The organism is Hydrogenophaga soli (assembly GCF_054777695.1).
In genome coordinates this window covers 227416-284148 of the sequence record NZ_BAAHAK010000006.1, presented here as the reverse complement: position 1 = coordinate 284148, position 56733 = coordinate 227416, and the positions used below count along the sequence as shown (strand labels likewise).

General features: G+C 63.4%; 50 protein-coding genes (2 of these 50 cut by a window edge). 14 read left to right on the top strand and 36 right to left on the bottom strand.

Translation table 11 applies throughout. The features are described 5' to 3' along the window. The 4 genes from ACYVB7_RS13135 to ACYVB7_RS13120 all read right to left on the bottom strand — a co-directional run. Window positions 1-354, bottom strand: the 5' portion of a protein-coding gene (locus ACYVB7_RS13135) for a response regulator (protein ID WP_460508335.1). It extends 18 nt beyond the left edge of the window; only the first 354 of its 372 coding nucleotides appear in the window; it begins with the start codon at window positions 352-354; the stop codon falls past the left edge of the window. Between the two features lie 18 nt (window positions 355-372). Further along, window positions 373-1605: a methyl-accepting chemotaxis protein gene (locus tag ACYVB7_RS13130; protein WP_460508333.1), complete on the bottom strand. Its 1233-nt coding sequence runs from the start codon at window positions 1603-1605 to the stop codon at window positions 373-375. Window positions 1606-1734: 129 nt separating this feature from the next. Then, on the bottom strand, window positions 1735-2367 hold the full coding sequence (locus tag ACYVB7_RS13125; RefSeq protein ID WP_460508331.1) for a response regulator: 633 nt from the start codon (window positions 2365-2367) through the stop codon (window positions 1735-1737). Continuing rightward, window positions 2364-5993, bottom strand: coding sequence for a PAS domain-containing protein (locus ACYVB7_RS13120; protein WP_460508328.1), 3630 nt, complete (start codon window positions 5991-5993; stop codon window positions 2364-2366). The genes ACYVB7_RS13125 and ACYVB7_RS13120 overlap by 4 nt, the downstream gene beginning before the upstream one ends. A 252-nt stretch (window positions 5994-6245) precedes the next feature. Here ACYVB7_RS13120 and tadA point away from each other — a divergent pair, with 252 nt between their 5' ends. The 7 genes from tadA (at window position 6246) to ACYVB7_RS13085 (ending at window position 14498) form a co-directional block, all read left to right on the top strand. Then, window positions 6246-7349 carry a tRNA-specific adenosine deaminase gene (gene tadA, locus ACYVB7_RS13115; protein ID WP_460508326.1) on the top strand — a complete coding sequence of 368 codons (1104 nt, stop codon included), beginning with the start codon at window positions 6246-6248 and terminating at the stop codon, window positions 7347-7349. 63 nt (window positions 7350-7412) lie between these two features. Further along, window positions 7413-8387 carry an LD-carboxypeptidase gene (locus tag ACYVB7_RS13110; protein WP_460508324.1) on the top strand — a complete coding sequence of 325 codons (975 nt, stop codon included), beginning with the start codon at window positions 7413-7415 and terminating at the stop codon, window positions 8385-8387. Between the two features lie 21 nt (window positions 8388-8408). Next, on the top strand, window positions 8409-11081 hold the full coding sequence (locus ACYVB7_RS13105) for a penicillin acylase family protein (protein WP_460508322.1): 2673 nt from the start codon (window positions 8409-8411) through the stop codon (window positions 11079-11081). A 281-nt stretch (window positions 11082-11362) separates the two neighbouring features. After that, window positions 11363-12511: an RtcB family protein gene (locus ACYVB7_RS13100; protein ID WP_460508320.1), complete on the top strand. Its 1149-nt coding sequence runs from the start codon at window positions 11363-11365 to the stop codon at window positions 12509-12511. Then, entirely contained in the window at window positions 12508-13158 is a 651-nt protein-coding gene (gene prfH, locus ACYVB7_RS13095; protein WP_460508318.1) for a peptide chain release factor H, read from the top strand. Before ACYVB7_RS13100 ends, prfH begins: the two co-directional genes overlap by 4 nt. Window positions 13159-13311: 153 nt before the next feature. Further along, window positions 13312-13905, top strand: a complete 594-nt coding sequence (locus ACYVB7_RS13090; protein WP_460508315.1) for a chromate transporter — start codon at window positions 13312-13314, stop codon at window positions 13903-13905. Next, the gene (locus tag ACYVB7_RS13085) at window positions 13902-14498 is read left to right on the top strand and encodes a chromate transporter (RefSeq protein WP_460508313.1); all 597 of its coding nucleotides are present in this window, start codon (window positions 13902-13904) and stop codon (window positions 14496-14498) included. Before ACYVB7_RS13090 ends, ACYVB7_RS13085 begins: the two co-directional genes overlap by 4 nt. A gap of 21 nt (window positions 14499-14519) precedes the next feature. On the opposite strand, the gene rlmB is transcribed toward ACYVB7_RS13085, so the two are convergent. Together rlmB and ACYVB7_RS13075 are read right to left on the bottom strand one after the other, a co-directional pair. Next, on the bottom strand, window positions 14520-15263 hold the full coding sequence (gene rlmB / locus ACYVB7_RS13080; RefSeq protein ID WP_460508310.1) for a 23S rRNA (guanosine(2251)-2'-O)-methyltransferase RlmB: 744 nt from the start codon (window positions 15261-15263) through the stop codon (window positions 14520-14522). Window positions 15264-15270: 7 nt separating this feature from the next. Next, window positions 15271-15927, bottom strand: coding sequence for an ABC transporter ATP-binding protein (locus ACYVB7_RS13075; RefSeq protein ID WP_460508368.1), 657 nt, complete (start codon window positions 15925-15927; stop codon window positions 15271-15273). Between the two features lie 175 nt (window positions 15928-16102). Between ACYVB7_RS13075 and ACYVB7_RS13070 the strand changes: the two genes are divergently transcribed. The 3 genes from ACYVB7_RS13070 (at window position 16103) to ACYVB7_RS13060 (ending at window position 19173) form a co-directional block, all read left to right on the top strand. Next, complete coding sequence (locus tag ACYVB7_RS13070; RefSeq protein ID WP_460508308.1) at window positions 16103-16675, top strand: arylesterase; 573 nt, start codon at window positions 16103-16105, stop codon at window positions 16673-16675. A 13-nt stretch (window positions 16676-16688) separates the two neighbouring features. Continuing rightward, window positions 16689-17777 (top strand): tRNA 2-selenouridine(34) synthase MnmH, encoded by a 1089-nt coding sequence (gene mnmH, locus ACYVB7_RS13065; RefSeq protein WP_460508306.1) that lies wholly within the window; start codon window positions 16689-16691, stop codon window positions 17775-17777. 238 nt (window positions 17778-18015) lie between these two features. Beyond that, window positions 18016-19173: a right-handed parallel beta-helix repeat-containing protein gene (locus tag ACYVB7_RS13060; protein WP_460508304.1), complete on the top strand. Its 1158-nt coding sequence runs from the start codon at window positions 18016-18018 to the stop codon at window positions 19171-19173. A gap of 3 nt (window positions 19174-19176) precedes the next feature. On the opposite strand, the gene ACYVB7_RS13055 is transcribed toward ACYVB7_RS13060, so the two are convergent. From ACYVB7_RS13055 to ACYVB7_RS12955, 21 genes are all read right to left on the bottom strand, one after another. Further along, window positions 19177-20439 (bottom strand): PLP-dependent aminotransferase family protein, encoded by a 1263-nt coding sequence (locus ACYVB7_RS13055; protein WP_460508302.1) that lies wholly within the window; start codon window positions 20437-20439, stop codon window positions 19177-19179. After that, window positions 20439-20963 carry a phosphoribosyltransferase gene (locus tag ACYVB7_RS13050; protein WP_460508300.1) on the bottom strand — a complete coding sequence of 175 codons (525 nt, stop codon included), beginning with the start codon at window positions 20961-20963 and terminating at the stop codon, window positions 20439-20441. Before ACYVB7_RS13050 ends, ACYVB7_RS13055 begins: the two co-directional genes overlap by 1 nt. 90 nt (window positions 20964-21053) lie before the next feature. Continuing rightward, window positions 21054-22460 carry an adenylosuccinate synthetase gene (locus ACYVB7_RS13045; protein ID WP_460508297.1) on the bottom strand — a complete coding sequence of 469 codons (1407 nt, stop codon included), beginning with the start codon at window positions 22458-22460 and terminating at the stop codon, window positions 21054-21056. Between the two features lie 19 nt (window positions 22461-22479). Next, the gene (locus ACYVB7_RS13040) at window positions 22480-23649 is read right to left on the bottom strand and encodes an ATP phosphoribosyltransferase regulatory subunit (protein ID WP_460508295.1); all 1170 of its coding nucleotides are present in this window, start codon (window positions 23647-23649) and stop codon (window positions 22480-22482) included. Between the two features lie 71 nt (window positions 23650-23720). Continuing rightward, window positions 23721-23903 carry a DUF2065 domain-containing protein gene (locus ACYVB7_RS13035; RefSeq protein WP_460508292.1) on the bottom strand — a complete coding sequence of 61 codons (183 nt, stop codon included), beginning with the start codon at window positions 23901-23903 and terminating at the stop codon, window positions 23721-23723. 19 nt (window positions 23904-23922) lie between these two features. Beyond that, a complete protein-coding gene (hflC, locus tag ACYVB7_RS13030; protein WP_460508290.1) occupies window positions 23923-24837 on the bottom strand; it encodes a protease modulator HflC in 915 nt (304 codons plus the stop codon). Between the two features lie 36 nt (window positions 24838-24873). After that, on the bottom strand, window positions 24874-26190 hold the full coding sequence (hflK, locus tag ACYVB7_RS13025; protein ID WP_460508288.1) for a protease modulator HflK: 1317 nt from the start codon (window positions 26188-26190) through the stop codon (window positions 24874-24876). Window positions 26191-26298: 108 nt separating this feature from the next. Next, entirely contained in the window at window positions 26299-27438 is a 1140-nt protein-coding gene (gene hflX, locus ACYVB7_RS13020; RefSeq protein WP_460508286.1) for an HflX GTPase family protein, read from the bottom strand. 87 nt (window positions 27439-27525) lie between these two features. Then, window positions 27526-27792 carry an RNA chaperone Hfq gene (hfq, locus tag ACYVB7_RS13015; protein ID WP_460508366.1) on the bottom strand — a complete coding sequence of 89 codons (267 nt, stop codon included), beginning with the start codon at window positions 27790-27792 and terminating at the stop codon, window positions 27526-27528. 56 nt (window positions 27793-27848) lie between these two features. Beyond that, complete coding sequence (der, locus tag ACYVB7_RS13010) at window positions 27849-29186, bottom strand: ribosome biogenesis GTPase Der (RefSeq protein ID WP_460508284.1); 1338 nt, start codon at window positions 29184-29186, stop codon at window positions 27849-27851. A gap of 31 nt (window positions 29187-29217) precedes the next feature. Continuing rightward, the gene (gene bamB / locus ACYVB7_RS13005; RefSeq protein ID WP_460508282.1) at window positions 29218-30345 is read right to left on the bottom strand and encodes an outer membrane protein assembly factor BamB; all 1128 of its coding nucleotides are present in this window, start codon (window positions 30343-30345) and stop codon (window positions 29218-29220) included. 19 nt (window positions 30346-30364) lie between these two features. Next, the gene (locus ACYVB7_RS13000; protein ID WP_460508280.1) at window positions 30365-31024 is read right to left on the bottom strand and encodes a YfgM family protein; all 660 of its coding nucleotides are present in this window, start codon (window positions 31022-31024) and stop codon (window positions 30365-30367) included. A 79-nt stretch (window positions 31025-31103) separates the two neighbouring features. After that, on the bottom strand, window positions 31104-32390 hold the full coding sequence (gene hisS / locus ACYVB7_RS12995) for a histidine--tRNA ligase (protein WP_460508278.1): 1287 nt from the start codon (window positions 32388-32390) through the stop codon (window positions 31104-31106). A gap of 27 nt (window positions 32391-32417) precedes the next feature. After that, window positions 32418-33650, bottom strand: a complete 1233-nt coding sequence (ispG, locus tag ACYVB7_RS12990; protein WP_460508364.1) for a flavodoxin-dependent (E)-4-hydroxy-3-methylbut-2-enyl-diphosphate synthase — start codon at window positions 33648-33650, stop codon at window positions 32418-32420. A gap of 61 nt (window positions 33651-33711) precedes the next feature. Next, a complete protein-coding gene (locus ACYVB7_RS12985; RefSeq protein WP_460508276.1) occupies window positions 33712-34623 on the bottom strand; it encodes a helix-turn-helix domain-containing protein in 912 nt (303 codons plus the stop codon). Beyond that, a complete protein-coding gene (pilW, locus tag ACYVB7_RS12980) occupies window positions 34616-35425 on the bottom strand; it encodes a type IV pilus biogenesis/stability protein PilW (protein ID WP_460508273.1) in 810 nt (269 codons plus the stop codon). The genes ACYVB7_RS12985 and pilW overlap by 8 nt, the downstream gene beginning before the upstream one ends. Continuing rightward, complete coding sequence (rlmN, locus tag ACYVB7_RS12975) at window positions 35422-36570, bottom strand: 23S rRNA (adenine(2503)-C(2))-methyltransferase RlmN (RefSeq protein WP_460508270.1); 1149 nt, start codon at window positions 36568-36570, stop codon at window positions 35422-35424. Before rlmN ends, pilW begins: the two co-directional genes overlap by 4 nt. 1 nt (window position 36571) lies before the next feature. Next, a complete protein-coding gene (ndk, locus tag ACYVB7_RS12970) occupies window positions 36572-36997 on the bottom strand; it encodes a nucleoside-diphosphate kinase (RefSeq protein ID WP_460508267.1) in 426 nt (141 codons plus the stop codon). A 78-nt stretch (window positions 36998-37075) separates the two neighbouring features. Beyond that, the gene (locus ACYVB7_RS12965) at window positions 37076-38311 is read right to left on the bottom strand and encodes a pseudouridine synthase (RefSeq protein ID WP_460508265.1); all 1236 of its coding nucleotides are present in this window, start codon (window positions 38309-38311) and stop codon (window positions 37076-37078) included. Further along, the gene (gene scpB, locus ACYVB7_RS12960) at window positions 38199-38837 is read right to left on the bottom strand and encodes an SMC-Scp complex subunit ScpB (protein WP_460508263.1); all 639 of its coding nucleotides are present in this window, start codon (window positions 38835-38837) and stop codon (window positions 38199-38201) included. The genes ACYVB7_RS12965 and scpB overlap by 113 nt, the downstream gene beginning before the upstream one ends. Before the next feature lie 51 nt (window positions 38838-38888). Then, window positions 38889-39851, bottom strand: coding sequence for an RluA family pseudouridine synthase (locus ACYVB7_RS12955; protein ID WP_460508261.1), 963 nt, complete (start codon window positions 39849-39851; stop codon window positions 38889-38891). A 111-nt stretch (window positions 39852-39962) separates the two neighbouring features. On the opposite strand from ACYVB7_RS12955, the gene ACYVB7_RS12950 reads away from it, so the two are divergent. Then, a complete protein-coding gene (locus tag ACYVB7_RS12950) occupies window positions 39963-40781 on the top strand; it encodes an outer membrane protein assembly factor BamD (protein ID WP_460508259.1) in 819 nt (272 codons plus the stop codon). Between the two features lie 33 nt (window positions 40782-40814). After that, window positions 40815-41573 (top strand): PP2C family protein-serine/threonine phosphatase, encoded by a 759-nt coding sequence (locus ACYVB7_RS12945; RefSeq protein ID WP_460508257.1) that lies wholly within the window; start codon window positions 40815-40817, stop codon window positions 41571-41573. Window positions 41574-41606: 33 nt separating this feature from the next. Here ACYVB7_RS12945 and zapE read toward each other — a convergent pair whose 3' ends face one another. From zapE to ACYVB7_RS12910, 7 genes are all read right to left on the bottom strand, one after another. Continuing rightward, window positions 41607-42716, bottom strand: a complete 1110-nt coding sequence (gene zapE / locus ACYVB7_RS12940; RefSeq protein WP_460508255.1) for an AFG1/ZapE family ATPase — start codon at window positions 42714-42716, stop codon at window positions 41607-41609. A 13-nt stretch (window positions 42717-42729) separates the two neighbouring features. Further along, entirely contained in the window at window positions 42730-44157 is a 1428-nt protein-coding gene (gene lpdA, locus ACYVB7_RS12935) for a dihydrolipoyl dehydrogenase (protein ID WP_460508252.1), read from the bottom strand. A gap of 121 nt (window positions 44158-44278) precedes the next feature. After that, window positions 44279-45553 (bottom strand): 2-oxoglutarate dehydrogenase complex dihydrolipoyllysine-residue succinyltransferase, encoded by a 1275-nt coding sequence (odhB, locus tag ACYVB7_RS12930; protein WP_460508250.1) that lies wholly within the window; start codon window positions 45551-45553, stop codon window positions 44279-44281. An 85-nt stretch (window positions 45554-45638) separates the two neighbouring features. Beyond that, on the bottom strand, window positions 45639-48515 hold the full coding sequence (locus ACYVB7_RS12925; RefSeq protein WP_460508248.1) for a 2-oxoglutarate dehydrogenase family protein: 2877 nt from the start codon (window positions 48513-48515) through the stop codon (window positions 45639-45641). A gap of 187 nt (window positions 48516-48702) precedes the next feature. Next, window positions 48703-49077: an ArsR/SmtB family transcription factor gene (locus ACYVB7_RS12920; RefSeq protein WP_460508246.1), complete on the bottom strand. Its 375-nt coding sequence runs from the start codon at window positions 49075-49077 to the stop codon at window positions 48703-48705. A 124-nt stretch (window positions 49078-49201) separates the two neighbouring features. Then, on the bottom strand, window positions 49202-51097 hold the full coding sequence (locus tag ACYVB7_RS12915; RefSeq protein ID WP_460508244.1) for a propionate--CoA ligase: 1896 nt from the start codon (window positions 51095-51097) through the stop codon (window positions 49202-49204). A 99-nt stretch (window positions 51098-51196) separates the two neighbouring features. Continuing rightward, the gene (locus ACYVB7_RS12910; RefSeq protein WP_460508362.1) at window positions 51197-51799 is read right to left on the bottom strand and encodes a cysteine hydrolase family protein; all 603 of its coding nucleotides are present in this window, start codon (window positions 51797-51799) and stop codon (window positions 51197-51199) included. A 169-nt stretch (window positions 51800-51968) separates the two neighbouring features. Between ACYVB7_RS12910 and ACYVB7_RS12905 the strand changes: the two genes are divergently transcribed. Beyond that, window positions 51969-52607: a C40 family peptidase gene (locus tag ACYVB7_RS12905; RefSeq protein WP_460508242.1), complete on the top strand. Its 639-nt coding sequence runs from the start codon at window positions 51969-51971 to the stop codon at window positions 52605-52607. Window positions 52608-52614: 7 nt separating this feature from the next. Here the strand turns inward: ACYVB7_RS12905 and ACYVB7_RS12900 are convergent, their stop codons facing one another. Further along, a complete protein-coding gene (locus tag ACYVB7_RS12900) occupies window positions 52615-53667 on the bottom strand; it encodes a GGDEF domain-containing protein (protein WP_460508239.1) in 1053 nt (350 codons plus the stop codon). A gap of 177 nt (window positions 53668-53844) precedes the next feature. Continuing rightward, a complete protein-coding gene (locus ACYVB7_RS12895) occupies window positions 53845-55194 on the bottom strand; it encodes an ATP-binding protein (RefSeq protein WP_460508237.1) in 1350 nt (449 codons plus the stop codon). 257 nt (window positions 55195-55451) lie between these two features. Here ACYVB7_RS12895 and ACYVB7_RS12890 point away from each other — a divergent pair, with 257 nt between their 5' ends. Next, window positions 55452-56733 carry the 5' portion of a bifunctional diguanylate cyclase/phosphodiesterase gene (locus ACYVB7_RS12890; RefSeq protein ID WP_460508235.1) on the top strand. Its footprint extends 1370 nt past the window's final position, so only the first 1282 of its 2652 coding nucleotides appear in the window; the start codon lies at window positions 55452-55454; its stop codon lies beyond the right edge, outside the window.

The window sequence follows — 56733 nt, the reverse complement described above, 5'->3', positions numbered from 1 at the left end:
GGACACCGCGGCCAGCATTTGCGCCGGCTGGAAGGGTTTGACCACCCAGGCTTTGGCGCCGGCGGCCTGACCGGCGGCCTTCTTGTCGGCCCCGGCTTCGGTGGTGAGCATGATGACCGGCGTGAACTTGTAGGCGGGCAACTGTTTGGCCGCTTTCACGAATGAAATGCCGTCCATGTTGGGCATGTTCACGTCGCTGATGATGAGGTGCACCTTCTGGCCGGTGAGCTTGCGCAGGGCATCCTGTCCGTCACAGGCTTCAATGACGTCGTACCCAGCGCCCTTGAGGGCAATGCCCACCACTTGGCGCAGCGAGGCAGAGTCATCCACGATGAGGATGGTTTTGTTGGACATGCAAACTTCCTTTCCAGATCAGAAAAACGTGATGTCATCAGACGCCGCGGGGGCGGCAGACGACGGCTGGCCCGTGTGCAGCGCGTGCTGCTCGGGCATGGTGTAGGTTTGGGCCAGGGCGCTCAGCCACGCATCCACGTCGATGGGCGTGGGGGCCAGGCCTTGTTGCAGCTGCTGCGCATGTGTATCGACATGCTGTTTGAGTTTGGACAAGTCCTGGTTCACCAGGTTGAGCAGCTGACTCACCCGGTCTTGGAACTGCAAGGCCACCAGCACGTCGTCCACCTCGGTACCGATGGCGCGGCTTTCGTTGCGAAGCGCCTCGTTGGCCTGGGCCATGTCATCTGCGGTCTGCCGCAAGCGCTGCACGATGCCGCCGATGCGGGTCTCGGCGTCTTTCAGCAGGGCCTCGTCCTCCACCACGTACTGCTGTGAGGTTTCCAGTGTGGCCGCAATGGCCTGGTTGACGGCGTCGATGGTCTCGGTGATCTTGCGTCCCGTGGCTCCTGAGTTGGCCGACAGCTTTCGCACTTCGCCTGCCACCACCGCAAAGCCCCGGCCCGCTTCGCCCGCGTGGGCGGCTTCAATGGCCGCGTTGATGGCCACCAGGTTGGTGTGGCGGGCAATGTCGGCCACCTCTTTGGCCATGCGCTTGAGGTCGCCCGTGTGGTGGGACATCTGGATCACGCGGTCCAGCAGGGAGTTGCGGTGTGCCAGCGCTTCCCGGAGAGAAGCCAGGATGTCATGCAGCTCTTGCTGGCTGGCACTCAGCATGTCTGGCAGCCCCTGGGTCCCGGCGCGCCCCTGGGACACCGACACCGTGGTGTCGATGCGCTGGGAAATGGCGGCAAAACGACCGACCAGCGCGTTGACCGACGACTCGGTGTGTGCTCGGGCCAGTTCAATTTGACCTGCCCACAGGGGCAGAACACCTGCACACAGGCGGTTCAGACCGGAGGACTCCGTGTCGTCATCAGCTTCGTCGGACGGGGTGACTGTCGACGCATGGTGGCTGAGCTTTCGGCGCAACAGGCGTTTGCCCCGCCCCCCCCACCAGTTGCCCACCAGCAGGCAAGCCAGCGCTTCGCCAAAGAGGAGCCACCAACCTCCACCGCCGGGCTGAACCCAGCCGTGAAACAGCCCCACCAGCGACGCCAGTCCCACCATCCCCAGCGAACCCACGGTCCAGCCGAAGAAGGAAGATCCCGTAGCGCGACCTGCCGTGGACGACGCCACACCAGCTTCCGACATCAGAAATGACTCCAAAAAATACCTTTGCAGGCCTGGAGTCAGGATCTCAAGTAAAGACCCTTTGGTAAATCAGTCAAGACTGATTTATCGATCGGAAAGGACTGAGGGCTGTCAGTCAATCCCTACAAGTCAGGCAACCAAATTCTTGTCCATGGCGTAACGGACAATTTCGGCGTTGTTGGTGAAGTTCATTTTTTCCATCAACCGTGCCTTGTGGGTGGATACGGTTTTATTGCTGATGGAGAGTTCCTGGGCAATTTCATTGACGCTTTTACCCCGTGCCAACAGACACAGCACCTGGAACTCACGGTCTGACAGGTGGTGGTGGCCTTCCGTGGCCTGTTTGCCCTGCAGCTCAAAGGCCATGAACTCGGCCATGACCGGGTCGATGAAGCGTCCGCCATTGGCGACCCGGCGCACCGCCGCCAGCAGCACCGAGGGGTCGCAGTCCTTGGTGAGGTAGCCCACCGCGCCGGCGGCCAGGGCGCGTCGGGCAATTTGGGGTTCGTTGTGCATGGACAGCACCAGCACGGGTGGGTGCGGCTCCTGAGCCACCACCCGCGTGATGAGGTCGGTGCCCGAGATGCCGGGCATGGTCATGTCCAGCAGCAGGACGTCGAACGCCTCCGAGCGCAACGCGTCCAGCACCAGTGCCCCATTGGTGGCCTCGGCCGCGATCACGATGTCTGCGGTGAGACCGAAGAGCTGCTTGAGCCCTTCTCGGACCAGCGCGTGGTCGTCTGCCAACAGGATTCGGATCATGAGAATTGTCTTTCGTTCAAGTGACGCGGAATGCTGACTTCCACCGAAGTCCCGGTCCCAGGTCTGCTGCTGATTTTCGCAGAGCCGCCCAGGATCAAAGCCCTTTCGTGGATGCCCACGAGGCCAAAAGAGTGTGTTTTTCGACCATCGGGATCGAAGCCGACACCGTCATCGGTCACGCGCAACAGCAAATGATCTTCGTCACTGTCCAAAACGATGTCCACGCGGTGGGCTTGGGCGTGGCGGGTGACGTTGGTGAGGGCTTCCTGCAGCATGCGGAACAAGGCGGTGGACTGCTCATCTTCCAGTGGCGTTGCCATGTTCTGAATGTGCAGCACGCACTCGACATCGGACCGCTTGCGAAATTCTGCCACCAGCCATTCCACAGCAGGGACCAAACCCATGTCCAAGGACGAGGGCCGCAATGCCGTGGCGATGGAGCGCACCACCTGAATGGTGTCCTCCACCACCGTCACCAGGCGTTGGCTGCGTTGATCCAGCACGGGGTTGATGGCCCCAAACTGCAAACGCAAGGTGCCCAGGTCCAGCTTCAATGCGGTCAGCATCTGCCCCAGTTCGTCGTGGATTTCCCGGGCGATGCGCTTTCGTTCCTCCTCTCGCACGTGGTTCAAGTGAGCGGAAAGGCGGCGCAACTCGTCGCGAGATTGCTTGAGTTCTTGCTCGGCCTGTTTTTGCCGCGTGATGTTGCGCCCCACACTCATGACCGATACCAGTTGCCCTGCACTGTCTTTTTCGGGAATGTGGCGAATTTCAAAAATGCGCAAGCCAAAGGGCGTGAGCCATTGCGCCAGGTGTTCCACCGGCTCACCGGACTCGATGACCTTGCGGGCATTGGCCTCCACCAAGGACGTGGGGGCCGCGTCACACAGCATGGCCAACTCGGAGGGGCGCTTGAGCCGCACTTCCACCCCGGATTGCGCCATCAGCTTCAGGATCTTGGGGTTGGTGTAGATCAGGCGTCCGTGCAGATCAACGCGGGCAATCGGGTCGGGGAAGTTCTCGGCCAGCGTGCGGAAGGCTTGCTCGCTGGCATGCAGGCGGCTTTCCACCAGCTTGCGGGCGGTGATGTCCATCACGTGTCCATGCCAAAGGACCACTCCCGCATCGCTGGTTTCGGGGGTGGCCCGCAGCTCCAGCCAACGCTCTCCCTGGGTGGGGTGTTGGATTTGGTATTCGATGTGGCAGGTTTCCCGCGCCTGAGCGGCTTGGAAGAAGGAGTTCCAAAGGCTGTCAAGGACCTCCGGGGCAATGTGCTTCAGGAACGCATGGGGGTCTGCCAGGAGCTGCGCGGATGTGACGCCGCACACGTCTTCCATGCCTTGGCTGGCGTAATGGAAGAAGCCTTGGGCCTGTTCGCTGCTTTGCTGATAAGAGAACATGGCACCGGGAGCCAGTTCAGCAAAATGTGCCAGTCGCCGGTCCAGTTCCAACTGGCTCAGCATCAGCTGCTTGGCGCGTTCCTGGTCGGTGATGTCGCGTCCGATGCCCACCACCCGGTGGATGCGGCCCGTGGCGTCTCGCACGGGAATGACGGTGGCGTGCAGGTGCCGCGTCACTCCCGCCAATTCCAGTGTGATGTTTTCGTCGTGGCGTTGCCCCGTTTCCAGGCAGCGCCGGATCTTGGCTTCGGTGACACGGGCACCTTCGGGAGAGAAGGTGTCTTTCATGCTGCGCCCAACCATGTCATGCCTTGATTTGCCCGTGAGGGCTTCGAAGGCCGGGTTGAACTCCAGGTTCTTGATGTCCCCGTCAGGGGTGATTTCCATCAGGTACAGCGTGTCAGAGACCGACTCAAACACCTGTCGGTAGCGGTGTTCGCTCTCTTTCAGGTCGATTTCTGCCTGTTTGCCCACGGAGATGTCGCGCACCATGACCATGAAACGTTCTTCGTCAGAGCCCTCCAGCGGGTCCATCTTGGCAATGAACAAATCGAACCAGCACAGGCCTTTGGGCAGGTGCAACGGGTACTGCCAGCCGGACGAGGTGCCTTCTTTCTGCGCCTGATGGAGCGCTTTCATCACCACCTCGCACACGTGGGGTGGAAGTATTTCAACCACGGTTCGCCCCAGCAGTTCCGCCGCAGGGGTGATCAGCAGCGCATGTTCGCGGGTGTGACAACTGAGGTAGCGTCCCTCCATGTTCACTTCAAACACGAGGTCGGGCAGGGCATCCAGCATGGCCTGCATGCGGTTGCGGGACTGCTGAAGCTCGTGGTTCAAGGTCTTGGTCTGCCGGTTGATGCGCTGCACCTTGATCAGGTGATACCCCGTGAGTGCCAGCAGCAGGGTGGCCGCTCCCAGCAACGTCACCAACCATCGGTGTCCGATGGATTGAACCTCGGATTCTTGGGCGAGACGCTCGATTTCGCGTTGCCTGCTGTCTTGTTGGAACCGTTTGGACAGCTCGCCCAGGCGGTTGCTGATGCGTTCTTTTTCAAGGTGCTGTGCATGGCTTTGGGCCTGAACCATCAGGTCGTATGCCGCCTGATGGTGCCCCAACGCCGCTTCCACCTCGGACAAGCGTCGAGCACTTTGGGTGAAGTACAGCGGCAGGCTCAGTTCATCTGCAATGGCCATGGCATGTTGGGCATTGGCCTGAGCCTGGGCCAATTGGCCCAGCGCCTGGTGATCCTGGCTGAACGCCAGCAGCAGCCGCCACTGGCCCAGCCGGTTGGGGTGGCGCTGGTAAATGGCGGCGACCTCGTTCAGGGTTTCCAACGAACGAGCATGCTCCTTTTGCGCCCGAAGGATGTCTGCCAAACCGTACAGGCTGTGGGCGAGGTAGAGCGGCATGCCGATGGTGCGAAACCGGGCCACGGCGGCCCGGGTCAATTGCTCGGCAGTGGCCATGTCGCGATGCTTGAGCAAGCTGGCCTGTGCCGACATGCCATGGGCTTCCAGCATGCCGGAGCCGGCCAGCTTGGCCAGCTCGGTCATGCGGGCATAGTGTTCGATGGCCTCGGCTTCCCGATTGCTCTGGCTGTACACGGCAGCCACTGCTTGGTAGGCGTGGGTCAGGGCCAGCGGTTGCTGGTTGTGCTGCGCCAGCTCCAGCAGTTGCAGGGACAGGGCAATGGCCTCATCCATCTGCTCCTTGCGCAAGGACGAGGCGACCGCTCGCAGCATGGCTTCGCTGAGCAAACCCACATTGTTGGAGCCTTGCAGCAAGGCCAGGGCCTTTTCGGTGGCTTCGACCGAACGGGACATCTCGGCCGTGTTGATGAAGTTCAGGACGTTGGTCAACCACGCTTCTGCCTCGGCTTCCTTCAGCGCGTGGGAGCGGGCCAGGGCAATGGCCTGGTCCGCATGCCGAATGGAGGATGCGGTGTCCCCCATGTAGCTTTCCACCCGGGCCTGGAGGTTGAGGTTTCGCGCTCGGTCCTCCGGGGTGGCCGTGGTGGGCAGGCGCTTGTGCAAGCGTTGTGCCTCGGCCAACGCCTCGGGTGCATTGTTGTCGGCCAGTCTGCGCACCACGGCAGCATCTGACCGCCAGCGGATCAAGGCGTCGTCGGCGTGCGCGAGGGGCCACAGCCCGATGGCCAGCACCGAGCCGATCCCCCAGCAGACCACCAGCCGGAACAGTCGAAGCACATCACCAGGCAGCATCGATCAGAGGCCGGACAGGCGGCAGGTTGACCTTGGGTGGGCGCGACATGGCATCAGCCACACTGGGGAAGCACAGTCTCCGAAACTCGGCTGAGGTCACGAGACTGAGGGTGAGGGCGCCGTCGGGCAAAAACGGCACATCACTGGCCGCATGAGAAAGTCCAGCGGCCAGCACACCCGCACAACCCAAGCAGCTAAGTGGTTTTGTCATGGTTGGCCCCACGCAAGGCCCTGTTCCAGGATGAAAGAAAGATGACCGGATTATCAGCCCAGGGGTACATTGCCGACATGAATCTGTGCAACTCTACGCCCATGGACGAACATTGGATGTCCCTGGCTTTGGCTCAGGCGCAAAAAGCGGCCCAAAAAGGCGAAGTGCCGGTGGGGGCGGTGGTGGTGAAAGACGGGGTTTTGCTGGCCACGGGCCACAACCAGCCGGTGGGCAGCCACGACCCCACCGCCCATGCCGAAATGGTGGCCCTGCGTGCCGCGGCGCAGGCGCTGGGCAACTACCGGTTGGAGGGCTGCACGCTGTACGTGACGCTGGAGCCTTGTGTGATGTGCAGCGGCGCCTTGCTGCATGCCCGCTTGTCCCGCGTGGTGTATGGGGCCCGCGAGCCCAAGACCGGTGGTGCTGGCTCGGTGCTGGACGTGTTTGCCCAGCCCCAGCTCAACCACCACACGCAGGTGCAGGGCGGTGTGCTGGCCCCAGCGTGCGCGGCTGAACTGCAAGCCTTCTTCAAGCCCCGGCGCATCAACCCCGAGCCCTTGCGCGACGATGCCTTGCGCACCCCGCTGTCCCGGCTGGCGGGGGGGGCCGAACTGCCGTGCGCCTCACACCACGTCAGCGACCTGCCCAGCCTGCAAGGGCTGCGCCTGCATTACCTGGACGAACGGCCTGTGGTCCCGGCGGCCACCCCTTCTGCCCCCCCTTCGGACACCCCCGCCGTCACTTGGCTGGCCTTGCACCCCCCCCAGGACTGGTGCCACCGTTTCGCCCCCTTGATCGCGCCGCTGGTGGCCCAGGGCCACAGGGTGCTGGCCCCGGACCTGATCGGCTTTGGCCTGAGCGACAAACCCAAGAAAAGCCACATCCACCAACGCGATTGGCACCTGCAGGTGCTGACGGAATGGTTGGAGCGGGTGGAGGCCCACCACCTGGCCCTGCTGCTGGACGACGACGGCCACGGCCTGGGGGCGGCGCTGCACAGGCTGGTACCCGAGCGCTTTGCCCCGGCCCACCAAGTGCCCGAACGCCCCCTCGTGCCGCCCGACACCCCAACCGCCCAAGCCGCCCCGTACCCCGACAACGGCCACCGCGTTGGCCCGCTGGCACTGCTTCGTTGGCCGCGGTGAGTCCCTCGGGGCGGGACATTGCGCCAGACGGTCCCACCCGCGGGTGAATGGGATACTTGCGCCGTGAGCAAACACATCTACATCTATTCCCCGGCCTCCGCCGTGCGCGATCGGGCCGCGTTTCGCCGAGGCCTTCGCCGCCTCAAAGCCCTGGGCCACCAGGTGGAGCTGGACTCCGGCGCCCTCAACCACCACATGCGGTTTGCCGGAACCGACGAGGATCGACTGGCCGCCATTGAACGTGCTGCAGCCAGTGGTGCCGACGTGGCCATGATCACCCGTGGGGGTTATGGCCTGACCCGCATCCTGCCCCGCCTGCCCTACGACGCCATTGCGCAATCGGTCGAGCGCGGCATGCACTGGGTGGGCCTGAGCGACTTCACCGCGCTGCAGTTGGCGGTGATGGCGCAGCGCCCCGGCACCCACACCTGGGCAGGTCCTGCCTTGGGGGAAGACTTTGGTGCCGACCCTGCCCAGTCCACCGACGAGCAGCCGCTGCCCGACGACATCATGGAAGCCTGTTTCGACGACCTGCTGTCGGGTGTGGGCGAGGGCGCAGGCTGGCGGCTTGCTGCAGAAAGCATAGCTGCTTGCGCTTTATATGAAAGCGCCAGAGGCATTTTTGATATAGAAAATGCCATGCTGTGGGGGGGCAACCTCACGGTGTTGACCTCGTTGCTGGGCACGCCCTACCTGCCCGCGGTGGACGGGGGGGTGTTGTTCCTGGAGGACGTGGGGGAACATCCCTACCGCATCGAACGCATGCTGACCCAGCTGCTGCACGCCGGTGTGCTGGGCCGCCAGAAGGCCGTGCTGCTGGGCCAGTTCAGCCACTACAAGCTGGTGCCGGGCTACGACCGGGGTTTCGGCATCCCCGCCGTGGTGCGGTGGCTGCGGGAGCAGTTGCCCCAGGTGCCGGTGCTGACCGGGCTGCCGTTTGGCCACGTGCCCACCAAGGTGCTGTTGCCCGTGGGCCTGCCAGTGGACTTCGCCGTGGAGGGGCGCGACGCGCTCATCCGCTGGGACCACCACGACTGATTGCTGACCTTTTCTCGCGCCATGACGCACTCCGCTTCCCCCTTGCCCCCTCGTCGCGCCTCGCGCCTGAAACGCACGGCCCTGGCCGTGTTGGCGGCCCTGACCACTGCCACCTTCACGGGCGGGGGCGTGCTGTCGGTGTATGCCCTTCGCAGCCTGCCGCAGCTCGACGGCCAACAGGTGTTGCCCGGATTGCAGGGCACCGTCACCGTGCAGCGCGACGCCGCCGACGTCACCCACATTCGCGCCCAGACCCGCCTGGATGCCTACCGTGCGCTGGGCATGGTGCATGCCCAGGAACGCGCCTGGCAGCTGGAGCTGAACCGCCGCGTCATGCACGGGCGCTTGTCCGAGGTGTTCGGCCCCGCCGCCTTGGCCACCGACCGGTTGTTGCTGACGCTGGGCATCCGCCAAGCCGCGAAGGCGCAGTTCGACGCCTTGCCGTCCGACGCCAAGCAGGCTTTGCAAACCTACGCCGAAGGCATCAACAGCTTCCTGGCCCACACAGCGCAACCGGCGGCACCGGAGTTCAAGCTGCTGGGCATTGACCCCAAGGCCACCGCCCAGCAAGGCCAGTTCTGGACCGCTGAAGACTGCGTGGGCTGGGCCTTGATGATGGCCCTGGACCTGGGCGGCAACTGGGGCAACGAATGGGCCCGCCTGTCAGCCTTGCAAGTGCTGGACACACCGCAGCTGTGGGCGTTGATGCCTGCCTACCCCGGCGAGGCCCCGGCCACCGCCATCGACCTGGCCGCGCTGTACCGGTCTTTGGGCGTGTTCGCGCCCCCCGGCGAGGCGGATGCCCCGGCCAAGGTGGCCACGGCGTCCGCGCCATCGGCCACGACCGGATTGGCCGCTGACCTGGTGGCCTGGACCGACCGGCTGGGCAACGTGGAAGGCAAGGGCTCCAACAACTGGGTGGTGTCCGGGCGGCGCACCGAATCGGGCTTGCCCTTGCTGGCCAACGACCCGCACCTGGGCCTGAGCGCACCCGCCATCTGGTACTTTGCGCGTTTGCAGGCCCCGGGCCGCAGCGACAGCGAGGCGTCCGAACACGAACGCCGTCCCCTCGATGTGATGGGCGCCACCTTGCCCGGCCTGCCCATGGTGATCCTGGGGCGCACCCGCCAGGTGGCCTGGGGGTTCACCAACACCGGTCCCGACGTTCAGGACCTGTACCTGGAACAGATCAACCCCGACAACCCCCACCAATACCGTGTGCCCGGCACCACCGATCAACCCGTGTGGGCCGACTTCGAGGTGCGCGAGGAGCGCATTCCCGTCAAAGGGCAGGGCGAGGTCATTCAACGCGTGCGCAGCACCCGCCACGGTCCGGTGCTGACCGACGCCCAGGCGTCCCACGCCAAGGTGATCGACACCCGCCGTTACGTGCTGTCCCTGCGCTGGAGTGCGTTGGACGCCGACAACCACACCGTGCTCGCCGGCCTGGAAGGGGCCACGGCCCAGTCGGTGGACGAGCTGTTGCACGCCTATCGGCATTACCACTCTCCCATGCAGAACGTGGTGGTGGCCGACGTGCAAGGCCGGGTGGCCTACAAGGCCGCAGGCAAAGTGCCCGTCCGCGCCCCGAACAACGACCTGAAAGGCATGGCCCCGGCACCCGGTTGGGAACCTCGCTACGACTGGGCGGGTTGGCTGCCCTATGCGCAAACCCCTGAGGCTCACCTGGCACCTCCCTCGGCCCCATCCCATGACGCCGCCCACAGCGCGCCCAACGAGGCCCCAGCCGCCGTGGTGTCGGGGCAACCCGGCACCGGTCAGGCCCTGGGCGCTGACCAAGGCTGGCTGGCCACCGCCAACCAGCGCATCCACGGAGCGGATTTCCCGGCCTTCCTCACGCAGGACTGGGCCTCACCCGACCGGGAAGACCGCATCCAGCAGCTGCTGCGCAGCCGCGAACGCCACAACCTGGACAGCCTGGGCCGCATCCAGGGGGATGTGAAGTCTCTGGCCACCGTGCGCCTGTTGCCCGCCTTGCGTTCGGCCCAACCGCAACACCCCTTGGGTGCACGGGCCCTGGCGCTGCTGAAGGACTTTGACGGCACCATGGCCGCCAACCAGGCGGCCCCGCTGATATTTGCCGCCTGGGTGGACGCGCTCACCCGCCTGACCATCGGGCAAAAGCTGGGCGAGGCCAAGTTCAACAGCCTGTACGGCAAGCGGCAGTTCCGCGACGCGGTGGAAGGCCTTCTGGCCCGAAACGACCGCTTCTGGTGTGGAGAAGCCGGTTGCCCGGCCCAGGTGAGCCGTGCGCTGGACCAGGCATTGGCCGATTTGCAAACCCGCTACGGTGCCAACCTGGAACGTTGGCAATGGGGCAGGGCGCATCCCGCCGTGTCCAAACACCAACCCTTCAGCAACGTGGCCCCCTTGGCGTCGCTGTTTGAGGTGCGGGTGCCCACGGGGGGTGACACGTTCACCGTGAACGTGGGGCGCTACAACCTGGATCAGCCGTCCCTGCCGTTCGCCAATCGGCATGCGGCGTCATTGCGGGCCCTGTACGACCTGTCCAACCTGGACAACAGCCGCTTCATCTACCAAACCGGGCAGTCGGGCAACCCCTTCGATCCACGCTACCGCGACATGGCCGCCACGTGGGCTCAGGGGGGTTACCGGCCGTTGAAGATGGATGGGCAGACCTTCGTTCACACCATGACGTTGTCCGCCCACTGAGCGCCGCCCGCAGGCCGCTGTTGCGCCCATGCGTCACGCGGTGCCGACGGCGTTGCCTTGTGTGGGGCCTGCGGCTAGAGTCGCGGCCTGCGTTTTTTGCGCACCCCACCGATTCACCCACCAGGAGAACAACATGCAAAAGAACACGACCTCCCTGTGGGCTGGGTCAGCCGTGGTGGGGGCTTGCGCCATGACGCGTTAAGCCCTTCCCCTGTTTTGGCGCGCCAGTGGCGCGCATCTGTCCCAGTCCGGTTTCAAACATTTTTGAATCTGGATTTTTCATGGGCAATTTTGTCAAGAACGTGTCGGATCGCGCCTGTGTGGTCGCCTCCGACAACACGTGGATGGAAGACGCTGCCATTGCGCAGCTCATCGCCACCTCTCAACTGCCGGGCATGCAACGTGTGGCGGGCATGCCGGATTTGCACCCCGGGCGCGGCTTCCCTGTGGGCGCGGCTTTCTTCTCCACCCACACCCTTCACCCCACCTTGGTGGGTAATGACATTGGGTGTGGCATGGCGCTGTGGCAGACCGACTTGCGGGCCAGTGCCATCAAACTGGACAAGCTGGAAAAGCGCGTGGGCAACATCGACAGTCCGATGGACGACACCGCGGCGTTGGCGCAAGCCATGGCGCAGTGTGGCGTACCGCAAAGCGACCATGCCCTGGCGCTGGGCACCGTGGGTGGCGGCAACCACTTTGCCGAATTCCAGCAGGTGGACACGGTCCATGTGCCGGGTGCACTGGAAGCCCTGGGCATCGACCCGCAGCGCCTGCTGCTGTTGGTGCACAGCGGCTCGCGGGGCCTGGGGGAGCGGGTGTTGCGCCAACACGTGGACACCTTCGGTCACCATGGTTTGCCTGCGGACAGTGCGGATGCAGCGGCGTACATGGACCAACACGACGCGGCCTTGCGCTTTGCGCGTTGCAACCGCCTGTGCGTGGCGCAACGCCTGCTGGCCAACGTGCGCACGGAAGGGCAATGCTTGCTGGACGTGAACCACAACTTTGTCGTTCCGGCCACGCTGGGTGGTCAGGCGGGGTGGCTGCACCGCAAAGGAGCCACACCGTCCGACCAGGGTGTGGTGCTGATCCCTGGATCGCGTGGGGACCACAGCCATCTGGTTCGGCCCACCCGCCTGTGCGACGACACCTTGTGGTCCTTGGCGCATGGGGCAGGGCGCAAATGGGGGCGGTCGGCATGCAAAGAGCGTCTGTTCAAGCTGCTGACGCCCACCCAACTCGGTCGAACGGCCCTGGGCAGCCGGGTCATTTGCAACGACAAGCAACTCATTTACGAAGAGGCACCGCAAGCCTACAAACCCATCGACAGCGTGGTCCAAGCCCTGGTGGGGGCCGGACTCGTGGAGGTGCTGGCCCGAACCAGCCCGGTGTTGACCTACAAAACCCGTGGGGAGTGCTGCGCATGATCTTGCTGCAACTGTCCGCGAACACCGGCCCCGAAGAATGCTGCCTGGCCGTGCGTTTGGCCCTGCGTGTGGTGCTGAGTGAGTGTGCAGAGGCCGGTGTGACGGTGGAGCTGCTGGAAGACGTGCCTGCCCAGGTGGCGGGCAACCTGCGCTCCGTCCTGTTGGCGCTGGAAGGGCCCGCAGCCCAAACCGTGGCACAACGCTGGGAAGGCAGCATGTTGTGGACGTGCCCCAGTCCATACCGTCCGGGCCACGCCCGAAAGAACTGGTTCATCGGTGGTGCGGTGTTTGAACCCGGTGCCCAAGAAGACCCCGTTCAGGACAAAGACCTCCGGTTTGAAACCTTGCGCGCCAGCGGTCCAGGGGGGCAACACGTCAACAAGACCGATTCGGCCGTGCGCCTCACACACCTGCCCACAGGGGTGAGTGTGAAAGTGCAAACCGAGCGCAGCCAGCACGCCAACAAGCGCCTGGCCCGGGCGCTGCTCGTGCACAAGCTGTCGCAGAACGCGGACCAGCACGCTCAGGTGGCGCGGGCCGCCCGGCGGGTGGCCCACCGTGAAGTGGAACGTGGCAACCCCGTGCGTGTGTTCAAAGGGGTTTTGTTTGAGGAGCTTGGCCCGCAGGCGGTGATGGCCGGAGGGTGAGCCCGAGTGGGCTGCGGTCTGGAAACCTTGTGTGTTTCAACCGCAGCCTTTTTTCTTGTTCAGCTTCTTTGTATGAAACTTAACATAATATACATCGTGGAATATTTTAAGCCACAGGGTTTTGCCGCTCAAGAGACAATCCACGCCATGCACATGGATGAACCTGTTTCCACCCACCGCCCGCGGTCGCGCAGCGACTTGTTCTGGTCGTTCACCTGGCTGGCCTTGCAGGGCTTTGGCGGCGTGTTGGCCGTGGTCCAGCGCGAGTTGGTAGAACGCAAGCGATGGTTGACGCGTGAGCAGTTTGTGGAAGATTGGGCCGTGGCCCAAATCATGCCCGGGCCCAACGTGGTCAACCTCTCGTTGATGATCGGTGGACGTTACTTTGGCTGGAGCGGCGCACTGGCGGCCTTGGGGGGCATGTTGCTGTTTCCCCTGGTTGTGGTGCTGTTGCTGGCGGTGGCCTTTGGCGGCGTGGCCGATACCCCGGTGGCTCAGGGGGCGTTGCGGGGCATGGGTGCCGTGGCCGCGGGTTTGATCGTGGCCACCGGCATCAAATTGATGTCGGCGCTCAGGACCAACCCCATGGGCATGGGGGCGTGTGTCGGCTTGGCGGGCATCACGTTTGTGGCGGTGGCCGTTTTGCACTGGCCCCTGGCGTGGGTGCTGCTGGGCTTGGGCAGCGCGGCCTGCGTGTGGGCGTGGGTGTGTCTGGGCCGGTTGGAACGGATGGGGGAACGCCCATGAGCCTGTCCTTCACGCTGGCCGACTGGTGGGCCTTGTTTGTGCACTTTGGCATGTTGTCGCTGCTGGCCGTGGGCGGCGCCATCACCACCGCGCCCGACATGCACCGCTACTTGGTGAACGAGCACCAGTGGCTGACCGACGCACAGTTCACCTCCAGCATTGCCCTGGCCCAGGCCGCGCCCGGGCCCAACGTGCTGTTTGTGGCGCTGATGGGCTGGAACGTGGGGTTGAACGCAGGCGGCGGCCTGCAAGTCGGCGGGTGGGCCGCACTTTCGGGCTTGGCGGGTGTGTCGGTGGCCATGATGGGCATCATGCTGCCGTCCTCGGTGCTGACCTACACCGCCACGCGTTGGGCCCACCGCAACCGGGAGCTGCGGGCGGTGCGGGCATTCAAGGCCGGCATGGCCCCCATCGTCATCGCGCTGCTGATCGCCACCGGTTGGCTGTTGGCGGCCGCCCACCCTCAGCCGGGTCGGGACTGGCCCTTGTGGCTGCTGACCGCGGTGACGGCGTTGGTGGTCTGGCGCACCAAGGTCCACATGCTGTGGCTGATTGGTGCCGGGGCTGTGCTGGGGGCGGCGGGCTGGGTTTGAGCCGCGGGCGGTGAGTCGCTCTCAGCCCCGCTGGCGCAGTGCCTCGTACAGGCACACGCCACTGGCCACCGACACGTTCAGGCTTTCCACCGCGCCCTTCATGGGGATGCTGACCAGTTCGTCGCAGGTCTTGCGGGTCAGCTGCCGCATGCCCGCCCCTTCAGCCCCCAACACCAGGGCCACGGGCGCTTTCAGGTCCACCTGGTACAGGGTCTTGGGCGCGTCGTCGCTGGTGCCAATGATCCAGATGTTGCGCTCTTTCAGCTCACCCAGCGTGCGGGCCAGGTTGGTCACCATGAAGTAGGGCATGGTTTCGGCCGCGCCACTGGCCACCTTGGCCACCGTGGCGTTGATGCCCGCCGCATGGTCCTTGGGCGCGATGACGGCGTGGGCCCCTGCCCCATCGGCCACCCGCAGGCAGGCCCCCAGGTTGTGGGGATCGGTGATGCCGTCCAGCACCAGCAGCAACGGGGGCTGACCGGCGGCTTCCAGGCCTTCCAGCACCTCGTCCAGCGAATGGGCCTGGGCCACCGGCTCCACCCTTGCGGCCACGCCCTGGTGGCCATGGCTGCCCGCCAGCTTGGCCAGGCGCAGGCCGTCGGCCTCGATCAGGCGCACCCCGGCTTCGCGGGCACGGTCCAGGAACTGGCGCATGCGGGCGTCGCGCCGCGTGGGTTCGAAGTAAACCTCGATGATGGATTGCGGCGCGGTTTTCAGGCGCACGCCCACGGCGTGAAAGCCGAACAGAACTTTGGGTGAAGACATGGGGGGATTATCCCGCCACCTGCCCCGCATCGATGGTGATGCGCCGCTCGCACTGCGCGGCCAGCCCCCGGTCGTGGGTGACCAACACCAGGGTGGTGCCCTGCTCCCGGTTGAGGTCGAACATCAGCCGCATGATGGTTTCGCCGGTGGCGAAGTCCAGGCTGCCGGTGGGTTCGTCGGCCAGCAGCACCGCGGGCTGCAGCACGAAGGCGCGGGCCAGTGCCACGCGCTGCTGCTCGCCGCCGGACAGCACGCGGGGGTAATGCCCCAGGCGGCTGCCCAGGCCCACGCGCTGCAGCATGTCGGTGGCTGCGGCCCGGGCGTCGCGGCGGTTGGCCAGTTCCAGCGGCAGCATCACGTTTTCCAGTGCCGTGAGCCCCCCCATGAGCTGGAAGCTCTGGAACACAAACCCCACCTTTTGCGCCCGCAGCGCGGCGCGTTGGTCTTCGTCCAGGGCGAACAAATCCTGGCCATCCAGCCGCACCGTGCCCTGGGTGGGGGTGTCCAGCCCCGCCATGATGGACAGCAGCGTGCTTTTGCCCGAGCCCGAGGCCCCCACAATGGCCACCGTCTGCCCCTGGTTCAGGGTGAAACTCACATCGCGCAAAATAGCCAGCGTGCCGGTGGAGTCCTCCACCCGCTTGCTCACCCCTTCCACGGCCATCACCACCGCAGAAGTGCCAGCCCCTGCGGGTGCGCTTGCGCGGTTTGCCGATTCTTTCGCCACTTGGTTCATGCACCACCATCCGTTGTTCAAACCCAGCACACGCAGGCACTGGCTGCGGCACTGTAACGTTGTTGTGTGGTCTGTGCTGGCCTTGGGGGCGGCCCACGCGGCCATGCCCCCCTTGTCACCCAAGGTGTTGGTGGTGGGCGACTCCCTCAGCGCCGAGTACGGCCTGCCCCGCGGCAGCGGCTGGGTGGCCTTGCTGGAGCAGAAGCTGGCGGCTGAGAAGCTGCCGCACCAGGTGGTCAATGCCAGCGTCAGCGGCGACACCACAGCGGGCGGGCGCACTCGCCTGCCTGCCCTGCTGGCCAAACACCAGCCCAGCCATGTGGTGATTGAGCTGGGCGGCAACGACGCGCTGCGGGGCCTGCCCCTGTCCATGACCGAAGCCAACCTGACCGCCATGGTGAAGGCGTCGCAGGCGGCAGGGGCCCGGGTCACGTTGGTGGGCATGCAAGTGCCCCCCAACTACGGCCCCGCCTACACCCGCGACTTTGCCGACCTGTTCGTCAAAGTCTCCAAGGCCCAGCGCACGGCGCTGGTGCCCTTTTTGCTGAAAAATGTGGCCGACGCCCCCGATGCCGCCAGCCTCTTCCAGGCCGACCGCATCCACCCCAGCGCCGCGGCCCACCCGCGGCTGCTGGCCAACGTGTGGCCCGTGCTTCAACCGCAGCTCAAGCCCTGACGCCCTCCCCTCCATGAGTTTCCACACCCTGCCCGCTTCCGAGGCCTTGACGCGGCTGGCCGATTTCGACCACGTCATTGACGCCCGCACCGAAGACGAACACGCGCTGGACCACCTGCCCGGGGCCCTCAACTGGCCCACGCTGAACAACGAGGAGCGCGTGACCATCGGCACGATGTACAAGCAGGTCAACGCCTTCGAAGCCAAGAAGCGCGGTGCCGCCCTGGCCGCCCGCAACATCGCAGCCCACATCGAGCGCGAGGTGCTGGACAAACCCAAGGGCTGGAAACCGTTGGTGTACTGCTGGCGCGGCGGCAACCGCAGCGGGGCGCTGGCCACCATCCTCAGCGCCATCGGGTTTCAAGTCACCCTGATCGAAGGCGGCTACAAGGCGTGGCGCGCCGCGCTGGTGGCCGACCTGCCGCGGGTGGTGGACCGGCTGAGCTTTCGCGTGGTCTGTGGCCCCACCGGCAGCGGCAAGACCCGGCTGCTGCAAGCCCTGCAACAGGCGGGTGCCCAGGTGTTGGACTTGGAGGCCCTGGCCAGCCACCGCAGTTCGGTGCTGGGGCACATTCCCGGTCAGCCCCAGCCCAGCCAGAAGCGTTTTGAATCGCTGATCTGGGAAACCTTGTCACCCCTCAAGCCCGATCAGCCGGTGTTTGTGGAATGCGAAAGCAAGAAGGTGGGCAACCTGCGGGTGCCCGACGCGCTGATCGACCGCATGCGCGCCAGCCCCTGCATGGACCTGCAGTTGCCCGACCCCGAGCGCGTGGCCCTGCTGCTGGAAGACTACGCCCACTTTGTGGCCGACCCCGAGTTGTTTTGCGAACGCTTGGCGGTGCTGACCGAACACCGGGGCCGTGCCACCGTGGCCGAATGGCAGGCCCTGGTGCGCCAGGGCCGTTCGGCCGACGTGGTACAAAAGTTGCTTGAGCTGCATTACGATCCGGCCTACCACCAGTCCATGCTGCGCAACTTCAGCCAGTTCGAGCAGGCACAGGTGTGTGTGTTGACGGATCGGTCGGTCGCCACATTGGAAGCAGCCGTGGCCGCGCTCAGGGATCGTGAGCAGCGCTTTCCACCTGCTCCGATGACGTCGTGATGAAGCTGTCATGTTGAGCCTGCGTCTTGTTTCCACTTGTTTGATGGCGTGTGTCGCTGCGCTGTGGAGCGCAGTGCCCGTGGTGGCGCAAACCCCTTGCCCGGGTGTTTGTGTCAGTTTCTCGACGGCCAGCAGTGTGCCCCTGTCCCCTGCGGCCATGGGGGCATTGGCACTCTTGGTTGCTGCGCTGGGTTACGTGACCCAGCGCCGACGCGACGGAGCCACCGCAGCTTTGTGGATGTTCGCCCTGATGGGGTGGGCGCTGACCACCGACATTCGCCAGGCTGTGGCCACACAGACGTACACCGTCACGCTGGCATCGGGGGGCTACGCCACGGTGGCCCTGCCAGCAGGTTATGTCGGGCCGGTCGATGTACAGAACAACACCGGCGCGCCCGCGACAGTGACGGCTGTTGTTGTTGCATCCGGTTTCTCGGTGGCCTCTGGCACCACCCTCCAGGTGGGGAGCGTGGTTCCCGCTGGCGGCCTGATCAGCGGCGGCGTTGTGGTGACCGATGCCGCGCCCCCCTTGCCTGCCGGCAACGGGGGTGGTGGCGCAGCCTTGCTGATTGATGTTACCAAGTCAGGCCAGACCGTGGGGCCCTGGACCATCGATGCCACTGGGCAACCTTATGGCGTCAAGATCGAGGGGGCTCACGATGTTGTTCTTGATGGGGTGACCGTTCGCAACGCCCAGACTGCGGGCATTCAGGTGCGAGGTTCCGCACGGGTGACGATCCGCAATTGCATCATCGAAACGATGGACACCTCTGGCATCCAGATCAGCAACGCAGCTTCATCCACCGACATCACCATTGAGGGGTGCACCATTCGCTCGGTGAAACGCGATGGCATTCTGGTCGCGGTCAATGACCTCGGCGGCGTTCACCACCAGAATGTGGTGATCCGGCGCAATCGAATCAGTGACGCGGGACAGGACTTGTCTTGGCCCGGTCACTACCACGGCATCTACATGCAAAGCACGGGCTACACCATTGAGTCCAATTTGATTTATGACGTTCACGACGGCAGTGGCATTTCCACACGGGCGGGCGGAATGGTGCGCAACAACACCGTTTTGCGCACCGGCAAGCATGGTATTTCCTACTATGCCGATCACGACAGCACCGGTGCGCTGGAATGGACCGTTCAAGACAACCGCGTCTGGGCCAGCGGCCTCAACACGTTGACGAGCAGCAACCATGGCATTCTTGTGATCGACTTTCCGGTCAACAGCCTCACGTGGATCACCCACGCCACCATCACCGGCAACCTAGTCCACGCCCCGGCCGCCGGAAGCGCTCCTGACATCTGGTTGCCCGCTGGTTTTGCCGCTGACGTGAGTGGCAACACCCTGCTCACCAGCTCCCCGCCAGAAACCATGCCAACGCCCTGATCTTCAACGATCAGGACGCGGGGTTGACGGCTGCATTCCATTCAGGCTGTGGCACAGGTCGTTTTGAAGGTCTTGCACGTTTTCCAAACCCACTGCAAACCGCACCAGACCACCGACATGGGGCCAGGGCTGTTGGCGCATGCTGGGCACGTCGTAGGGCGCGCACAGGCTGATGGGGCCTGCCCAGCTCCAGCCCAGCTTGAACAGGCGCAGGCGGTCGCAGAAGGCGTCGATCTGGGCCTGGGTGTACTGCGGCTGGAACACCACGCTGAACAGGCAGCCTGCCGCGGTGGCGTCACGCGCCCAGGTGGCGTGGCCGGGGGAACCGGGCAGCGCCGGGTGCAGCACGGCGGCCACCTCGGGGCGGGTTTGCATCCATTGCGCCAGCTGGCGGGTGGCCGTGTCTTGCGCTTGGTAGCGCAAGGCGATGGTTTGCAAGCCTCGCAGCACCAGTTCTGCGTCGTTGCCCGCCACGCCGTGGCCCATGCGCATGTGGGTCAACAGCAGGGCCCTGTGCAAGGCCGGGTGGCGGGTGACCACCGAACCCATGAGCACATCTGCACCGCCACTGGGGTATTTGGTGAGGGCCTGCATCACGATGTCGACGCCCTGCCCTTGTCCAGGTGCTCCGCCCACGTCAAAACCGCAGAAGGCAATGCCCGCACCCCAGGTGTTGTCCAGCGCGGTGAGGATGGGCCGGTCGCCACGGCCCTGCGCCGCATTGGCCTGACGCACCACCTGCACCAGGGCGGGCAGGTCGGGGAATTCAAGCGTGATGGAGCCCGGCGCTTCCAACCACACCAACCGGGTGGCGGGTGTGAGGCGGCGGGCCAAGTCCGCCGGGTCCATGGCGTTGTAGTAGCGGGGGGTGATGCCCCACCCTTTCAGTTCCCCCTCGGCCAGGGCCTTGTTGGGGCCGTAGGCGTTGTCGGGGATGAGCAACTCGTCGCCCTGGCGCAAAAAGGCCATGTCCACCAGGCCCACGGCGGCCAGGCCGCTGGGCACCAGCAGGCAGTGGTGGCCGCCCTCCAGGGTGGCAATGCGTTCTTCCAGCGTGTAGGTGGTGGGCGTGCCGTGCAGCCCGTAGGTGTAGCCGGACTTGTCCATCCACTGCCGGTGGCGCAGTTCGGCCACATTGCCGAAAAACACCGTGGACGCCTTGTGCACCCCAGGGGCCACCGCCTCGAAGCCCGCTGGGGGCTGGTAGGGGTGGTGGATGAGCTGGGTGGACAGGCTGGCCGGGGCAGCGGGATGGCGGTCCGGCATCAGAGCTTCCACTTCTCCAGCAGCGCGGCCGGACGCATGGCGTCGTAGCCTTCGAACGGCTGATGGATCCAGGGGTTGGAGGGCAGGAATTCCACCGAGTAGTCGGGCTCGAAGGTGGACACGCCCTTGGTCCAGATCACGGCAGAGCGCAGCTCGGTGATGGGGGCGTAGCGGTTTTTCAGGGTGTCCACCACCGCGCGCAGGGTGTGGCCGGTGTCGGCCAGGTCGTCGACCAGCAGCACACGGCCCGCAATTTCGCCCTTGGGAGTGGTGATGTAGCGGGCAATGTCCAGGTGGCCTTGCACGGTGCCGGCATCGGCACGGTACGAGCTGGTGGACATGATGGCCAGGGGCTTGTCGAAAATGCGCGACAGGATGTCGCCCGGGCGCAAGCCGCCACGGGCCAGGCACAGGATGGTGTCGAACTCCCACCCCGACTGGTACACCTTGAGCGCCAGTTTTTCGATGAGGTTGTGGTACTCGCCGTAGGACACGTAGAGGTGCTTGCCGTCTTCAGTCAACATGCGGATTACTCCTGAAAATGTAGCTGCCTACGCTTGTATATAAAGCGCTAGATGCCAATTTGATGGATGAATTTACTGCCCAGACGGCATTCACGCTTCGTAGGGGTGCTGGATCAGGATGGTGTGGTCCCGGTCCGGGCTGGTGGACACCATGTGGATGGGCACGCCCGTGGTCTCTTCAATGCGCTTGAGGTAGTGCTGTGCAGCGGCAGGCAGCTTGGCAAACTCGGTCACCCCCACGGTGCTGTCGGTCCAGCCGGGAATGGTTTCGTAGATGGGCTGGCAGCGGGCGATCTCGTCGGCCCCCATGGGCAGGATGTCGATGGCTTCGCCATCCAGCATGTAGCCGGTGCACAGCATCAGTTCGGGCAGGCCATCCAACACGTCCAGCTTGGTGATGCACAGACCCGACAGGCCGTTGACCTGCGCGCTGCGCTTGAGCAGCGCAGCGTCGAACCAGCCACAACGGCGCGAACGCCCGGTGGTCACCCCCTTCTCGGCGCCCACCGTGCTCATGTGGTAGCCGGGGGTGCCTTCCTTTTCCCAGTCCAGCTCGGTGGGGAACGGGCCGCCGCCCACGCGGGTGCAGTAGGCCTTGGTGATGCCCAGCACATAGTGCAGCAGGCCTGGGCCCACACCGGCACCGGCGGCGGCGTTGCCGGCCACGCAGTTGCTGGAGGTCACAAACGGATAGGTGCCATGGTCCACGTCCAGCAGCGTGCCCTGGGCACCTTCGAACAGCAGGTTGCCACCGCGCACATGCTCGGCGTTGAGTTCGCGGGACACGTCGGCAATCATGGGCTTGAGCAGCTCGGCCTGGGCCATGGCCTGGGACAGCACGGCAGCCTCTTGCACCTGACCGTTGACCACAAAGGTGGACAGGGGTTGGTCCTTGAGCCAGGGCATGGCGCTCCAGTCCACCTGATCGGCCCCCAACGCGGCCAATTGGGCGTTGTAGTAGGCCAGCAGTTCGCGCAGCTTGGTGGTGAAACGCTCGGGGTACTTCAGGTCTTGCACGCGCAGGGCACGGCGGGCCACCTTGTCTTCGTAGGCGGGGCCGATGCCACGGCCGGTGGTGCCGATCTTGGCGGTGCCGGCCTTTTCCTTGGCAGCCTCGCGGGCCACGTCCAGTGCGGCGTGGAAGGGCAGGATCAAGGGGCAGCCTTCGCTCACGCGCAGGCGCGAGCGAAGCTCCACCCCGGCCGATTCCAGCCCGGCAATTTCTTCGAACAACTTGCCCACCGCCAGCACCACGCCGTTGCCGATGTAGCACTTGACCCCGGGCCGCATGATGCCGCTGGGGATGAGGTGCAGCGCGGTTTTCTTGCCGTTGATGACCAGCGTGTGCCCGGCGTTGTGCCCGCCTTGGAAACGCACCACCCCGGTGGCGGTTTCGGTGAGCCAGTCCACCAGCTTGCCCTTGCCTTCGTCACCCCACTGGGTGCCGACCACGACCACGTTGCGGCCGGGCACCGGCGCAAAAGTTTTGTTCATCATTTGGATTGAGAGCGTAGGTTCAGGGGTTGGGGATGGCTTCGACCACCCATTGGCCGTCTTGCAAGGACAGGCGGCGATCGCATTGGAACTCGTTGACTTCGTGCTCGTGCCCGGGCAGCACGCACACCACGGTTTCGCCCCGCGCACGCAGGTAAGCGATGGCATGGCGCAGGCCGGGTTCTTCGCCCCAGGGGGCCAGCACGGCGGGGCGCAGCGGCTGGGGTTGCACCGCCTGCACCAGTTCTTTGACGTCGAGGCTGAAGCCCACCGCCGGGCGTTCGCGCCCGAACACGGCACCGACGGCGTCGTAGCGCCCGCCGCGAACCAGCTCGCGCACGGGTTCACCATCGGTGCCGCCTGCAAACATGGCAAAACGCACGCCGGTGTAGTAGGCATAACCACGCAGGTCAGCCAGGTCAAATGTGAGGTTGACGCCGTCCATGCGCTGGGCAAGCCAACGCAAATTTTGCAGCGATGAAGCAATGACTGGCGTGTGTGGAAGGCATTTTTCTGCCTCATCCAACACGGCCACATCACCAAACAGCTCGGGCAGGCGGCTCAAGCCCCCGGCCACATCGGCGGGCAGGCCTTTGAGCAGTCCACGCAGCGCAGACTGGTCTTTGACCGCCAGTGCAGCATGGATGTCGGCCAACTGGGTGGGCAGCAGTGCATGACCGGCCAGCAAGCCGTCGATCAGGCGCACGTCCGACAGGTCCAGCGTGGGTTGAACCACCCCCGCGGCCTGCAGGCTGGTGCGGGCCAACTCCAAAATTTCCAGGTCGGCTTCCAGACCGGCGTGGCCGTACAGCTCGGCCCCGAATTGCAGGGGTTCCCGCGTGGCCTGGGGCCGGGCAGAACGGGTGTGCACCACCGGGCCGCAGTAACACAGGCGGGCAATGCCTTGGCGGTTGAGCAGGTGGGCGTCGATGCGGGCCACCTGCGGCGTGCTGTCGGCCCGCAAGCCCAGGGTGCGCCCTGAGAACTGGTCCACCAGCTTGAAGGTTTGCAGGTCCAAGGCTTCACCGGTGCCGGTGAGCAGGGACTCCAGGTGCTCCAGCAGGGGTGGCATCACCAACTCGTAGCCATAGCGACGGGCGGTGTCCAGCAGGTCCCTGCGGAGTTCTTCGATGTGCCGGGCCTCGGAAGGCAAGGCGTCGGCAATGTGATCCGGGAGAACCCAGGCAGACATGTGAAATGACGAGCGCTGTTAAAACGCAGATTTTACCGGGCTGTGTCACCCGTTCGGCTGACAGCCGGTTTTCAGTCGAGCCACCACAAGGCGGCCAGCCCAAAAAGCACGCAGCACAACCCCATGAACCGAAGCTGACCGTCGGTCAACGACAACACCGACTGGATGGTGCGCCGCCAGCCACCCGGCGAGATGAAGGGCCCCAGGCCTTCAAACACCAGCAGCAGCGCGAGCGCAGACCAAAAAACGTCCATGCGACGCTCCCGTCCGAACTCAGTGCCCGCGCTTGGCAGGTTCTGAGCTGCCTCCCAGTGCGCTGCTTCGCATGGCTTTGAAGAATTCGGAGGACGGGTCCAGCACCATGACGTCGGACTTGCTGGCGAAGGTGGCCTTGTAGGCGTCCAGGCTGCGGTAGAACTGGGCAAACGCGGGGTCGCGCCCAAAGGCCTCGGCGTACACCCGAGAGGCTTCGGCATCGCCCTCGCCCTTCACTTTCTGGGCCTCGCGGTAGGCGTTGGCCAGGGTCACCTCACGCTGGCGGTCGGCCGAGGCGCGGATTTGTTCGCCATCGGCAGCCCCGCTGGAGCGGAGCTGGTTGGCCACCTGGGCACGCTCAGCTTCCATGCGGCGGTACACCGATTCGGTGATGGTCTCGGCGTAGTCGATGCGGTTGATGCGCACATCCACCACGTCCATGCCCCAAGGCTTTTCGGCGCCTTTGACGGCCAGCAGCACCTGCTCCTTGACGGAGGTCATCAGTTCGTCGCGCTTGACCGACAGCAGCTCTTTCACTGTGAGCTTGTTGACCTCTTGTTGGAAGGCGTTGCGAACCACACGCGTCAGTTGCAAGGCTCCGGCGCGCTCGTCCAGCCCCACGTTGCGGATGTAGGCCGAAGGCTCTGACACACGCCAGCGCACATACCAGTCAATGACCACGCGCTGCTTTTCGGCCGTCAGCATGGGCTCGGTGTCCGAACTGTCCAGCGTGAGCAGACGCTTGTCGATGTAGCTGACGTTCTGGAAAGGCGGCGGGAGTTTCCAGTTCAAGCCCGGCTCCACCACCACCTTGTTGATCTGACCCAGCTGATAGACGATGCCGTATTGGCGCTGGTCCACCACAAACAGGGAAGACCCCAGCACACCCAACGCCACGATCACGACGGCACCAATGAAACCCAGTCTGTTCATGAAAGTTTGTCCTCTGCGGTTGATTCGGGGGTGGGTTCAGCGGGTGTCGCGGTCACGCGAACGGTCGGCAGCGCGGCTGCGGCTGTTGGCGGGGACTGCCGTCGACGGGCTGGAGGATGACGCCCCGGACGGCGACGAGGCAGCAGCCGAGGGCGGCACATCACTGCCTGCGGCGGCGGAGGCGGCCGACATCTGCATGATTTTGTCCAGCGGCAAATGCAGCAGGTTGCTGCCCGAGCGGGAGTCCACCAGCACCTTGGTCACGTTGCTGTAGATCTGCTGCATGGTCTCGGCGTACATGCGTTCGCGGGTGACCTGAGGGGCCTTCTGGTACTCGGCCAGCACGGCCTTGAAGCGTTCAGCATCACCGCGCGCCTGGGCCACGATGCGGGAGCGGTAACCCTCCGCTTCCTCACGCAGCCGTGACGCGGCCCCCTCGGCGCGGGGGACCACGTCGTTGGAGTAGGCCTGAGCTTCGTTCTTGATGCGCTCGCGCTCCTGTCCGGCCTTGAGCACATCGTCAAACGCAGCCTGCACCTGCTCGGGCGGGCGCACCCCACCCTGCTGCATGTTGACCGCCACCACTTCAATGCCCACGTTGTAGCGGTCCAGGATGGTCTGCATCAGCGTGCGAACGCGTGGCGCAATCTGGTCACGGTCTTCCGCCAACGCGGCATCCATCTTCATCTTGCCCACCACTTCACGCACGGCGGTTTCGGCGGCTTTGATGACGGCGGCGTCGGGGTCACGGCTTTCGAACAGGTACGCCCGGGCATCGCTCAGCCGGTACTGAACCGCGAACTTGATTTCGACGATGTTTTCGTCTTCGGTCAGCATGGCCGATTCGCGCAGGCCCGTCGCCCGAACGATGCTGTCACGCCCCACGTCCACCGAGCGGATCTGGGTGGCAAACACCAGTTCATGTCGTTGAATGGGATAAGGCAAACGCCAGTTGAAACCAGCGCCCACGGTGGAGTGGTAGCGACCAAACTGCGTGATGACGCCCTGCTGGCCTTCCTGCACGATGAAAAACCCTGTGCTGGCCCAGAACAGAAGGGCCACACCGGCCACCAGTCCTGCGCCAATGCCCGCGCTTTTGGGGTTGGGGTTGAAACCACCGTTGCCGTTGCCCCCTCCCTTTCCCCGTCCACCGCGGCCGAACATGCCGCCCAGCTTCTGGTTGAAGTCACGCCACAGTTCGTCCAGGTCGGGGGGGCCTGGGTTGCCGGTGGGCCGCTGAGGACGTTGACCCTCCTGGCCTCGGGTGTCGTCTGGACGCGATTCAGGGCGGGGCGTGCCACCTTCCCCCTCGGATTCACCACGACCCCAGCGAGGGTCATTGAGGTTGAACATCCGGGAACCGGCCGTGCGCCATTTCGCAAAGGTTCGCATAGCGTTGAATGTCATCGTCGATGGGCTGATGTGGGGGTGGAAGATGGGCTCGGGGCCCACGAGATTCGTTCAATTATCGGTGTCAGAAGCTGCAAACCTGGGGTCAACCGGGAGATTGGAAGAATCGTCTGATTTTTGCGCATTCACGCGTGACGCCAGCGCCAAACGCAACTCGGTCAGACCTTCACCGCTGTGTGCGCTGACGAACAGCCGGGGCACTTCCCGGCCTTGCAGTTCCATGCTGTCGGCCAGGACATGCGGCCTTCGGTCGTCCGGCAGTGCGTCGATCTTGTTGAACACCAAGATCTGGGGGACGTCGGCAGCACCAATCTCTTCCAGCACCCGAAGCACTTCCTGAATCTGCTCCGGATGGTTGGGGTTGGAGGCGTCCACCACGTGCAGCAACAGGTCGGCATCCACCGATTCTTGCAACGTGGCCGAAAACGCATTGACCAGGTTGTGTGGCAAGTCGCGAATGAAGCCCACCGTGTCCGACAGCGACACCGACACACCGGCCTCGCCCAGGTACATCTGCCGCGTGGTGGTGTCCAAGGTGGCAAACAGCTGGTCAGCCGCATAGGCGCGGGCCTTGACCAAGGCATTGAACAGTGAAGACTTGCCAGCGTTGGTGTAGCCCACCAGCGACACGTTGAATGCTTGGCGGCGCTCCCGTTGGCGGCGCTGGGTGGAGCGTTGCTTCTTGACCTTGTCCAAGCGCTCGCGGGTGCGTTTGATGGCGTCGGACAGCATGCGGCGGTCCAACTCGATCTGGGTTTCTCCTGGGCCACCGCGATGCCCAACCCCACCGCGTTGCCGCTCCAGGTGGGACCAACGCCGCACCAGTCGGGTGGACAGGTACTGCATGCGGGCCAGTTCCACTTGCAGTTTGCCCTCGTGGCTGCGCGCACGCTGGGCAAAAATTTCCAAAATGAGCAGGGTGCGGTCGTTCACCGCCACGCCCATGTAGCGCTCCAGGTTGCGCTGCTGGGCAGGGCTCAGGGCTTGGTCAAACAACACCTCGGTGGCACCGGTGGCGGCCACGAGACAGCGAATTTCCTCGGCCTTGCCGGAGCCCACAAACAAGGCCGGGTCGGGGGCCCTGCGTTTGCACGTCACCCGTTCGGCCACCACAAAGCCTGCGGTCTGGGCCAGCAAGCCCAACTCTTCCAGCGCGTGGTCGAAATGGGGCTCACCAAAATCAACGCCCACCAGGACAACGCCGGGTGGGCGGTTTGAATCAACGATTGAGTTCAATGTGGGGGCAGACTGCCCTGCACACAGGGCAAATGAAAACGATCAGTGGCCTGCGGCGTCGTCAGGCGACACGCTGAATTGCACCGGGCGGCCCGGCACGATGGTGGAGATGGCATGCTTGTAAACCATCTGGGTGACGGTGTTGCGCAGCAGGACCACGTACTGGTCGAACGACTCGATTTGCCCTTGCAATTTGATGCCGTTGACCAGGTAAATGGACACCGGCACATGTTCGCGTCGGAGCTGGTTCAGAAAAGGGTCTTGCAGAAGTTGGCCTTTGTTGTTGCTCACGATATGTTCCGTGTTCAGAAAGTTAAGGGAAGACAACCATACCACAGCCCTCGGGTCTACCCGAGGGCCGCGTCTCATTCCTGATCTTTGAAGGGGTTGTGAGACGTCTTGAATTCAATGCGCAATGGCGTGCCCACCAGATCAAAGGCCTTGCGAAAACGCCCTTCCAGGTAACGCTTGTACGAATCGGACACATGTTCCAGCGAGTTGCCATGGATCACGACGACCGGCGGGTTCATGCCGCCTTGGTGTGCATAACGCATTTTGGGGCGGTACATGCCCGACTTCTGAGGCTGCTGAAATTGCAAGGCTTCTTGCAGCAACCGGGTCAGCACGGGCGTGGTCATCTTGCGGTTGGCCGCCGCATGGGCTTGGGCAATGGACTTCCACAGCGGCGCCAACCCCTGGCGCTTCTTGGCCGAAATGAGATGCAGTGCGGCAAACTTCATGAATGCCAAGCGCTGCTCCACCGAGCGCTCGACCAGCTGCCGTTGGTACTCGTCCACGGCATCCCATTTGTTGATGGCCAGCACCACAGCCCGCCCTGACTCCAGGATGTAGCCGGCGATGTGGGCATCCTGCTCGGTCACCCCCTGGGTGGCATCGAGCAGCAGCAACACCACATGGGCGTTTTCGATGGCTTGCAGCGTCTTGACCACCGAGAACTTTTCGATGGCCTCAAACACCTTGCCCTTGCGACGCAGGCCCGCCGTGTCGATCAGCTCAAACTTGTGGCCATCGCGTTCAAAGGGGACGGAGATGGCATCCCGCGTGGTGCCGGGCATGTCGAAGGCCACCAGGCGCTCTTCGCCCAGCCAGGCGTTGATGAGGGTGCTTTTGCCCACATTGGGGCGCCCTGCCACCGCCATGCGGATGACACCGGATTCCTCCGCCTCTTCGTCATCCTCGGGTGGAGGGGGCAGCAACTCCAGGGCCGCTTCGGTGAGGGAGCGAACGCCCTGGCCGTGCGAAGCGGAAATGGGCAACACCTCACCCAACCCCAATTCAAAGAACTCCACCAGCTTGGTGCCGTCCTGCATGCCTTCGGCCTTGTTGGCCACCAGCAGACAAGGCTTGCCCAGCCGACGCAGGTACTGGGCAATTTCGTGGTCTTGGGCGCTGACCCCGCCGCGCGCGTCCACCACAAACAGCACCACGTCCGCTTCGGCAACGGCCTGGCGAGTCTGCTTGGCCATTTCCCGGTAGATGCTGCCCTCGCCCGCATCGGGCTCAAACCCCCCAGTGTCGATGACGATGAACTCTCGGGGGCCCAGACGGCCATTGCCGTAGTGGCGATCACGGGTCAGGCCCGCAAAATCGGCCACGATGGCGTCACGCGATTTGGTGAGGCGGTTGAACAACGTCGATTTGCCCACATTGGGCCGACCGACCAAAGCCAGTACAGGTTTCACAAAAAAATCCAGTTGGCGTGACGACTTCCGCTCACTGCGGACGCCACGCGACGAGGTTGCCCGATCGGGTCAGGGCCAGCAAGGTGTCTCCCACGAGCACGGGGGCGCTCAACACCGCGGATCCATCGGTGGGCAGGCGAGCCAAGAACGACCCGTCTTCACGGGACAGCACATGGATGAAGCCTTGCGAATCCCCCACCACCACCGAGCGGCCCAACAACAGCGGAGCCCCGAGGCCCCGGTAGAGCAGCTTGTCTTGGGTCCAGACCAGCTCGCCTTTGCTGCGCGACCAAGCTTGAACACGGCCGCTGGAATCGGAGCCGTACACATGGCGCTCATCCCCGGACAGACCGGTGCGGCCATCGGAGTTCTGGCGCCAGATCAGCGCCCCGCGAGCCGCATCCACACACGCCACAGCGGCTTGGAATGCTCGCACGCACACATCGTTGCCCTGGCGGAAGGCGGGGCCCACCAAATCCACCATGCGTTCCACATCGTTGCCTCCGCGGGGCGACGCGATGTTCACATCCCAACGAACGCTTCCGCTGCTGGGGTTCAGTCCCACCAAACGCCCGCCCAGCCCCACCACCAGCGTGTCCCCCACCGCCAGCAACACGCCTGGGTGACGCAACACCAGGGGCTCGCCGGAGCGGGTTTGGCTCCACAGGCGGATGCCGGTGTTGCCGTCAAAGGCCGCAACCGTGCGGTCCGCCGTCAACACGAACACCCGTTGTCCAGCCACCAGCGGCGCGGTGTGACTGGATGCCGACAGGCGCTGACGCCAGACTTCCTGCCCGTTGACCACAGCCACCAAGTCATTGCGCTCGGTGATGGCCGCAGCCATGTGGCCGTCAAAGCCCACACCAGCCGTGACCGCTCCGCCGACATGGGTGCGCCACACATCGGCCCCCGTGCCCGTTTGAATCACGGCCACCGTGCCATTGCCTCCTGCCACGGCCAACCGGTCACCGGCGGCGGTCAGCGACAAGGCCGTGTTGGAGCCCCCCACAGGGTTCACCCACACCTGCTTGGCCGAAATCAACGGCACCACAGGGGTCAGTTCAGCCGGTTTGGGCTTGTTACCGCTTGACGAACACGATGCCAAAAATGCAGCAGAAACAATAGCAAACAATGTACGTCTAATAAGCGGTGGAAGCATTTTTTAGCCTTTTATTGACTCACTTCGTTTGAGGCGTGGAAACATCCACACCCAACGCGTTCAGCTTGACTTCCACCAAACGACGGTACTCGGTCCGCTCGTCCATCAGCCCATGGGCCTTCTGGTAGGCCGCACGGGCTTCTGCGGTCTGACCTTTGGCCAGGAACACGTCCCCCTGGCGGTCTGCCGCCAGTGCTGCGAACTCAGCGGAAATTCCCTCGGACAGCCATTTGGCGGCCACGTCGGGCTCTTTCTTTTCAAGGGCCAAGCCCGCCAAGCGCAGCCGCGCAATGGATTGGAGCCCCTCATCAGACGAAGCCGTTGCAGCCCATTCCAATGCCGCACGCGCTTTGTCAACATCGCCAGCGGCAAACTGCCCCCGAGCCGCCAACAGCGCACCTTGTTGTGCATAAACAGTGCGACCAAACCGGTTCTGCAAATCCGTCATTGAGAGCTGGATGCGCTCGGGCTGACGTTCAGCAACGGCTCGGTCCAGTTCGTCATACAAAGCCGAAGCCCCCATGGCCTGCCGGTTTTGCCAATATTGCCAACCGTTCCAGGCGGTGATGCCCCCCATGACGACGATGGCCACCCCGGTGATGAGGTTGCCGTAGCGTTTCCAGAAGTGCTTGATCTGCTCAAGCTGTTCCTGTTCTTCAAGGTCGAAAGTGTTGGCCATGCGAAGGTCGATGAAATGAAGCGGTGGATTCTAGGCCAGCACGGGGCAAGCCTTTGTGGAGGGCAAGGACTGAGGACGGTCAACCACGCAACTGCGCAGCCCATTGGGCCACTTCGGCCAGCGGGCAGGTCCGTTGGCCCGCTTCGGGGCCTTCTCGCAAGGGTTTGACCGTGACCTGTCCTGCGGCCAGCTCGTCGTCACCGAACACCAGGGCATACCTTGCGCCGCTGGCGTCAGCCTTCTTGAACTGCGACTTCATGCTGCCCTGCCCTTCTGCGCCTGCGGTGTGCATCAGCACGCTCACCCCTTGCGCACGCAAGGCGCGCAGGGTCTGGCTGACCACCGGCCATGCGGCCGCTGAGGGCACCACCGCATACGCGTCCACGGACGGCACGGGGGGCAGCAAGGCGTCGGCCTTGAGCAACTCCAGGATGCGCTCCATGCCCAGCGCCCAGCCCACGGCGGGCGCGGGTTTGCCGCCCACCTGGCCAATGAGGCCGTCATAGCGCCCCCCGGCACACACCGTGCCCTGGGAGCCCAGACGGTCGGTCACGAATTCGAAAACCGACAGGTTGTAATAGTCCATGCCGCGCACCAGCCGAGGGTTGACGGTGTACTCAATCCCATTGGCCTCCAGCATGCGACGCAAGCCATCGAAGTGGGCCAGCGACTCTGCGCCCAAGAGGTCCATCAGTCGAGGGGCGGCATTCACCAGCTCCTGCATGGCCGGGTTCTTGGTGTCCAGGATGCGCAGCGGATTGCTGTGCAGCCGACGGCGGGCGTCCTCGTCCAGCAGATCGGTGTGGGCGCTGAGGTACTCGATCAGCGCCTGGCGGTGCTGCAAACGCTCGGACGGTTGCCCCAGGCTGTTGATTTCCAGTCGAATGCCCTGCAATCCCAGTCGGCGCCACAGGTCGCAGGCCATGAGGATCAACTCAGCGTCCACGTCAGGCCCTGCAAAGCCCAGGGCCTCGGCGCCAAATTGGTGGAACTGCCGATAGCGCCCGCGCTGGGGCTTTTCGTGACGGAACATGGGGCCCATGTAGTACAGCCGCTTGCCACCGCCATACAACAGCGAATGCTCCGTGACGGCCCGAACCACCCCGGCGGTGTTCTCAGGTCGCAGCGTCAGCTGCTCACCATTGAGCCGGTCTTCAAAGGAGTACATCTCCTTTTCAACGATGTCGGTCACCTCGCCCAGCCCGCGGACAAACAGCGCCGTGGGCTCGACGATGGGCGTGCGCAGGTTCTGGTAGCCGTACAGCGCCATCAGCTCGCGCAATTGTTCTTCCAGCCACTCCCAGGCGGCCGATTCGCCGGGGAGGATGTCGTTCATGCCTTTGACGGCCGTGATTTTTTCTGCCATGAATTGCTCAGCGGAAGTTGGACGGGCTCAGGCACGGGCCTGATTGCCAAACCGTTGTTGGATGTATTGCTCGACCACCTGTTGAAACTCGGTGGCAATGTGTTCGCCGCGCAGCGTCATGCGCTTTTCGCCGTCGATGTAGACAGGGGCAGCGGGCGCTTCGCCCGTGCCGGGCAGGCTGATGCCGATGTCGGCATGTTTGCTTTCACCGGGGCCGTTGACGATGCATCCCATGACCGCGACTTTGAGCCCCTCCACGCCCGGATACTGACTGCGCCAGACGGGCATGGAGCTGCGCAAATAGTCGTCAATCTGCTTGGCGAGTTCCTGAAAGGTGGTGCTGGTGGTGCGGCCACAGCCCGGACATGCGGTGACACTGGGCACAAAACTGCGCAAACCCAGCGCCTGCAGGATTTCTGAGGCAACCACCACCTCTTGGGTGCGGGCTTCACCTGGTTCGGGCGTGAGCGACACCCGAATGGTGTCGCCAATGCCCTGCTGGAGCAGCACCGACAAGGCCGCGGCAGACGCCACCGTGCCCTTGGTGCCCATGCCGGCCTCAGTCAACCCCAGGTGCAAGGCATAACGACAACGCTGGGACAGGCCCTGGTACACAGCGATCAGGTCTTGGACCCCACTGACCTTGCAGGACAGGATGACTTGAACGGCAGGTAAGCCGATGCTCACCGCCTGGTCGGCGGACTCCAGCGCTGAGGTGATGAGTGCTTCATACATCACCTGCCGGGCATCCCACGGGGTGGTGCGGCGGGTGTTGTCATCCATCATGCGCGCCAGGACTTCCTGATCCAGGCTGCCCCAATTGACCCCGATGCGCACGGCTTTGTCCAACCGGGCGGCGGTTTCGATCATGGATGCAAACTGGCGGTCACGCTTGTCGCCCTTGCCGACATTGCCCGGGTTGATTCGGTACTTGGACAAGGCTTCGGCGCACGCCGGGTGGTCTTGCAACAGCTTGTGCCCGTTGTAGTGAAAGTCCCCCACCAAGGGCACCGAAATGCCCATGCGATCCAACTGGTCGCGGATGTGGGGAACGGCAGCGGCGGCTTCGTCGTTGTTGACGGTGATGCGCACCATTTCCGACCCCGCCAGGGCCAAGGCTTTGACCTGGACGGCTGTGTCAATGACCTGGGCCGTGTCGGTGTTGGTCATGGACTGGATGCGCACCGGCGCATCCCCCCCCACGGTCACGACATGACCACCCCAGCGCACCTGTGCCTGATGGGTTGGCGCACGGACCATTCGAGGCAGAGCCACTGGGGCGCGTTCAATCGTCATGGGTTCAGACATCGTCAACCTGCAATCAGCGCGCCTGGAAACGGGCCACGTTGTTTCGGGTGAACTCGGTCATGTCCTTGGGCTGACCGTTGATGGTCACGTCGACCCCAGAGGCGTTGCCAACCACCACGGTGTAACTGGTGGCATCGTCAAAATCGAGCACTTCACCTGCGGGCACCACCTTTTGAAGCCGCAGCTTGCCATTGGCATCCGTGACCTCAATCCAGGACGGGGCCTTCAACACCATGTGCAAGCGGGCTCCCGTACCGACCAATGCTCCAGAGGCAACCGCAGGTGCAGTTGGAGATGCCACAACAGGCAGGGGTTTCTCTGCGGTTGGCGGCTCCACCCCGGGCTTCACGGCAGCCGCGACGGAAGCGTGGTGGGTCGGATCCCCTTCACTGGGCTGCGATGCAACCGCATTCCCCGACCCTGCGGCAGGTGGCTGAACCAGGGGCTCTGCCGTGGTGGCGGCCAACACAGGGACTTCGGCTCCGGACGATGTCGAGGCTGCGTCACCATGCCAAACCAGCAGGCCCTGGGGCAACGCATAAACCACGGCGGCCAGCAGCAAAATGGCGGCAACCGTCCACAGAACAGGGCTGTGCATGGGTTGCTGGCCGATGCTGGCAGAGGCTTGTGGTGCACGTCCCAATCCCACGGGAATGTCCAACGCGTCGGACCTTGTGGTGGGCAAACCCGCCAGAACTGCGGCGGGGTCCATGCGCAAATGACGGGCCACGCTGGAGGCCAGTGCCCGGGCAAAGGTGGCATCGGTCAGTTCGTCCCAGCGGTCCCCTTCCAGGGCCTCCAGCTTGCGCACAGGCACTTTCAGCGCGGCCGCCAGTGCCACGATGTGCAAACCCGCTGCTTCCCGGGCGGCACGAATCAGCTGACCGGACGTGGGTTGGCCGATGGTGGTGGTGTCTTCACTCATTGAATGCCCCGCGCTCATAGGCCTGGAGTTCTTTGGATTTTGGGTACCGCAGTCGCAGCTGTTCTCCCAACTGACGTACCCCCAACTGATTGCCCAACCGTTGTTCCACACGAATGCCCAACCACAACGTCTCCGCGTTGGCCAGCAGACCGGAATTCAAGCGATGCAAGTGAAATTGCGCCCGGGAGTAATCCCCTCGACGGTACAAAACCTGGGCCAGGTTGTAACTGACCACTGGATTCGCAGGGTCAAGTTCGAACGCCCGGGCGAGTGTCTTTTCCGCGCTCGCGGAGTCCCCTGAACGGGCTTGGCACACGCCCTGCGCCATCAAGGTTTTGCCCATGCCGTTGTAGCCCGGCACGGCCAGGGCTTGCCCAAAATAGCGATCACCTTCTGCATATTCCTTGAGCTGGCAATGAAGCCAACCCAGGTTGTGCGCGGCATCGGCATCCCGGGGATTCAGCCCCACGGCGCGCCCCAGGCTTTCTTTGGCCAAACCCCATTCGCCCAGCTGCATGTAGGTCAGCCCGCGCAAATTGAATGCTGGTGCATAGGTGGGATCAATGGCCAAGGCCTGTTTGATCTCGTCCAGCGCCACCGTGGTCTTGCCTTGCTCAAAATAGCCACTGGCCAACTCGGTGCGAATGCGTGCCCGCTTGCGCAACTCCGGCTCATCGGATTCTGTGACCAAGTCCGCACCAGTGGATCCACCCACAGGTGCTTGCCGTGGAGCGGCACAACCCGACGCAACCACAAGAAGCCCCACCAGGGACGCCAAAGTCAACCAACGGCCATTGATCATGCATTCACCTTCGGTTGAACCCAATGAATGGGCTTGGCCACGTCTCCCCGCAGGGCGGTCATTCGCTCATGGACCCCGGTTCGGTCACGCACATCGCCCGCGAGCTGACCGCATGCGGCATCGATGTCGTCACCTCGGGTCTTCCGAACCGTGGTGACAAAGCCCGCATCACTCAACCGTTTGGCAAATGAGGTCACGGCTTCTTTGTCGGAACAGCGCAACCCGGAGTCGGGAAAGGGGTTGAACGGGATCAGGTTGATTTTGCTGTTGAATCCGTGGGCACGTTCGTTCAAAAGCAGTTGGATCAGTTCATCGGCATGTTGCGACTGGTCGTTCACGCCGTCGAGCATGCAGTATTCAAACGTCAGAAAGTCTCGGGGTGCATGCGGCAGATACGCACGGCACGCGGTCATCAACTCGGCCAAGGGGTACTTGCGGTTCAACGGCACCAGAGAGTCACGCAGCTCGTCATTGGGGGCGTGAAGAGACACCGCCAATGCCACCGGACAGTCGTTGGCCAAGCGCTCCATCATGGGAACCACGCCCGACGTGGACACCGTGACACGACGACGGGACAGGCCATACCCGTGGTCGTCCAACATCACTTTCAGAGCAGGCACCAGCGCCGAGTAATTCTGCAGGGGTTCACCCATGCCCATCATCACCACGTTGGTGATGACACGCTCCGTGGTGCCGAAACGTTGCCGAAGAAAGTGCTCGGCAAACCAGAGTTGCGCCAGGATTTCGCCCGTGGTGAGGTTGCGGCTGAACCCTTGATGTCCAGTGGAACAGAACCGACAGCCCACCGCACAACCCGCCTGAGACGACACGCACAAGGTGCCACGGTCGGCCTCGGGGATGAACACGGTTTCCACCGCGTTGCCCTGCCCCACATCAAACAACCATTTGATGGTCCCGTCGGATGAGTCCTGACGAGACAGCACGGGCAATGCAGTCACCACCGCCGAGGTGGCCAACTTGTCTCGAAGAGATTTGGCGAGATCGGTCATCTGGTCGAACCGATCCTGCCCTTTTTGATGAATCCAGCGAAACAGCTGGACGGCGCGGAAGCGCTTTTCGCCCAGCCTTTCGCAAAAGGCGGTCAACCCCGGCAGATCGAAGTCAAGCAGGTTGACCGCAGCCATCTCAGCGGTTGAAAACGTTCATGCCGGCAAAGAAGAACGCCACTTCCACGGCAGCCGTTTCAGGGGCGTCAGAGCCGTGCACAGCGTTGGCGTCGATGCTGTCGGCGAAGTCAGCACGGATGGTGCCGGCGTCGGCCTTCTTGGGGTCGGTGGCGCCCATCAGCTCGCGGTTCTTCAGGATGGCGTTCTCGCCTTCCAGAACTTGGATCATCACGGGACCGGAGATCATGAAGTCCACCAGATCCTTGAAGAAGGGACGAGCCTTGTGCACGGCATAGAAGGCCTCTGCTTCAGCGCGGGACAGGTGGGCCATGCGAGCGGCCACGACCTTCAGGCCAGCGGCTTCAAAGCGTGCGTAGATTTGACCGATGACGTTTTTGGCAACGGCGTCGGGTTTGATGATGGAAAGGGTGCGCTCAATGGCCATGTTGTTTTCCTAAAAGCGAAGTAAATCCGGGATTGTAGCCCGCTGGGGCGATTTTCTGAGCCAGGACGTCAGGCCCACTCAACGACCACCCGAGCGTCCCGGGCCACGCCCTCCTCGGCTCGACCGATCGGCCTTGCGCTGCCGGGCCAATGCATCGGCACCGATGTAGCCCACAGACGTTCTCATGGGATCGGGCTGACCTTCGGCACGCCCTGTGGGCGCAGGTCGCTTTCCCGACGGGTTTCCACGCCCTTTGGGCGGGCGCACCCCGCGTGAGGGCGCAGCGTCACGTGGCATGCCACCACTGGCACGCGTGAGCAAGGCAATGTCGTTGGCATCCAGTTCTACCCAGCTGCCTCGCTTCAATCCCCGCGGCAGCAACATGGAACCATAACGAATCCGGATGAGGCGGCTGACCGCATGCCCCACAGACTCCATCATCCGTCGAACCTCGCGGTTGCGCCCCTCGGAAATGGTCACGCGATACCAGCAATTGGCCCCCTCGCCGCCGCCGTCTTCGATGCTTGAAAACTGCGCCACACCATCGTCCAGGCGAACGCCTGCCAGCAAGCGGTCTTTTTCCTCGTTGCTGAGCGCCCCCAGCACCCGCACCGCGTATTCCCGTTCCAAGCCGAATCGGGGGTGCATGAGTTGGTTGGCCAGTTGCCCTGAATTGGTGAACAGCAACAACCCTTCGGTGTTGAGGTCCAGTCGACCGACAGACTGCCATTTGCCTTGCATGAGCCGTGGCAGGCGGCGGAACACGGTGGGACGGTTTTGCGGATCGTCGTGGGTCACCACCTCGCCCGCGGGTTTGTGGTACGCCAACACCCGGGCAGGCGGTGCCGTGACGCGCACACGCACCACCTTGCCATTCACCTTGACCACATCTCCGTATTGAACGCGTTGCCCGATGTGCGCGGGTTCTCCATTGACCGAAATCCGCCCCTCCAGGATGAGTTGCTCCATTTCCAACCGAGAGCCCATGCCCGCCTGGGCCAGCACCTTGTGGAGTTTGGGGCTGTCCATGTGAGGCGTGAGCACCCGCTTGGCGGGCTCAGCATCAATGGCGGCTGCGGCTTCATCAAATTCGCCGCTCAGAACGGCATCAAAGCTCACGCCGTGGTCGGTTCCTTGTGGCGCGGGGGACTGCGCAATGCCGCCAGGTGTCGCTGGAGACTCTTGGGGAGCGGGGGTGATTTCAGACATGGTCGGTGTTTTCAGGGGGTTCGGCAGCAGATGGGGCCACGGGGGCGGAATCGGCGTCAAGTGACAAATCAAGGGGCAAGGTGGCGTCCGTCGGCAGGAGGTCATCGGACAACTGCTGTTCCAGCACGTCGATGGCAGGCAGTTGGTCCAGCGACTGAAGACCCAGATCATCCAGGAACTGCCTTGTGGTGGCCAGCAATGCCGGTCGCCCCACGGTGTCGCGATGGCCGATCACCTCAATCCACCCACGCTCTTCCAGCTGCTTGAGCAAGGCACTGTTGACCACCACGCCACGAATGTCTTCGATGTCGCCACGGGTCACCGGCTGCCTGTACGCAATGATGGCCAGGGTTTCCAACGTGGCACGGCTGTACTTGGGGGGCTTTTCGGGGTGCAGGCGATCCAGAAACGGGCGAATGCGCCCCTCCGTCTGGAAACGCCAGCCAGTGGCCACTTCGACCAGCGCCACGCCGCGTCCTGTCCAGCGCGTTTGCAAATCGCGCAAGGCGCGTTTGATGGAATCCACGCCCACTTGTTCGTCGAACAGGCCAAAGAGGTCCTTGATCGACAAAGGTTGAGGGCTGGACATCAACGCAGCTTCAATGACGCACTCGGCATCCGATGACTTCATGCTGTTGAGGTGTGAGACCCTGCGCGGGCCGTGCCGCACAGGAAACCGGCATCAAGGCGTGCCAGGAAAGGAGCCAAACAGGTCCGGGGAAAGTAGCCCTGGATTGTAGTGGAGTCCATGGTGGTCCAGGCAGCCGACGATGTCGCTGGGCAGCGGAGCCTCCCAATCGAGCGACACTCCGGTCACCGGATGCCGGAGCATGAGGCGCGTGGCATGCAGCGCCTGCCGTTGGATGTGCGGGCTGCTTCGGCCGCCATAGAGGCCATCGCCCAGGATGGGCTGTCCGATCGACGCGAGGTGCACGCGAATTTGGTGGGTGCGTCCGGTGAACAGCTTGCAGGCCACCAACGCCGCGCTGTCGCATGTATCGAGGCGAACAAACTGCGTCCGCGCGGGTTTGCTGCCTGGGCCGGACGACAACACCGCCATGCGCAAGCGGTTGCCGGGATCCCTCCCCATGGGCTGGTCCACCTGCCGCTCACGAATGCCCTCCCACCGGCGTCCGGTGATGGCCAGGTACAGCCGGGTGACCTCGCGTGCCGCGATCTGCGCCACCAGCGCGTCCATCACCGGGCGCGTCTTGGCCACCACCATCAGGCCCGATGTGTCCTTGTCCAGGCGATGGACGATGCCTGCACGGGGCAGCAACGAGGCCCCGGCGTGGTGGTGCAGCAGGCCATTGAGCAGCGTGCCCGACCAGTTTCCCGCTGCGGGGTGCACCACCAGACCCGCAGGCTTGTTGACCACCAGCAGATGGGCATCCTCATGAAGCACGTCCAAAGGCAAGTCTTCTGCCACAAAGGATCGCGCCTGATCCGTGGGCTTGAGGTCGATGCGGCAGGCATCCCCGGCCTTCACCGCCACGGAGGCTTTGGACACCAGACGACCGTTGACCTGGACGTCTCCCTGCGCCAGGCATTGCTGAATGTAGGACCGGGAAAACCCCGGCAAGTGGCCTGCGAGACATTTGTCCAGGCGCTGGCCATGGTCGGGCACCCCAAACACCAAGTTCACCACCTCGCCCTCAGGCTCTCCATCTCCCAAATTCGGGAGGGCCGATTCATCGGGTACGGTCGATATAATTTTTGACTCCAAATCGGGCTGTCCGGCCATTGAAAGGTTGAGATGCAACGCATCAGATTATCGTTTTTTGGGGGCTGGCGTTTGGCCTTCGCCGTGAGCTGCGCCGCCGGGATGATGGCCGGATGTTCGTCGGCCCCCAAGGACAACACTGCCGGGTGGAGCCCCCAAAAGATCCAGACCGAGGCCTTGGACGAACGCAACTCGGGCAACTTCGAGAAAGCCGTCACGCTGTTCGAAAAGCTGGAGGGCCGCGCCGCGGGCACACCGTTGGCCCAGCAGGCTCAGCTCGACAAGGCGTATGCCCAGTACAAATCGGGCGAGGTCGCGCAAGCCGAGGCCACACTGGATCGGTTCATGAAAAACCATCCTGCCAGCCCGGCGCTGGACTATGCCCTCTACCTGAAAGGGCTGGTGTCCTTCAACGACAACCTGGGGATGTTTGGCTTTCTGTCCCACCAGAACCTGTCCGAGCGGGATCAACAAGCCGCCAAGGTGTCTTTTGAGTCCTTCCGTGAGTTGGTGACCCGTTTTCCCGACTCGCGTTATGCCCCCGACAGCCGTCAGCGCATGGTCTACATCGTGAATTCGCTGGCCGAACACGAGGTGCATGTGGCGCGTTACTACTACCAGCGGGGAGCCTATTTGGCGGCCGTGAACCGGGCCCAAACGGCCCTGTCCGACTACGTGGGGGCTCCGTCACTCGAAGAGGCGCTTTACATTCTGGTTCAGTCCTACGATGCGTTGGGCATGGCGTCGCTCCGGGACGATGCCAAACGCGTGTTGCTGACCAACTACCCCCACTCGGCGTATTTGGCACAAGGGTTCAAGAAGGCTTCCGATCCCTGGTGGAAGCTTTGGTGACCCTTGCGGGTGACGCCCAGCGAAAGCCCCACCATGCTGCATGAACTGAAGGTCACCGCGGGCACGGGCCTGCACAAGGGCGATCGGGATTACCAGCAAGACCAGCTCGGTCTGTGGCCGCACCCCCAGGCCAAGCATTGCCTGCTGGGGGTGATCGCCGATGGGATGGGGGGACGCAGTGGGGGACGCAAGGCTTCCGATCAGGTGCTGATGACCGCGCATCAGCTGTTTGAACGCTTTTCCCCCGGCAAGGATTCGCCGGCCGATTTGCTCAAACAAATCGTGGAAGAGTCTCACACGGTCATTCGGCTGACCGCGGCCTCATCCGAGCAGGAGCCGCACAGCACCATCGCCGCGTTTGTGCTGACGCCAGACGGTTCGTGCCACTGGATCCACGCGGGCGATTCCCGCATCCACCATGTTCACGGCCAGCGTCTGGTGCACCGCACCATGGACCATTCGTACGTCCAGACCCTGGTGGACAAAGGGGTGTTGACGCCTGAGCAGGCGCAAAACCACCCTCAGTCCAACGTGCTGGTGGGGTGTTTGGGCACCGAAACCCCACCCCCGGCAAGCACCCACACCATTCAGCACATGAAAGCCGGTGATGTGTTGATGGCCTGCAGCGACGGCGTTTGGCACTACTTTTCCGAGGCCGAAATTGGCTACATCCTGGGCATCCACAGTGCGCGCGATGCGTGTGAAGTGCTGATCAGCCAAGCCCGAATGCGGGCGCTTGGACATGGTGACAACCTGTCCGTGGTGGTGGTGCGCTTCGACCGTCGAGGTTGACCCGGTGGCGGTCCAACGGGGCTGGCCAGAGGATCAGGTCAGCGACGTGTCCACCACCCGGTGGGGTTCGGCCAGGTACTCGCTGGATTGCATTTCCACCAGGCGAGACACCGTGCGCGGAAACTCGTGCGACATGGGGCCTTCGGTGTACAGCTGCTCGGGCGGCACCGCAGCCGACACGATGAACTTCACCCGACGGTCGTACAGCACATCCACCAGCCAGGTGAAGCGACGGGCCTCGCTGGCCATGCGGGCGCTCATTTGCGGCACGTTGGACAGCAGCAGGGTGTGGAACTGAGTGGCCAGCTCCAGGTAGTCGTTCTGCGACCGAGGCCCGCCACACAGGGTCTTGAAATCAAACCAGATCACCCCGCCCGCCTTGCGGTGGGCCTGAATCTGCCGTGACTCGATGGTCATCACCGGCGACTCGTCGGCGGTCTCGGCCAACTGGTGGAAGGTCTGCTCCAGGGTTCGCTCGGCCTGGTCGGACAATGGCGTGTGGTACAGCGCCACATGCTCCAGCGCCCGGCGGCGGTAGTCGGTGCCGTTGTCGACGTTGATGACTTCCAGCTCCTGCTTGAGCAAGGCAATGGCAGGCAGGATGCGGTCGCGGTGCAAGCCGTCCGGGTACAGGCCATCCGGGTGGAAGTTGGATGTGGTGACAAAACCCACGCCGTGTTTGAACAACGAGTCCAGCAGCCGGTGCAAGACCATGGCATCGGTCACATCGGCCACATGAAACTCGTCAAAGCAGATCAGCTTGTAGCGCTGGGCCATGCGCTTACCCAGCTCGTCCAGCGGATTGACGGTTCCCTGCATCTCGCGCAGTTCGCGGTGCACCTCGCGCATGAACTCGTGGAAGTGCAGCCGCGTCTTGCGCTTGAGTGGCACGGCGTTGAAAAAGCAATCCATCAGGAAGCTCTTGCCCCGCCCCACCCCGCCGTACATGTACACGCCCTTGGGAATGGGCGGGTGCACAAACAGCTTTTTGAGCGAGTTGGACCGCCGCTGCTTGTACGCACCCCATTCCTGGGCGCAACGCTCCAGCGCCGCCACGGCGCGTTGTTGTGCGGGGTCGGTGGTGTAACCGCGCTCTTTCAGCGCAGCCTCGTAGGCCGCACGGACACTGGAACCTGTGCTCAACGGCGCAACCCGATCAGAAGTTGAGCGTGCGCTTGTCCACGGCCAAGGCTGCTTCCTTGGTCGCTTCGCTCAGGGACGGGTGGGCGTGGCAAATGCGCGCGATGTCTTCGGCACTGGCCTTGAACTCCATGGCCACCACGGCTTCGGAAATCAACTCAGACACCATCGGGCCGATCATGTGCACGCCCAGGATCTCGTCGGTGGTCGCGTCGGCAATGAACTTGACCATGCCCGTGGTGTCACCCAGGGCCCGAGCCCGGCCATTGGCCAGGAACGGGAAGGAGCCCGCCTTGTACTTCACGCCTTCGGCCTTGAGCTGTTGCTCGGTCTTGCCCACCCAGGCAATCTCAGGGCTGGTGTAGATGACGTAGGGAATGGTGTTGAAGTTGACGTGTCCGTGTTGACCGGCGATGCGCTCGGCCACGGCCACACCCTCTTCTTCGGCCTTGTGGGCCAGCATGGGGCCGCGCACCACGTCGCCCACCGCCCACACGCCGGGCAGGTTGGTCTTGCAGTCGCCGTCCACCACGATGGCTCCGCGCTCGTCCAGTTGCAGGCCCACGGCTTCGGCGTTGAGGCCGATGGTGTTGGGCACGCGACCGATGGAGACGATGAGCTTGTCCACCGCCAACTCCAGGGCTTCGCCCTTGGCGTTGGTGTAGGCGACGTTCACGCCCTTCTTGCCCACCTTGATGTCGCCGACCTTCACGCCCAGCTCGATCTTCAGGCCTTGCTTGTCGAACACCTTCTTGGCTTCCTTGGCAATCTGCTCATCGGCAGCGCCCAGGAAGGTGGGCAGGCCTTCGAGGATGGTCACTTCAGCACCCAGGCGACGCCACACCGAGCCCATTTCCAGGCCGATGACGCCGGAGCCGATGACACCCAGCTTCTTGGGCACGGCGCCGATGCGCAGGGCACCGTCGTTGGACAGCACGTTGACCTCGTCGAACGGCACGCCGGGCAGCGCACGGGCGTTGGAGCCGGTGGCCACGATGACTTGCTTGCCCACCAGGGTTTCTTCGGCGGCACCGGCCACCTTGATTTCGTAGCCACCTTCTGCGGCCTTCACGAACGAGCCGCGGCCATGGAAGAAGCTGACCTTGTTCTTCTTGAACAGGTACAGGATGCCGTCGTTGTTCTGCTTGACCACCTGGTCCTTGCGGCCCACCATCTTGGCCACGTCCATCTTGACGGTGCCGGTGGAAATGCCGTGGTCGGCAAAGTGATGGGTGGCGTGTTCGAAGTGCTCGGACGACTGCAACAGCGCCTTGGACGGGATGCAGCCCACGTTGGTGCAGGTGCCGCCTGGGGCGGGGCCGCCAGCGGCGTTTTTCCACTCGTCAATGCAGGCCACCTGGAAACCCAGCTGCGCTGCGCGGATGGCGGCAATGTAACCACCAGGGCCGCCGCCGATGACGACGACGTCAAATTGTTTGCTCATGTGTTCACCTCAGGCCCCGCGAGCGCTGCCCGCAGAACTACAAAATTTATAGCTGTTTGCGCTTGTATATAAAGCGCTAGAGGCCAAAAATCCTTGAACTTTTGGCCTCCCCTTCAAACCATCAGATGCCGAACAGCAGGCGCGACGGATCTTCCAGCGCCTCCTTCATGGCCACCAGGCCCAGCACGGCTTCGCGACCGTCGATGATGCGGTGGTCGTAGCTCATGGCCAGGTAGTTGATGGGGCGGATCACGATCTGACCGTTCTCCACCACGGCGCGGTCCTTGGTGGCGTGCACGCCCAGGATGGCCGATTGCGGCGGGTTGATGATGGGCGTGGACAGCATGGAGCCGAAGGTGCCGCCGTTGGAGATGGAGAAGGTGCCGCCGGTCATTTCTTCAATGCCCAGCTTGCCGTCCTTGGCCTTCTGGCCGAATTCGGCAATCTTCTTCTCGATGTCGGCAAAGCTCATCTGGTCGGCGTTGCGCAGGATGGGCACCACCAGGCCACGGGGCGAACCCACGGCAATGCCGATGTCGAAGTAGCCGTGGTACACGATGTCGTTGCCATCCACCGAGGCGTTGAGCACGGGGTACTTCTTCAGGGCGTGCACGGCAGCTTTCACGAAGAAGCTCATGAAGCCCAGCTTGCAGCCGTGTTCTTTCTCGAACTTCTCCTGGAAGCGCTTGCGCATTTCCATCACCGGGGCCATGTTCACTTCGTTGAACGTGGTCAGGATGGCGTTGGTGGCTTGCGACTGCAGCAGACGCTCGGCCACGCGGGCACGCAGGCGGGTCATGGCCACGCGCTGCTCGGGGCGGTCGCCCAGGTCGGGGGCCGCAGGGCCGCTGACCTGAGGCAGTGCCTTGGTGGGCACGCCGGTGGGAATGGCCACGGCGGGGGCAGCCGCAGGAGCGGTGGCACCGGAGGCGACGGCGGACAGCACATCACCCTTGGTGACGCGGCCATCCTTGCCGGTGCCGGCCACAGAACCGGCGGCCAGGCCGTTGTCGGCCATCAGCTTGGCAGCGGCGGGCATGGCCACACCGGCCTTGGCACCACCCGTGGCGGCTGCAGCAGCCACCGCAGGGGCGGCCACAGGGGCCGCAGCAGCAGGCGCTGCCGCCGGGGCGGGTGCAGCCACAGCCGCGCCAGCTTCGGTGTTGATCTTGGCGATCACCTGGTCAGAGGTGACGGTGCCGCCATCGGCCACCACCAGCTCAGCCAGCACGCCGGCCGCGGGGGCGGGCACTTCCAGCACCACTTTGTCGGTTTCGATTTCGATCAGGATTTCATCGGCGGCGACCAGCTCACCGGCTTTTTTCTTCCATTGCAACAGGGTGGCTTCGGCAACGGACTCGGACAGTTGCGGAACCTTGACTTCGACGATGGCCATTTTTCAGTTTTCCTTCAATTCGGTGTGCGACGTTGGCATGGCGCGGCACGTCCAACGGTGACGTGCGGGGCCATGCCGGTGCGGTTTACTTGGTGAGGATGAAGCCCTTGAGCTTGCCGAACGCCCCTTCGACCAGGGCCTTTTGCTGCTCTTGGTGCAGGTGCGAGTAGCCCACGGCGGGAGACGCCGAAGCCGCACGGCCGGAGTAACCCAGCTTCTGACCATCCAACATGTTTTCGTGGATGTAGTGCTGCACGAAGAACCAGGCACCCTGGTTCTGCGGCTCGTCCTGGCACCACACCAGTTCGGTTGCGTTGGGGTACTTCTTCACCTCGGCGGCAAACGCCTTGTGCGGGAAGGGGTACAGCTGCTCGACGCGGATGATGGCCACGTCGTCGGCACCCTTTTCTTCGCGCTTCTTCACCAGGTCGTAGTACACCTTGCCGGAGCAGATGACCAGGCGCTTGACCTTTTCGGCCTTCTTGTTGACCTCTTCCTTGGTCTCGGGAATGACGGTCTGGAACGAGCCACGGATGAACTCGGACAGCGGCGAGGTCGCGTCCTTGTTGCGCAGCAGCGACTTGGGCGTCATGATCACCAGCGGCTTGCGCAGGTTGCGCACCATCTGACGGCGCAACACGTGGAAGATCTGGCTGGCCGTGGTGGGCTGCACGATCTGCATGTTGGCGTCGGCCGCCAGCTGCATGAAGCGCTCCAGGCGAGCCGACGAGTGCTCAGGCCCCTGCCCTTCGTAGCCGTGCGGCAGCATCAGGGTGATGCCGTTGACACGGCCCCACTTCACTTCGCCCGAGGCGATGAACTGGTCGATCACCACCTGGGCGCCGTTGGCGAAATCGCCGAACTGGGCTTCCCAGATCACCAGGGTGTTGGGGTCGTTGGACGCATAGCCGTACTCGAAGCCCAGCACTGCCTCTTCGGACAGGATGGAGTCGATCACGACAAACGGGGCCTGGTTGTCAGCCACGTTCTGCAGCGGCACGTAGGTGCCGGTGTCCCACTTTTCGCGCTTCTGGTCGTGGATGACGGCGTGGCGGTGCGTGAAGGTGCCGCGGCCACAGTCTTCGCCCGACAGGCGCACGGGGTAACCACTGGCCACCAGGGACGCAAAGGCCATGTGCTCGCCCATGCCCCAGTCCACGGGAATGTCGCCACGGGCCATGGCCGCACGGTCGTCGTACACCTTCTTGACCAGCGGGTGCGGGCTGACGCTTTCAGGCAACGTGGTGATGCGGTCAGACAGGCGCTTCCACTCGGCCATGGGCACGCCGGTGTCGCCACCGTCGGTCCACTTCTTACCCAGGAAGGGCGACCAATCCACCGCGTACTTGCTCTTGAAGTTGGACAGGACCGGGTCCACGGTGTGGCGACCAGCGTCCATGGCAGCGCGGTAGGCTTTCACCAGCTCGTCGCCCAGGCCTTCCCCGAACCCTTGGGCGGCCAGCTTGTCGGCGTACAGCTTGCGGGTGCCGGGGTGGGCACCGATCTTCTTGTACATCAGCGGCTGGGTCAGCGCAGGGGTGTCCTGCTCGTTGTGGCCCAGTTTTCGGAAGCAGACGATGTCCACCACCACGTCCTGGCGGAATTCCATGCGGTATTCCAGGGCCAACTGGGTGGCCAGCACCACGGCCTCAGGGTCGTCGCCGTTGACGTGCAGCACCGGGGCTTCGACCATCTTCACGATGTCCGTGCAGTACACGCTGGAGCGCATGTCGCGCGGGTCCGACGTGGTGAAGCCGATCTGGTTGTTGATGATGAAGTGCACCGTGCCGCCCGTGGTGTAGCCACGGGTCTGGGCCAGCGCCAGGGTTTCCTGGTTGACGCCTTGGCCGCCGAAGGCCGCATCACCGTGCACCAGCACGGGCAGCACCTGGTCGCCACGCTTGTCACCACGACGGTCCATGCGGGCACGGGCAGAGCCCACCACCACCGGGTTGACGATTTCCAGGTGCGAGGGGTTGAACGCCAGCGACAGGTGAACCGGGCCGCCAGGGGTGGTCACGTCGGAGCTGAAACCTTGGTGGTACTTCACGTCACCTGCGGGCAGGTCTTCGGGGGCGGTGTGGTCGAACTCGGCAAACAGGTCCTTGGGCATCTTGCCCATGGTGTTGACCAGCACGTTCAAGCGGCCACGGTGGGCCATGCCGATCACGATCTCTTGCACGCCACGGGCACCGGCAGACTGGATGACCTCGTCAATGGCGGCAATGAAGCTCTCGCCACCTTCCAGCGAGAAACGCTTTTGGCCAACGTACTTGGTGTGCAGGAAACGCTCGAGGCCTTCGGCCGCCGTCAGCTTTTCGAGGATCTGCTTTTTCTTCTCGCCCGAGTAGTTGGGCTTGCTGCGGATGCTTTCCAGCTTTTGTTGCCACCAGCGCTTTTCGTTCTGGTCGGAGGTGTGCATGTACTCGGCACCGATGCTGCCGCAGTAGGTTTCGCGCAGCGCATTGAGCAGCTCGCGCAGCGGCATGGTGTCGCGACCGAAGAACGTGTTGCTGGTGTTGAACACGGTTTCCAGGTCGGCATCGCTGAAGCCGTAGAACGACAGCTCCAGCTCGGGGATGTTTTCGCGTTCCTGGCGCTTGAGCGGATCCAGGTTGGCCCAACGGTTGCCCACGTTGCGGTAGGCGGCAATCAGCTGCTGAGACGAAACGCGCTTGCGCCCCATTTCAGAGTCGGTGTTGGCCAGCACGACCTGCGTGGTGCCTTTCTTGGCACGCTCGGCAAAGGCATTGATGACGGGCAGGTGGGGCACATCGCGGGCGTCGGTGCCGTCCACGGCGGGAACGTGCTGCAACGCGTCGAAGTAGCTGCGCCAGGTGTCGGGGACGCTGCCGGGGTTGGCCAGATAGTTCTCATACATCTCTTCGACATAGGGGGCATTGCCGCCGAAGAGGTAGGAGTTGCCTTTGAAGGCACCGTAGACGTTGGTAGTCTCGCTCATTGTTTCGCAGACCTCCGCTTCCCTGAGGGAAGCATCAGATGGTTGAAGAACCTCCCGCGACACGGCTGAACCGTTTGGCGGATGCGACTGTGACTAGGAAGGGCCAAGTGCAGCGGGCGATTGTACGCGTTGCCGGCACCGAAGGGGTTGGACCCGCGTTGCAACGGGGCCACGGGTCAGTCAAGCGTCAGGGCACCATGCGCGGCGACAGGCGCTGAGCCACCGGAACAGAGCCCGGCTCGTCCATCTCAATGGCGATCTGGGTGCACACCGTTCTGCACAAGGTCACCGCTTGCTCACTCTGCACGCGGTAAATGACTTGTGTACCCTCTTTGCGCTTGGCCAGCACCCCCGTGCGGTAGAGCACATTCAGGTGCTGGGACAAATTGGGCTGGGTGGTTTCGATTTCACTCAGCAGCTGCGACACCGATTTTTCCTGGTCGCACAGTGCGCTGAGGATGCGCAACCGCATCGGCGTGGCCAGCACGCCAAACAACTCGGCCGCAAGCTCGAACACGCGGCCCTTCTCGACCTGATCGCCGTTGTTTTCGGTGTTGCCCATGGAATCGCGTCATGAATGAATATAAGCATTCATGATAACCAAGACGCCACACCTTGTCCGACCAGGGAAACCCGCGGGTCCGCTCAAAGCGACGGTCGTGTCACTTTGAGCGGGCGAAAGGCGTTCAAGGCTGTACCAAGTCCTTGATCTGCTGCAACGCGGCGGGGTCTTCCATCGTGGTCAGGTCGCCGGCATCGCGCCCTTCGCACACGGCCTGGATGGCGCGACGCAGCAGCTTGCCACTGCGGGTCTTGGGCAGGACGGACACAAAACGCACGCGAGCCGGACGCGCCACCGCGCCGAGCTGGTTGTCCACCACTTTCATGATGTCCCCCTCCAGCTTCAGGGCGTCCGCATCCGTGGCCGCCTGGCTCGGGTCCTTGAGGACCGCGAAGGCCACGGCCACCTGGCCTTTGAGTTGATCCGCCACACCCACCACCGCCACCTCGGCCACGTTGGGGTGGCTGGAAATGCTCTCTTCAATCTCGCGGGTGCCCAGGCGATGACCGGCGACGTTGATCACGTCGTCGGTGCGGCCCAGGATGTAGAAGTAGCCGTCTTCATCTTTCACGCCCCAGTCAAAGGTGCTGTACATGGTCTTGCCGAAAATGCTGGACCAGTAGGTTTTGACGTAGCGCTCGTCATCCCCCCACACGGTTTGCAAGCATCCCGGGGGCAGCGGCCCGTTGACGGCAATGACGCCCTTGGTGTTGGGCTCGGTGATCTCCTCTGCCGTGACTTCGTTGATCAGCTTGACGTCGTACCCATACACGGCCTTGCCCGGTGAACCGAACTTGGTGGGTGCTTTTTCCACACCATTGCAGATGGCCATGATGGGCCAGCCCGTTTCGGTCTGCCAGTAGTTGTCGATGATGGGTTTGTTCAACGCGCCGCCGATCCAGGTGGCCGTGGGCTCGTCCAAGGGTTCGCCAGCCAGGAACAGAGCCTTCAGGCTGGACAGGTCGTATTTGGTCAGGTAGGCCGGGTCTTGCTTTTTCAGCACACGCGCCGCTGTCGGCGCGGAGAACATCACGCTGACCTTGTATTTTTCGACCAAGCTCCACCAGACACCGGCATCGGGCCGGATGGGAAGCCCCTCGTACATGATGGTGGCCATGCCGTTGATCAGTGGGCCATAGATGATGTAGCTGTGCCCCACCACCCAACCTATGTCGGAGGTGGAGAAGAAGGTCTCGCCAGGCTCGCCCATGTAGATGTGCTTCATGGAGGCGGCCAAGGCCACTGCGTAGCCTGCGGTGTCGCGCTGCACGCCCTTGGGTTTGCCCGTGGTTCCACTGGTATAGAGGATGTAGCTGGGGTGGGTGCTGTCCACCCATTCGCAAGGAACCTGCGCGTCCAGGTGGGCCTGACGCAACGTGGCGTAGTCCTCGTCACGCCCAGCCACCGGGGCCAGATCGGCCAAACCGCGGTTGACCATCAGCACCTTGCTGGGCTTTTGGGTGGACAGGCTGATGGCTTCGTCCAGCAGGTGTTTGTAGGGCACAACCTTGCCACCGCGCATGCCGGCATCGGCACTCACGATGAGCTTGGGCTGCGCATCGTCAATCCGGCTGGCCAGGGCGTGGCTGGCAAACCCCCCGAACACCACGGAGTGAATCGCACCGATCCGCACGCAGGCCAGCATGGCAAAGCAGGCTTCGGCAATCATGGGCATGTAAATCAGCACCCGATCGCCCTTGCCCACCCCCAGGCCCCTGAAGATGGCTGCCATGCGGCTGACCTCTGCGTGCAGTTCCTTGAAGCTGTAGGCTTTTTCGGTGCCGGTTTCGGTGGAAACGAACACCAGCGCATTCTGGTCGCCGCGAGTGGCCAAATGGCGGTCCACCGCGTTGTGGCACAGGTTGGTCTGCCCGCCCGCAAACCAACGTGCAAACGGTGGGTTGCTGTAGTCGCACACCTCATCGAACGGGCGATGCCAGTCAATCAACTGGGCCTGTTCACGCCAGAAACCATCGCGATCGTCGATCGAGCGGCGAAAAAAATCGGCATAACTGCTCATGCACTGTCTCCATCAAGCCAAGAAACTGAATTCATAATTATTTATGCCAGCTCTTTCGACAAGCTGACGCAGGTCAAACACCTGCGTCAGCGGACGCCATCATTTGATCAAAGGCAACACCGCCCGAAACTGGGGGTGCTCATGGCTGCGAAGCCACTCGAAAATCACCATTTCCGTTGTCACCAGCTCCACACCGGCGCCGGCCAAGCGGTCGAAAGCCGCATCGCGGTTGCGTTCTGTGCGGGAGCTGCAGGCATCGGTCACCACACACACATCAAACTCGTCGTCCAGCAACTCCAACGCCGTTTGGAGCAGGCACACGTGGGCTTCGCATCCGGCCAGCACCACCGTACCCCGCTCCGACTGTGGGGCCTGAGGGCGCTGCAAGTGTTTGGGCATGCTGCGCGCGTTGCCCCCCGTCGCTTTGACGGGTGGGCGCAACCAGTCTACCAACCCTTCGGCCGCGGCACTGAAGTGGGATTTGCTCAGCGTCTTGCGGCACAGGGCACGCAATTCAGGGTCGTTGGACCCCAGTGCGTCGGGATTCTGTTCCGTGCCCCAGACCGGAACGTCCAACATCTGGGCCACCTTGGCCAACCGAACCGCATTGCCCAGCACCGTTGTTGCATCGACCACGGCGGGGAGGAGTCGGGTTTGATAATCGATCAAGACGAGTTGAGACTCCGTCACTTCTAACAACATATGTTTCCTGTCACAATCAAACGTTGATTGAATTGCATCCGGGTCACCGCAGGGCAGACATGCCAACGGGTGATGCCGATCCAACCGGGATTGTCTGCTTTTGCCACGCTTTGTCGATCATCTGTTGAGCTTGCGCGCGGAGAGACCGTCGTTTGTGTCGACCACCAGCATGGGCCTTGCGGCCTTGTTGCTGAGTGTTGGCATGAGCGTGCATGCAGCACCTCAGGACACTGACACCGCCCTTCAAACCCCTGTCACGGTCCCGACCGAGGCGACACCAGTGTCTTCCCTGGCCGCCAGATTGTCCGATGTGCCCGTGTTGGGGGCGGGGTTGGGCCACCTCAACAACGGCCTGGGGCAAATCCGCCAGTCCATGAGCCAGACCACCTCCGACCTGGTGCTCAACGCCATGGGCTTCCTGGGTGTGCCGTACCGTCGTGGTGGCAGCTCCGCTGAGACCGGGTTCGATTGCAGTGGTTTTGTGCGATCGGTCTACGAAAACACGTTGGGCATGGTGTTGCCCCGACGTGCCGCAGAGCAAGCGCAATCCACGGCCAAGATCAACTCCGACGAACTCAGGCCCGGTGATCTGGTGTTTTTCAACACCATGCGCCGTGCATTCAGCCATGTGGGCATTTATGTGGGGGACGGAAAGTTCATCCACTCGCCCCGAGCGGGTGGCAAGGTCCGCGTGGAGGACATGCGGGAGTCGTACTGGGCCAAGCGGTTCAATGGCGCACGGCGTGTGGAAACAGCCCCCGGGACGCCGCCGGTGGACACCCGCCTGATCATGCCCGGCACCAACTGAGGGTTGTTCAGCCCCACTCCGTGCGGTTTCGTCCCTGCAGTTTGGCGGCATAAAGCGCGGCGTCGGCCCGCGCCATGGTCTTGTCGGTGTCCTCGCCCGGGCGGTACTGGGTCACGCCAATGGACACGGTCATCTTCACCGCTCCCGTGGGGGTGTTCACCACGGCATCAGCCACTTTTGCCCGGACGCGCTCCAGACAGATCTGACCTGACGCCGGATCGGTGTCGGTGAGCAAAATCACAAATTCCTCCCCACCCCATCGAGCCAGGGTGTCGTGCGCGCGCAAGGTGCCCAACACCACAGAGGCAAATGCTTGCAAAGCCACGTCGCCCGCTTGGTGCCCGTGGGTGTCGTTGATTTGCTTGAAATGATCGACATCCAGGATGGCGAAAAGCAGCGCTTGGGACTGTCGGTTGGCCCGCTGCGATTCTTCTGCGATTTTTTCCAGCATGTGTCGGCGGTTGAACACACCGGTAAGTTCGTCTCGGGTGGCAATGAGGTTGATTTTGTCCAGCGCCGACTTCAGTTCATTCTTTTTGTTGCGCATGTAGGCGCTCATCAACTGCAACCGCCACGTGAGGAATGTGGTGGCCGACAACACCACAAACGCCATGAAGACATAGGCCGCCAGCAAACCCACTGGCTCGTCGGTCACCAGACGCTGCGCCACATGCAAGGCCGCCAGACTGAACAGGCACAGACCGTACACCGCGACAAAAACCACTTGGCGCAACGACAGACCGAACATGCCAAACATCAGGATGACAGACAGAATGGGCAAGGTCACCCCGCGGCTGTGCCCCGCGATGACAAACGCCGCGGCGTCACACGCAATGGCGTAGAGCATCTGCGCGAATGCCAGGGAGGGATCGGAAAACCGTTGGGACAGGCCACTGCGAATCAGACCGTAAATCACCACCAAGCCGCCGCACGAGAACGCGGCCCAGGTGCCTACGTCGCCCATGCCCTCGGTACCAATGGCCTGAACAAAGTACAACACCCCGACACACGCCACCATCAACAACGCTGCCAGCAGAAACTGGCTGGTGCGAATGCGCATGGGTTTGCTGGTTCCCAACACCCATGCCATGCTTTGGTGGAACCATTGCCGGGCAACAGGGTTGTGGTTTTGGTGGTGCTTTTGGGTCATCGGTCAATCTGCGGCCCCCGCGGAGCCTTGCCCCTCTGTGTCAATCGTGGACCTGATGTATGTCGGCCTCGCTTCGCATAACTTCAATCAAACCGCTGTGGGGCTGGCCTTTGGCTCGGATGGATTCACCGGCAGATGCACGGTGAACCGGGACCCTTTGCCCAGTTCGCTGGACACTTCAATGCGCCCTCCGTGTTTGGCCACGATGCTGTAGGACAGGGACAGCCCCAGCCCCGTTCCCTTGCCCACAGGCTTGGTGGTGAAAAATGGATCGAAGATCCGCTGGAGGATGCCTGCGGGAATGCCCGACCCGTTGTCGGAAATTTCCACCCACACCCAGTCTTTGGCGTCGTTGGTGCCCGTGCGCACACCGATGACACCGTTGGATGTGATGGCGTGTGAGGCGTTCACGATCAGGTTCATGAACACCTGGTTCAGTTGCGAAGGCAAACACTTCACCAACGGCAGCGTTCCATACGTCTTTTGAACGGTGGCCTTGTACTTGAACTCGTTGTTGGCAATGGTGAGTGTGCTGTCAATGCCTGCATGCAAATCAGCCGGTTGCCAGTCGGTTTCGCCAATGTGCGCAAAGTCCCGCAGCGATTGAACGATGTCGCGCACCCGCTTGAGGCCATCCAGCGACTCGCGGACCAGATCGGCCACATCCCCCTTCAAAAACTCGTAATCGGCCTGCGCCTTGAAGTGCGCCAGCTGTGCCTTCACCGCGTCTTGCCCGGGAATGGCCTGAACCGCCTGCTCAAAATTGGCGGTGAGTTCAAACAGGGTGTCCACGTAGTTCTTCAACGTGCCCATGTTGGAGTTGACAAACCCCACCGGGTTGTTGATTTCGTGGGCAATGCCCGCGGCCAACTGGCCGATGGAGGCCATTTTTTCGGATTGCAGCAGCTGGGCCTGCGTTTCCTGCAACTGGCTGATGAGCCGACGTTGCTCTTCCCCCTTCTTGTGCAGCGCGTCTTCCATCTGTTTGCGCTCGGTGATGTCGGTCAGCGAGCCCACCACCTCCAGCGGCTGGCCGCTGGCGCTGCGAATCAGGCGCAGCGAGTCGTGCATCCAGAGGTAGTGACCGTCACGGCAACGAAAGCGGTACTCGTAGGTTTGCTGCCCAGTGCTGAAGATCTGCGCAAAGCTGGAAAAAATCTGGGGAATGTCGTCGGGGTGGATGTGGTCGAACCAGAAGCTGGGGTCGGCCACCATCTCGGCGGGTTGGTACCCCAGCACCCGCAGGGCGTTGTCGCTGACAAACGTCATGGTGCCGTCCCCCGTGGGCACGCTGCTGTAAATGATGGCGGGCGTGTTGGAAATCAGGTACTTCAGCCGCGCGTTTTCCCGTTCAGAAGCCGACTCGGCAGGGCTACCGAGCGTGACCGCCCCCACAGGAGCGGTGAGTGCACCGGCCCCAAAATCTTCAAACTCCATGGGCTCACTCCGCACGAAGAAGGTTTGTCATTTTGATGGTGGCTATGTTAGGGCCGACTGGGGCGTTGCGCCCGAATTTGTGCACCCTGTTGACGTTGGGCGAAAGCACAAGGTCAATCCGGCCAAGACGACGGTGAGGGTGGCTGCTGGTGCTATAACAACCCACAGCTACACCAGCCTTTCACCGTCAAGCCACGACACATGACCGTGTCACCCTGCCGCCCCCGAACGTGAGCTCCGCACCACCACCCCGCCCCATGCGCCCCCCCCACGACCGCTGGCGAACCGCCATGATGGTCGCATTGGGCATGCTGGCCGTGCTGACCTACGCGGGACTGATCAGCTGGGGGCTCAAGCACGCGCACGACCGCGAGGTTGAATTTGCCCGCCACAGCCAGCAAAACCTGGTCAAGGTGCTGGAAAGCCACGCGATGGCCACCGTGGACAAGATCGACACCGTGCTGCTGGCCACCCGCCTGCGGCTGAACGATGTCCTCCAAGGGGAACGCGCCGACCCCCAGGCCATCAACGCCGCCCTGGGGCACTACCTCAAACTCATTGGCGAATCGCAAAGCCTGCGGGTGGCGGATGCGCAAGGCCGCTTCATCCAGGACGCCTCGGGCAACCTGTCGTCAGCCACCATCCGGGACCGGGACTATTTCCAGCAGAACCAACGCGAAACCGCTGGATCGTTGGTCATTTCAGAACCCATCTTTGCGCGCATCACCCACAACTGGGTGATCACCCTGAGCCGCCGCATCGACGATGGACAAGGGCGGTTTGCGGGTCTGGTGCAGGCGGCCGTGCGTGCCGACCATTTCCAGGACTTTTACGCCGCCCTCCATCTGGGGCCGGGGCGCACCGTGGCCCTGTTGGATGACCAACTGCGCCTGGTGGCCCGCTACCCTGAGGTGCCTGAACGCCTGGGCCAACCGATCGACAGCCCCTCCCTTCGGCAACTGCTGGCCGAAGGCCGCAGCGAGGCGGTGTACACCGCGAGGTCGGCGGTGGACGGCGTGGAGCGCATGTTTGCCCTGCGAAAAGTCGGCCACCATCCCCTGTATGTGCTGGTGGGCTGGAGCACCGCCGAGTACCTGGCCAACTGGCGCCAACAGGTGGTGTGGGGCGCGGGCAGCGCCGTGGTCCTCACCTTGGTTCTGGTGGGGTGGCTGGTGGTGTGGTTGCGCACCTACGACCAGGCCCGGCGCCTGGCGCGGGGCATGACCGACGCCTACGAAATCACCATGCAGCGCACCCGCGCCCTGCTCGACAGCCTGCCCGACCCCGCCTGGCTGTCGGACCGGCAGGGGCGCATGATTGCCGTCAACGACGCCTACAGCCGCGCCAGCGGCAAGCCACCCGAACACATCGTGGGCCATGTGGTGGCCGACATCTGGCCCGCCCCCGTGGCCGCCGAGCTGGCCCAACAGGAGACCGACACCCTGTCCAGCCTGCAGCAACGCCGACGTGAAGCCACCCAGGACGTTGCCGACGGCAGCCGACGCTGCTACGAGTACGTGTCCACCCCCGTGCTGGATG

Bases quoted from the DNA above. Each gene is read 5' to 3' on its own strand.
- ACYVB7_RS13130 (WP_460508333.1), bottom strand. From the start codon at position 1,605: ATGTCGGAAGCTGGTGTGGCGTCGTCCACGGCAGGTCGCGCTACGGGA.
- ACYVB7_RS12950 (WP_460508259.1), top strand. From the start codon at position 39,963: ATGCAACGCATCAGATTATCGTTTTTTGGGGGCTGGCGTTTGGCCTTC.
- ACYVB7_RS13055 (WP_460508302.1), bottom strand. From the start codon at position 20,439: ATGCCGGACCGCCATCCCGCTGCCCCGGCCAGCCTGTCCACCCAGCTC.
- hisS (WP_460508278.1), bottom strand. From the start codon at position 32,390: ATGGCAGAAAAAATCACGGCCGTCAAAGGCATGAACGACATCCTCCCC.
- ACYVB7_RS12895 (WP_460508237.1), bottom strand. From the start codon at position 55,194: ATGGAGTTTGAAGATTTTGGGGCCGGTGCACTCACCGCTCCTGTGGGG.
- odhB (WP_460508250.1), bottom strand. From the start codon at position 45,553: ATGGCCATCGTCGAAGTCAAGGTTCCGCAACTGTCCGAGTCCGTTGCC.
- ACYVB7_RS13050 (WP_460508300.1), bottom strand. From the start codon at position 20,963: ATGTTGACTGAAGACGGCAAGCACCTCTACGTGTCCTACGGCGAGTAC.
- lpdA (WP_460508252.1), bottom strand. From the start codon at position 44,157: ATGAGCAAACAATTTGACGTCGTCGTCATCGGCGGCGGCCCTGGTGGT.
- ndk (WP_460508267.1), bottom strand. From the start codon at position 36,997: ATGGCCATTGAGCGCACCCTTTCCATCATCAAACCCGACGCCGTTGCC.
- mnmH (WP_460508306.1), top strand. From the start codon at position 16,689: ATGAGTTTCCACACCCTGCCCGCTTCCGAGGCCTTGACGCGGCTGGCC.
- ACYVB7_RS13100 (WP_460508320.1), top strand. From the start codon at position 11,363: ATGGGCAATTTTGTCAAGAACGTGTCGGATCGCGCCTGTGTGGTCGCC.
- ACYVB7_RS12985 (WP_460508276.1), bottom strand. From the start codon at position 34,623: ATGAGTGAAGACACCACCACCATCGGCCAACCCACGTCCGGTCAGCTG.
- ACYVB7_RS13000 (WP_460508280.1), bottom strand. From the start codon at position 31,024: ATGGCCAACACTTTCGACCTTGAAGAACAGGAACAGCTTGAGCAGATC.
- prfH (WP_460508318.1), top strand. From the start codon at position 12,508: ATGATCTTGCTGCAACTGTCCGCGAACACCGGCCCCGAAGAATGCTGC.
- ACYVB7_RS13040 (WP_460508295.1), bottom strand. From the start codon at position 23,649: ATGTCTGCCTGGGTTCTCCCGGATCACATTGCCGACGCCTTGCCTTCC.
- ACYVB7_RS13075 (WP_460508368.1), bottom strand. From the start codon at position 15,927: ATGGCCGTGGAAGGGGTGAGCAAGCGGGTGGAGGACTCCACCGGCACG.
- scpB (WP_460508263.1), bottom strand. From the start codon at position 38,837: ATGAAGTCATCGGATGCCGAGTGCGTCATTGAAGCTGCGTTGATGTCC.
- ACYVB7_RS13085 (WP_460508313.1), top strand. From the start codon at position 13,902: ATGAGCCTGTCCTTCACGCTGGCCGACTGGTGGGCCTTGTTTGTGCAC.
- ACYVB7_RS13070 (WP_460508308.1), top strand. From the start codon at position 16,103: ATGCCCCCCTTGTCACCCAAGGTGTTGGTGGTGGGCGACTCCCTCAGC.
- ACYVB7_RS12925 (WP_460508248.1), bottom strand. From the start codon at position 48,515: ATGAGCGAGACTACCAACGTCTACGGTGCCTTCAAAGGCAACTCCTAC.
- ACYVB7_RS13090 (WP_460508315.1), top strand. From the start codon at position 13,312: ATGGATGAACCTGTTTCCACCCACCGCCCGCGGTCGCGCAGCGACTTG.
- tadA (WP_460508326.1), top strand. From the start codon at position 6,246: ATGACCGGATTATCAGCCCAGGGGTACATTGCCGACATGAATCTGTGC.
- ACYVB7_RS12905 (WP_460508242.1), top strand. From the start codon at position 51,969: ATGGGCCTTGCGGCCTTGTTGCTGAGTGTTGGCATGAGCGTGCATGCA.
- ACYVB7_RS13045 (WP_460508297.1), bottom strand. From the start codon at position 22,460: ATGATGAACAAAACTTTTGCGCCGGTGCCCGGCCGCAACGTGGTCGTG.
- pilW (WP_460508273.1), bottom strand. From the start codon at position 35,425: ATGATCAATGGCCGTTGGTTGACTTTGGCGTCCCTGGTGGGGCTTCTT.
- ACYVB7_RS13125 (WP_460508331.1), bottom strand. From the start codon at position 2,367: ATGATCCGAATCCTGTTGGCAGACGACCACGCGCTGGTCCGAGAAGGG.
- ACYVB7_RS12910 (WP_460508362.1), bottom strand. From the start codon at position 51,799: ATGTTGTTAGAAGTGACGGAGTCTCAACTCGTCTTGATCGATTATCAA.
- rlmN (WP_460508270.1), bottom strand. From the start codon at position 36,570: ATGGCTGCGGTCAACCTGCTTGACTTCGATCTGCCGGGGTTGACCGCC.
- ACYVB7_RS12915 (WP_460508244.1), bottom strand. From the start codon at position 51,097: ATGAGCAGTTATGCCGATTTTTTTCGCCGCTCGATCGACGATCGCGAT.
- ACYVB7_RS12965 (WP_460508265.1), bottom strand. From the start codon at position 38,311: ATGACCTCCTGCCGACGGACGCCACCTTGCCCCTTGATTTGTCACTTG.
- ispG (WP_460508364.1), bottom strand. From the start codon at position 33,650: ATGGTCCGTGCGCCAACCCATCAGGCACAGGTGCGCTGGGGTGGTCAT.
- hflK (WP_460508288.1), bottom strand. From the start codon at position 26,190: ATGTTCAACCTCAATGACCCTCGCTGGGGTCGTGGTGAATCCGAGGGG.
- ACYVB7_RS12945 (WP_460508257.1), top strand. From the start codon at position 40,815: ATGCTGCATGAACTGAAGGTCACCGCGGGCACGGGCCTGCACAAGGGC.
- ACYVB7_RS13105 (WP_460508322.1), top strand. From the start codon at position 8,409: ATGACGCACTCCGCTTCCCCCTTGCCCCCTCGTCGCGCCTCGCGCCTG.
- bamB (WP_460508282.1), bottom strand. From the start codon at position 30,345: ATGCTTCCACCGCTTATTAGACGTACATTGTTTGCTATTGTTTCTGCT.
- ACYVB7_RS13060 (WP_460508304.1), top strand. From the start codon at position 18,016: ATGTTCGCCCTGATGGGGTGGGCGCTGACCACCGACATTCGCCAGGCT.
- ACYVB7_RS12900 (WP_460508239.1), bottom strand. From the start codon at position 53,667: ATGCGCATTCGCACCAGCCAGTTTCTGCTGGCAGCGTTGTTGATGGTG.
- ACYVB7_RS13035 (WP_460508292.1), bottom strand. From the start codon at position 23,903: ATGGACGTTTTTTGGTCTGCGCTCGCGCTGCTGCTGGTGTTTGAAGGC.
- hflC (WP_460508290.1), bottom strand. From the start codon at position 24,837: ATGAACAGACTGGGTTTCATTGGTGCCGTCGTGATCGTGGCGTTGGGT.
- ACYVB7_RS13120 (WP_460508328.1), bottom strand. From the start codon at position 5,993: ATGCTGCCTGGTGATGTGCTTCGACTGTTCCGGCTGGTGGTCTGCTGG.
- ACYVB7_RS12920 (WP_460508246.1), bottom strand. From the start codon at position 49,077: ATGGGCAACACCGAAAACAACGGCGATCAGGTCGAGAAGGGCCGCGTG.
- rlmB (WP_460508310.1), bottom strand. From the start codon at position 15,263: ATGTCTTCACCCAAAGTTCTGTTCGGCTTTCACGCCGTGGGCGTGCGC.